General features: G+C 59.5%; 44 protein-coding genes (1 of these 44 running past the window's edge). 33 read left to right on the plus strand and 11 right to left on the minus strand.

All coding sequences use genetic code 11. The annotated features are described in order from the left end of the window. The 5 genes from QP978_RS04215 to QP978_RS04235 form a co-directional block, all read left to right on the plus strand. On the plus strand, positions 1 to 644 hold the end of the coding sequence (locus QP978_RS04215; protein ID WP_070841042.1) for a methylmalonyl-CoA carboxytransferase subunit 5S. The gene continues 853 nt to the left of window position 1, outside the view; 644 of the gene's 1,497 nt are visible here — the last part of the coding sequence; its start codon lies beyond the left edge, outside the window; the stop codon is at positions 642 to 644. Positions 645 to 667: 23 nt separating this feature from the next. Further along, a complete protein-coding gene (locus tag QP978_RS04220; protein ID WP_070600829.1) occupies positions 668 to 2,281 on the plus strand; it encodes an acyl-CoA carboxylase subunit beta in 1,614 nt (537 codons plus the stop codon). Then, positions 2,281 to 2,586 (plus strand): hypothetical protein, encoded by a 306-nt coding sequence (locus QP978_RS04225; RefSeq protein ID WP_049182113.1) that lies wholly within the window; start codon positions 2,281 to 2,283, stop codon positions 2,584 to 2,586. The genes QP978_RS04220 and QP978_RS04225 overlap by 1 nt, the downstream gene beginning before the upstream one ends. Positions 2,587 to 2,657: 71 nt before the next feature. Continuing rightward, positions 2,658 to 3,017 (plus strand): biotin/lipoyl-containing protein, encoded by a 360-nt coding sequence (locus QP978_RS04230; protein ID WP_016422964.1) that lies wholly within the window; start codon positions 2,658 to 2,660, stop codon positions 3,015 to 3,017. Positions 3,018 to 3,106: 89 nt separating this feature from the next. Continuing rightward, on the plus strand, positions 3,107 to 4,471 hold the full coding sequence (locus QP978_RS04235) for a Na+/H+ antiporter family protein (protein ID WP_070600830.1): 1,365 nt from the start codon (positions 3,107 to 3,109) through the stop codon (positions 4,469 to 4,471). A 40-nt stretch (positions 4,472 to 4,511) separates the two neighbouring features. Here the strand turns inward: QP978_RS04235 and QP978_RS04240 are convergent, their stop codons facing one another. Beyond that, a complete protein-coding gene (locus QP978_RS04240; protein ID WP_246816223.1) occupies positions 4,512 to 5,180 on the minus strand; it encodes a TetR family transcriptional regulator in 669 nt (222 codons plus the stop codon). Between the two features lie 191 nt (positions 5,181 to 5,371). Between QP978_RS04240 and bioB the strand changes: the two genes are divergently transcribed. From bioB to nadC, 6 genes are all read left to right on the plus strand, one after another. Next, positions 5,372 to 6,379 (plus strand): biotin synthase BioB, encoded by a 1,008-nt coding sequence (gene bioB, locus QP978_RS04245; RefSeq protein WP_284856880.1) that lies wholly within the window; start codon positions 5,372 to 5,374, stop codon positions 6,377 to 6,379. Next, complete coding sequence (gene bsaP / locus QP978_RS04250) at positions 6,366 to 6,668, plus strand: biotin synthase auxiliary protein BsaP (RefSeq protein ID WP_048734678.1); 303 nt, start codon at positions 6,366 to 6,368, stop codon at positions 6,666 to 6,668. The genes bioB and bsaP overlap by 14 nt, the downstream gene beginning before the upstream one ends. 75 nt (positions 6,669 to 6,743) lie before the next feature. Continuing rightward, positions 6,744 to 7,322, plus strand: coding sequence for a hypothetical protein (locus tag QP978_RS04255; RefSeq protein WP_070600856.1), 579 nt, complete (start codon positions 6,744 to 6,746; stop codon positions 7,320 to 7,322). 292 nt (positions 7,323 to 7,614) lie between these two features. Then, complete coding sequence (gene nadA, locus QP978_RS04260) at positions 7,615 to 8,691, plus strand: quinolinate synthase NadA (protein WP_070438948.1); 1,077 nt, start codon at positions 7,615 to 7,617, stop codon at positions 8,689 to 8,691. A 58-nt stretch (positions 8,692 to 8,749) separates the two neighbouring features. Then, the gene (locus tag QP978_RS04265) at positions 8,750 to 10,261 is read left to right on the plus strand and encodes an L-aspartate oxidase (RefSeq protein ID WP_246816228.1); all 1,512 of its coding nucleotides are present in this window, start codon (positions 8,750 to 8,752) and stop codon (positions 10,259 to 10,261) included. Positions 10,262 to 10,267: 6 nt separating this feature from the next. Then, positions 10,268 to 11,149: a carboxylating nicotinate-nucleotide diphosphorylase gene (gene nadC / locus QP978_RS04270; protein WP_048734667.1), complete on the plus strand. Its 882-nt coding sequence runs from the start codon at positions 10,268 to 10,270 to the stop codon at positions 11,147 to 11,149. Between the two features lie 34 nt (positions 11,150 to 11,183). On the opposite strand, the gene QP978_RS04275 is transcribed toward nadC, so the two are convergent. The 3 genes from QP978_RS04275 to QP978_RS04285 are packed head-to-tail and all read right to left on the minus strand — an operon-like array spanning position 11,184 to position 15,384. Further along, positions 11,184 to 11,759, minus strand: a complete 576-nt coding sequence (locus QP978_RS04275) for a hypothetical protein (RefSeq protein ID WP_048734664.1) — start codon at positions 11,757 to 11,759, stop codon at positions 11,184 to 11,186. 50 nt (positions 11,760 to 11,809) lie between these two features. Then, positions 11,810 to 13,636 (minus strand): hypothetical protein, encoded by a 1,827-nt coding sequence (locus tag QP978_RS04280; protein WP_256881797.1) that lies wholly within the window; start codon positions 13,634 to 13,636, stop codon positions 11,810 to 11,812. Positions 13,637 to 13,677: 41 nt separating this feature from the next. Next, entirely contained in the window at positions 13,678 to 15,384 is a 1,707-nt protein-coding gene (locus QP978_RS04285) for a hypothetical protein (protein ID WP_284856881.1), read from the minus strand. Positions 15,385 to 15,680: 296 nt separating this feature from the next. Between QP978_RS04285 and hisD the strand changes: the two genes are divergently transcribed. The 5 genes from hisD (at position 15,681) to QP978_RS04305 (ending at position 20,562) form a co-directional block, all read left to right on the plus strand. Continuing rightward, positions 15,681 to 17,030, plus strand: coding sequence for a histidinol dehydrogenase (gene hisD / locus QP978_RS04290; RefSeq protein ID WP_016422952.1), 1,350 nt, complete (start codon positions 15,681 to 15,683; stop codon positions 17,028 to 17,030). Beyond that, positions 17,030 to 18,172 carry a histidinol-phosphate transaminase gene (locus QP978_RS04295; RefSeq protein ID WP_016422951.1) on the plus strand — a complete coding sequence of 381 codons (1,143 nt, stop codon included), beginning with the start codon at positions 17,030 to 17,032 and terminating at the stop codon, positions 18,170 to 18,172. Before hisD ends, QP978_RS04295 begins: the two co-directional genes overlap by 1 nt. 45 nt (positions 18,173 to 18,217) lie before the next feature. Then, positions 18,218 to 18,856 (plus strand): imidazoleglycerol-phosphate dehydratase HisB, encoded by a 639-nt coding sequence (gene hisB / locus QP978_RS04300; RefSeq protein ID WP_005510321.1) that lies wholly within the window; start codon positions 18,218 to 18,220, stop codon positions 18,854 to 18,856. Between the two features lie 71 nt (positions 18,857 to 18,927). After that, on the plus strand, positions 18,928 to 19,140 hold the full coding sequence (locus tag QP978_RS10885) for a CG2302 family histidine operon protein (protein WP_016422950.1): 213 nt from the start codon (positions 18,928 to 18,930) through the stop codon (positions 19,138 to 19,140). Beyond that, on the plus strand, positions 19,141 to 20,562 hold the full coding sequence (locus QP978_RS04305) for an MFS transporter (RefSeq protein WP_016422949.1): 1,422 nt from the start codon (positions 19,141 to 19,143) through the stop codon (positions 20,560 to 20,562). 105 nt (positions 20,563 to 20,667) lie between these two features. Here QP978_RS04305 and QP978_RS04310 read toward each other — a convergent pair whose 3' ends face one another. After that, a complete protein-coding gene (locus QP978_RS04310) occupies positions 20,668 to 21,291 on the minus strand; it encodes an arsenate-mycothiol transferase ArsC (protein WP_016422948.1) in 624 nt (207 codons plus the stop codon). 189 nt (positions 21,292 to 21,480) lie between these two features. Here QP978_RS04310 and hisH point away from each other — a divergent pair, with 189 nt between their 5' ends. The 12 genes from hisH to pyk all read left to right on the plus strand — a co-directional run bounded on the left by hisH (position 21,481) and on the right by pyk (position 32,954). Further along, complete coding sequence (gene hisH, locus QP978_RS04315) at positions 21,481 to 22,179, plus strand: imidazole glycerol phosphate synthase subunit HisH (protein ID WP_069359167.1); 699 nt, start codon at positions 21,481 to 21,483, stop codon at positions 22,177 to 22,179. Between the two features lie 147 nt (positions 22,180 to 22,326). Then, positions 22,327 to 23,061: a bifunctional 1-(5-phosphoribosyl)-5-((5-phosphoribosylamino)methylideneamino)imidazole-4-carboxamide isomerase/phosphoribosylanthranilate isomerase PriA gene (gene priA / locus QP978_RS04320; RefSeq protein WP_016422946.1), complete on the plus strand. Its 735-nt coding sequence runs from the start codon at positions 22,327 to 22,329 to the stop codon at positions 23,059 to 23,061. Between the two features lie 103 nt (positions 23,062 to 23,164). After that, positions 23,165 to 23,977, plus strand: a complete 813-nt coding sequence (locus tag QP978_RS04325; RefSeq protein ID WP_049170313.1) for an inositol monophosphatase family protein — start codon at positions 23,165 to 23,167, stop codon at positions 23,975 to 23,977. An 83-nt stretch (positions 23,978 to 24,060) separates the two neighbouring features. After that, positions 24,061 to 24,837: an imidazole glycerol phosphate synthase subunit HisF gene (gene hisF / locus QP978_RS04330; protein WP_005510401.1), complete on the plus strand. Its 777-nt coding sequence runs from the start codon at positions 24,061 to 24,063 to the stop codon at positions 24,835 to 24,837. Continuing rightward, complete coding sequence (hisI, locus tag QP978_RS04335; protein ID WP_048734633.1) at positions 24,834 to 25,232, plus strand: phosphoribosyl-AMP cyclohydrolase; 399 nt, start codon at positions 24,834 to 24,836, stop codon at positions 25,230 to 25,232. The genes hisF and hisI overlap by 4 nt, the downstream gene beginning before the upstream one ends. 111 nt (positions 25,233 to 25,343) lie before the next feature. Beyond that, complete coding sequence (locus tag QP978_RS04340) at positions 25,344 to 26,888, plus strand: anthranilate synthase component I (RefSeq protein ID WP_016422944.1); 1,545 nt, start codon at positions 25,344 to 25,346, stop codon at positions 26,886 to 26,888. A gap of 7 nt (positions 26,889 to 26,895) precedes the next feature. Next, positions 26,896 to 27,546: a TIGR02234 family membrane protein gene (locus QP978_RS04345; RefSeq protein WP_284856884.1), complete on the plus strand. Its 651-nt coding sequence runs from the start codon at positions 26,896 to 26,898 to the stop codon at positions 27,544 to 27,546. Between the two features lie 4 nt (positions 27,547 to 27,550). Further along, positions 27,551 to 28,357, plus strand: a complete 807-nt coding sequence (trpC, locus tag QP978_RS04350; protein ID WP_016422942.1) for an indole-3-glycerol phosphate synthase TrpC — start codon at positions 27,551 to 27,553, stop codon at positions 28,355 to 28,357. A gap of 147 nt (positions 28,358 to 28,504) precedes the next feature. Beyond that, positions 28,505 to 29,794 (plus strand): tryptophan synthase subunit beta, encoded by a 1,290-nt coding sequence (trpB, locus tag QP978_RS04355; protein ID WP_080985634.1) that lies wholly within the window; start codon positions 28,505 to 28,507, stop codon positions 29,792 to 29,794. Beyond that, positions 29,795 to 30,574, plus strand: coding sequence for a tryptophan synthase subunit alpha (gene trpA, locus QP978_RS04360; protein WP_016422940.1), 780 nt, complete (start codon positions 29,795 to 29,797; stop codon positions 30,572 to 30,574). Positions 30,575 to 30,581: 7 nt separating this feature from the next. Continuing rightward, a complete protein-coding gene (gene lgt / locus QP978_RS04365) occupies positions 30,582 to 31,505 on the plus strand; it encodes a prolipoprotein diacylglyceryl transferase (protein WP_048734621.1) in 924 nt (307 codons plus the stop codon). Positions 31,506 to 31,538: 33 nt separating this feature from the next. Then, on the plus strand, positions 31,539 to 32,954 hold the full coding sequence (pyk, locus tag QP978_RS04370; protein ID WP_016422938.1) for a pyruvate kinase: 1,416 nt from the start codon (positions 31,539 to 31,541) through the stop codon (positions 32,952 to 32,954). Between the two features lie 140 nt (positions 32,955 to 33,094). Here pyk and QP978_RS04375 read toward each other — a convergent pair whose 3' ends face one another. Further along, positions 33,095 to 34,372 (minus strand): amidohydrolase, encoded by a 1,278-nt coding sequence (locus QP978_RS04375; RefSeq protein WP_070545573.1) that lies wholly within the window; start codon positions 34,370 to 34,372, stop codon positions 33,095 to 33,097. Between the two features lie 43 nt (positions 34,373 to 34,415). Further along, positions 34,416 to 35,765 carry a DUF4921 family protein gene (locus QP978_RS04380; protein ID WP_049193966.1) on the minus strand — a complete coding sequence of 450 codons (1,350 nt, stop codon included), beginning with the start codon at positions 35,763 to 35,765 and terminating at the stop codon, positions 34,416 to 34,418. Between the two features lie 113 nt (positions 35,766 to 35,878). Here QP978_RS04380 and QP978_RS04385 point away from each other — a divergent pair, with 113 nt between their 5' ends. The 3 genes from QP978_RS04385 (at position 35,879) to QP978_RS04395 (ending at position 38,708) form a co-directional block, all read left to right on the plus strand. Next, positions 35,879 to 36,262: a hypothetical protein gene (locus QP978_RS04385; RefSeq protein WP_049193965.1), complete on the plus strand. Its 384-nt coding sequence runs from the start codon at positions 35,879 to 35,881 to the stop codon at positions 36,260 to 36,262. A gap of 255 nt (positions 36,263 to 36,517) precedes the next feature. Further along, complete coding sequence (gene gdhA, locus QP978_RS04390; RefSeq protein WP_016422934.1) at positions 36,518 to 37,861, plus strand: NADP-specific glutamate dehydrogenase; 1,344 nt, start codon at positions 36,518 to 36,520, stop codon at positions 37,859 to 37,861. Positions 37,862 to 37,946: 85 nt separating this feature from the next. Continuing rightward, a complete protein-coding gene (locus tag QP978_RS04395; protein WP_042388756.1) occupies positions 37,947 to 38,708 on the plus strand; it encodes a sulfite exporter TauE/SafE family protein in 762 nt (253 codons plus the stop codon). Positions 38,709 to 38,742: 34 nt separating this feature from the next. On the opposite strand, the gene ehuA is transcribed toward QP978_RS04395, so the two are convergent. From ehuA to QP978_RS04415, 4 genes are all read right to left on the minus strand, one after another. Next, positions 38,743 to 39,516 carry an ectoine/hydroxyectoine ABC transporter ATP-binding protein EhuA gene (gene ehuA / locus QP978_RS04400; protein WP_016422932.1) on the minus strand — a complete coding sequence of 258 codons (774 nt, stop codon included), beginning with the start codon at positions 39,514 to 39,516 and terminating at the stop codon, positions 38,743 to 38,745. After that, the gene (locus QP978_RS04405) at positions 39,517 to 40,434 is read right to left on the minus strand and encodes an amino acid ABC transporter permease (protein ID WP_369707174.1); all 918 of its coding nucleotides are present in this window, start codon (positions 40,432 to 40,434) and stop codon (positions 39,517 to 39,519) included. 63 nt (positions 40,435 to 40,497) lie between these two features. Next, on the minus strand, positions 40,498 to 41,391 hold the full coding sequence (locus QP978_RS04410) for an ABC transporter substrate-binding protein (protein ID WP_016422930.1): 894 nt from the start codon (positions 41,389 to 41,391) through the stop codon (positions 40,498 to 40,500). Between the two features lie 126 nt (positions 41,392 to 41,517). Further along, positions 41,518 to 42,837, minus strand: coding sequence for an NAD(P)-dependent malic enzyme (locus tag QP978_RS04415; protein ID WP_016422929.1), 1,320 nt, complete (start codon positions 42,835 to 42,837; stop codon positions 41,518 to 41,520). A gap of 757 nt (positions 42,838 to 43,594) precedes the next feature. On the opposite strand from QP978_RS04415, the gene QP978_RS04420 reads away from it, so the two are divergent. Together QP978_RS04420 and QP978_RS04425 are read left to right on the plus strand one after the other, a co-directional pair. Continuing rightward, complete coding sequence (locus QP978_RS04420) at positions 43,595 to 44,353, plus strand: Ltp family lipoprotein (protein WP_080969583.1); 759 nt, start codon at positions 43,595 to 43,597, stop codon at positions 44,351 to 44,353. A 148-nt stretch (positions 44,354 to 44,501) separates the two neighbouring features. Continuing rightward, on the plus strand, positions 44,502 to 44,804 hold the full coding sequence (locus QP978_RS04425; protein WP_070438995.1) for a hypothetical protein: 303 nt from the start codon (positions 44,502 to 44,504) through the stop codon (positions 44,802 to 44,804). Positions 44,805 to 45,075 lie beyond the last annotated feature (271 nt).

Raw genomic sequence — 45,075 nt, forward strand, 5'->3', positions numbered from 1 at the left:
AGTCGAAAACCCTGGTCAATACCGACATTTTCATGTCGCAGATTCCTGGCGGCATGTTGTCGAACATGGAAAACCAGCTCAAGGCCCAGGGCGCGGGCGACCGCGTCGAAGAGGTCATGCGTGAAGTACCGATTGTCCGAAAGGACGCCGGTTACCCGCCGCTGGTGACTCCGAGCTCGCAGATCGTCGGCACGCAAGCTGTGTTTAACGTACTGATGGGACGCTACAAGGTTATGACGGCTGAGTTCGCCGACCTCATGCTCGGCTATTACGGGCAGTGCCCGGGTGAGCGCAACCCAGAGCTGATCAAGCAGGCAGCGGAGCAGACCAAGAAGGAAGAAATCACGGTTCGTCCGGCTGATCTCCTCGAGCCAGAGTGGGACGACCTGGTCGAGCAGGCCAAGGAGCTCGACGGTTACAACGGCACCGCGGAAGACGTCCTGACCAACGCACTGTTCCCATCTGTCGCACCGGGATTCTTCACCACGCGCGGCGAAGGGCCGAAGAACGTCGGTAAGACTGTCGAACAGCTCAAGCGCGAGGCAGAGCAGGCCTCTGGTGCAGCCAATGCCATTCGCGAGCCAATTCGCTACAAGGTCACCGTCGGCGGTCGCTCGCAGACCGTCCAGGTGGAACCCGCCTAGGAACATCGGGAGAAGAGATAGCAATGTCGCAAAGTTCAGCAAACCAGCCGACTTCGGCGGATGCCGTCGCGCCGGGCGTCGATGCCTCGATGGCGGAGCGCCTGGATTATTTGGATGCTCAGCGTCGCCGTGTTGAGGCCGGTGGCGGTGAAGCCCGGCAGGCCAAGCAGCACGAACGTGGGAAGATGACTGCCCGCGAGCGTATCGACAACTTCGTCGACGAGGGCACTTTCCGTGAAACCGGCATGTTCATGACTCACCGCACCACCGACTTCGGCATGGATACCGCCGATGCGCCTGCCGACGGTGTGGTCACCGGCACTGCCGCGGTTCTCGGCCGGGCAGTGCACGTGGCCTCCCAGGACTTCACAGTCATGGGTGGCTCCGCTGGTGAAACGCAGTCCCGCAAGGTTGCAGCCACTATGCGTGCCGCTGCCGACAACGGCACTCCGTTCGTGTTTATCAACGACTCCGGTGGTGCTCGCATTCAAGAGGGGATTGACTCTCTGTCGGGCTACGGCCAGGTCTTTTACAATAATGTCTGGCTGTCCGGTCTGGTGCCGCAGATTTCCATCATTGCAGGTCCATGTGCTGGTGGCGCTGCCTACTCGCCAGCGCTGACCGACTTCATCATTCAGACTCGCAAGGCACAGATGTTCATCACCGGTCCGGGCGTTATTAAGTCTGTGACCGGCGAGGAAGTCACCTCCGAGCAGCTCGGTGGCGCTGATGCGCACATGGCTAAGGCCGGTAATATCGACTTCGTTGCCGACGATGACGAGCAGGCCATCCTAATTGCGCAGAAGCTCTTAAGCTTCCTGCCACAGAACAACACAGAAGAGCCGCCGGTTGTTGATCCGGTATTCGATGCCGAGCCGGATTCAGAGCTCCGCGACATCGTCCCTGTGGACGGCAAAAAGGGCTACGACGTCCGCGAGGTCATCATCCGTATCGCCGACAATGGCGACTTCCTCGAGTGCCAGGCGGGTTTTGCCACTAACCTGGTTGTCGGCTTTGGTCGAGTTCTGGGCCGTACCGTGGGCTTTGTCGCCAACCAGCCGAACGTGATGTCCGGTGTGTTGGACATCAATTCCTCGGACAAGGGCGCAAAGTTCATCCGCTTCTGCAACGCCTTTAATATCCCGCTGGTCACCCTGGTTGACGTTCCTGGCTTCATGCCGGGCGTCACCCAGGAACACGGCGGCATCATCCGCCACGGCGCAAAGATGCTCTACGCATACTCCGCAGCGTCTGTGCCCAAGGTGACCGTCGTCATGCGTAAGGCCTACGGCGGTGCGTACCTGGCGATGTGCTCGAAGGACCTCGGCGCGGACTACGTATTCGCATGGCCGACCGCAGAAATTGCGGTGATGGGCGCAGAAGGCGCGGTCAACGTGGTCTTCCGAAAGGAAATTGCGGCCGCGGGCGACGAGGAAGAGCAGGCGCGCGTGCGCGACGAGCGTATCGCCGATTACAAGACACGCTTCTCGACGCCGTATGTCGCTGCCTCGCGAGGACTGGTCGACGACGTGATTGACCCGGCGGAAACTCGCCTGCGTGTGGCTGACGCACTGTCGGTTCTGCGCAACAAGCGTGAGGTTCGCCCGGCCAAGAAGCACGGATTGGGGCCACAGTAATGTCGGACAGCATCGGTGAGATTAAGGAGCTGCGAGCGCTCGTCGCTGAACTGACCGACCGGTTGGATGCGACCTCGACAAGCTTGCAGAAGGCCACGGCACGCCTGAATCAGGCAGAAAGCGAGTTGGCTGAACTGCGCAAACGCGTGGACGCAGATATCCCCGAGGACACTGTCATCGCCATTTCGGCAGCGGTGTCTGCGTACCTAGGCAATCGCGGCAAGGTGAAGGCAATTCGTTACAACCGCCACAAGACGTGGGCTGCGCAGGGCCGCCAGATCCAGCAGCAGCGCAACCTGCGTTAGTTGGAAATTTTCGATAACCGACTTATTTGAGCCTGACTCATTGACTTTTGCTACGTGAGGATTGTTGAGCCATGAAATTGAAAGTGACTGTCGGCGGCATTGCCTACGATGTCGACGTTGAAGTAGTTGAGGAGCCCAAGCGTCTTTCGCCCATCGTTTTGGGTGGGTCGTCTAGCGCTTCCGTTGAGCCGGCCACCGCTAGTGTCTCGGGTGTCTCCGCCAATTCGGTGGTGGCGCCACTGGCAGGTTCGGTCAGCAAGATTTTGGTCGAGGAAGGCCAGAAGATTGAGGCCGGGGAGGTGCTGCTCATTCTCGAGGCAATGAAGATGGAAACCGAGATTACGGCCCCGGCTGCAGGCACCGTCGGCTCTATTCATGTCGAAGTCGGTGACGCAGTGCAGGGCGGCCAGGGACTCGTCTCGATTGATTAGTCGCATTAGCCGGGGTGTAAAGATTTTGGGGTGAAATCTTTCTAGCCCCGGTTGCTGGAAATACTTAAGGTTGCCTTAATATTTTCCTTATGAATGCCGTTCTTCTCGCCGTTTTGGTGATGCTAATCCTGGCGGTCTGCCGGGTACACGTTGTGCTAGCGCTGTTTATTGGCGCCTTGGTCGGTGGTCTTTCCGCCGGTATGGGGCTCGATGCCACAATGGTTGCCTTCCAGGAAGGCCTCTCTGGTGGTGCGAAGATTGCCCTGAGTTACGCCATGCTGGGTGCCTTTGCCATGGCAGTGGCGTCCTCTGGGCTGCCCAAATTGCTGGCCGATTGGCTGATTGCCAAGATTGGCACAGAGGATGAAGGCGCTAAATCTAAGGCAGAAGCATGGACCAAGTGGGGTATGGTGGCCGGTATTTTGGCCATGGCGATTATGTCGCAGAACCTCATCCCAGTTCACATCGCGTTTATCCCGCTGATTATTCCGCCGCTGTTGCCGGTGTTTAACCGGCTCAACATCGACCGCCGAATGATCACCAGTGTGATGACCTTCGGTTTGATCACCACCTACATGTGGGTTCCGGTCGGATTCGGTTCTATCTTCCTGAACGACATTCTGCTGGGGAATATCGAGAATGCTGGTCTTGATGTTTCCAATATCAACATCATGATGACGATGGGCATCCCGGCTCTCGGTATGTTGTCGGGTCTGGCCATTGCTGTGTTTTTCTCCTACCGGAAGCCACGTCATTACGAAGATCTGCCAATCGCCGAGTCCTCGCGCGTGGAATCCCAGTCTGACGAACCGGTGTCGAAGTACCGAGTCATCGTTGCTCTCGTTGCGATTGTGGTGACCTTCGTCGTCCAGATTGTGATGAACTCTATGGAGACCGATGCCGATCCATTGTTGATTGGTGCGCTCACTGGTCTGGCAATCTTCATGCTTACCGGTGCCGTGCGCTGGCGTGAGGCGGACGACGTATTCACTGCCGGTATGAAGATGATGGCCCTGATTGGTTTCATCATGATCTCCGCACAGGGCTTCGCCTCGGTGATGTCAGAGTCCGGCCAGGTCGAGCCGCTGGTGACCGCCACTGCAGACCTGTTTGCGGGCAACAAGCCTGCCGCTGCATTCGCCATGTTGGTCGTCGGTCTAGTGGTCACGATGGGTATTGGTTCATCCTTCTCGACGCTGCCGATTATCTCCATCATCTACGTGCCGTTGTGTTTGTCGCTGGGCTTCTCGCCGATGGCTACCGTCGCCATCATTGGTACTGCAGGTGCTCTGGGTGACGCTGGTTCGCCAGCATCGGACTCGACGCTCGGCCCGACGATGGGTCTCAATGCCGATGGGCAGCACGACCACATTCGCGATTCGGTTATCCCGACCTTTCTGCACTTCAACCTGCCGCTGCTGGCAGCTGGTTGGGTAGCAGCTCTGGTGCTCTAATGCCAGGGTTTGGCTATGACCGTGAATGCTTCAGTGGGGCTTACTGACCTGCGGGTCCCTTAATCCCGGCAACCCCCGCAATTCCGGCGATAAAGAGCTCGGTTCCCAGTGCAATGCGCTGGCGACCGAGCTCTTTTGCCTGTTCAGCGGCATCTTCAGAGGAAGCCTCGGCCGCAGCGCCCGTACTAGCGTTGTTCTCGCCATTAGTGTCACCCTTGTCAGATACAGACTTGGCGCCGTTCAGATTAAGCGCGATGGCTGTCTGCTGGTCGACTGTCGCGCCGAGAATGAAATACACGAGGATGGACGCGGTATCAGCCGCTGATGGGGTGCTGATGGAGGTTTCGGGTGCGTTCTCCAGGACGTCGGCAAGCAATTGCTCGGGGCGAATCGTGGCGGTGCCCGTAGCCAGCGCGGCCGAGACGACCTCGGCGCCATCCCGATGAGCGGTGAGGCAGGAGTAGAGCAGCTCGGCGATGGCTTCGGTGTCGGCGCGCCAATCGCCTGTGGCGGAAAACTCTGTGCAGGGAGCCAAGATGCGGTCAGCGACGGCGCCGAGCAGTGCCTGCTTGGAAGGGTAGTGCCAGTACATTGCGCCAGCGGCGGTACCCAAGTGGCGAGTCAGGCGGCGGATTGTGAGATCGCCGAGTCCGTACTCGTTGAGAATGGTAAGAGCTGCGTCGACAATGATGTCCTTGGTCAATTGCACACTGCCTACCGTAGACGAAAGAAGAATCATCTGGAAGATGTCTCAAGACTGACATGCGGAGCGTAAAACCGCGACACGACGGGAATTGAACCCTGTTCGACATTCTGTAGATGCGGTATTAAGTTTGATAACTGAACAACTGCTCAAACGGTGTTCAAGTTTTATCCCCAGCCTCAAGGAGTGTCGCCCCCATGACTCAACAGCAGCAGGACATTTTGGAACTCGCCCGCGAAAAGGTGCTCGCCCGCGGAGAGGGGCTGAACTACGAGGAGACCCTGGCGGTTCTCAACCTCGACGACGACAGCATCGAGGATCTGCTGACGCTGGCTCATGAGGTGCGCTTGAAGTGGTGCGGCGAAGAGGTCGAGGTTGAAGGCATTATCTCGCTGAAGACTGGCGGCTGCCCAGAGGACTGCCACTTCTGTTCGCAGTCGGGTCTGTTCGAGTCCCCGGTGCGTTCGGCATGGCTGGATATCCCGGCGCTGGTGGACGCCGCTAAGCAGACCGCAAAGTCGGGTGCGACTGAGTTCTGCATCGTTGCTGCAGTAAAGGGGCCGGACGAGCGACTGCTCAGCCAGATGGAACAGGCTGTCGCCGCCATTCAGGCAGAGGTGGACATTAATGTGGCCGCCTCTATGGGCATTCTGACGCAGGAGCAGGTGGATCGCCTGGCCAAGGCTGGTATTCACCGCTACAACCACAACCTCGAGACCGCCAAGAGCTACTTCCCGCAGGTCGTGACCACCCACACTTGGGAAGAACGTCATGACACCCTGCGTATGGTCGGCGAAGCCGGTATGGAGGTCTGCTGTGGCGGCATCCTGGGTATGGGAGAGACCCTTGAGCAGCGTGCCGAGTTCGCTCAGGACCTGGCGGAGCTCAACCCGACCGAGGTGCCGATGAACTTCCTCGACCCGCGTCCGGGCACTCCGTTCGCCGGTCGCGAGCCGATGCCAGCCAAGGACGCACTGCGTGCCATCGGTGCCTTCCGCTTGGCTCTGCCGAAGACCATCCTGCGTTTTGCTGGTGGTCGTGAGCTCACCCTGGGCGACCTGGGCGCAGAAAAGGGGCTGCTCGGCGGTATCAACGCTGTCATTGTCGGTAATTACCTGACCACGCTGGGCCGTCCGGCGGAGCAGGATCTGGACATGCTTGGCAAGGTACGACTTCCAATTAAGGCCCTCAATGCAACTGTCTAAGCCTCGGACATCTAGCCCGCGTGCGACGCGGGGTAAGAAAGTCGACTCCACGGAGCTGCTCCAGGCCATGGTGCTGGGAGACGATCCCAAGTTCGATCCTTTTACCGGCGCCGACCTCGAAGCTGGTGAAGTGCGCGAACGCTCCTATGGTGCAAAAGCTGGACTGGAGGCGCCTCGATTCTGCCAGCTCTGTGGGCGCCGGATGGTGGTGCAGGTGCGTCCGGACGGCTGGACTGCAAAGTGCTCGCGCCACGGCGAAGTAGACTCCGTTATGTTGGAGCAGCGATAAAAGGTGCTGGTTGTGCAAGTGCGCCGTTCAGGCGCGCTAGTACTGGATGCGCGCCGTGAGGTAAGTTTGTCAACTATGACTATGAAAAATACCCGAGTCCCACACGTTGAAAAGCAGAGCGTGGCAATGGCCTCGGGTATTGTTCTCTTCTCCGTTGTAACGGGAGCGATAACGGGAGTGGCCTGGGCATTCCTGCGCCCCAAGCAGCAAGTGCAAATGCTCCCAGATAACCAACTAGCGATTATTCAGGAAACCGTTGACGCTGGTTTTATCGGGCTGCTCTGGTTTGTTGCTGTCACTGCCATCAGCGGCCTGGTGCTGGGAATTACTACCTTCCGAAACCGTGCCATCACGACCCCTGTACAGATGCTCACGGCAATTGGGTGGGCAGGTTTCTCCGCTTTGATGAGTGCAGCGGTGACGTACCTCGTCGGTCAGTCGGTTGCGGCATTGCTCCAGCCGGATCTGGCGGGAATGCAGCCGGGCGATAAGTTCTCGGTGATTCCGGACTTTAAAACCTATGTAGCACTGCTGGTCGCGCCACTGGTTGCCATGCTCGCACTGTGGTCCCGGGTGTTGTTCCAAACGGACTTCACGGAAGGTAACGAGAGCGCTGCGGACAATGCTACGGACGCAGATTCGGTCACTAAGTGAGACAGTGAGGTTCTGCGCGGGGGCCGTCGTAAAGCACTACTTCCTACTGAACAGGGGTAGTTATTGGGAAATAGGCTTATACAAGCCTTACAATTTTGGGAAATAGGTTCGTCCTCGATGCCGGTATTCGCCCCGATTTAGGGGCATTTTCGATATTGTGTGGCGAGCTTAGGTCTCTTGCACTTGCCCGTTTGAGTCCGCTGCGAATGCCTCCGGGGACCGTTGCCGGTAACGGTGACGGCGTTTTCTCCGGTCGTAGCCACAGCCCATTGAAGTAAGGACGTAGTTTTCCGTGAATACCAGCCTTGCGGCCAATGCTTCCAGCCTGCCGCGCCTTGAATCGGATCTGTACGAATCGGTAGTCGATAAAGATGGCCGCTACGGTGGCGTAATTGCAGATGAGCGCTGGGCTCAGGAGATTAAGCGCCTCGCCCGCGAACGCAATGCCGTAATTCTTGCGCACAACTACCAGCTGCCGGAGATTCAGGATATTGCCGATTACACCGGCGATTCCCTCGGGCTTTCCCGCATCGCTGCGGAAACCGATGCCGATGTCATCGTTTTCTGTGGTGTCCACTTCATGGCGGAAACCGCCAAAATTCTGAGCCCTGAGAAGACTGTCCTTATTCCGGACGAGCGCGCCGGCTGCTCCCTGGCGGACTCCATCACTGCAGACGAACTGGCCGAGTGGAAGGCTGAGAATCCCGGCGCACTGGTGGTCAGCTACGTCAACACCACGGCAGACGTAAAGGCTCTGACCGACATCTGCTGTACTTCCTCCAACGCCGTCGACGTGGTCAAGTCCATCCCGGAAGACCAGGAGATCCTGTTCAACCCGGATCAGTTCCTCGGCGCACACGTCCGCCGTGAGACCGGCCGCGACAACATCAAGGTATGGGCTGGTGAGTGCCACGTCCACGCCAACATCAACGGTGAGGAACTCGCGCACCGCGCGGAAGAGAACGCCGATTCGCAGCTGTTCATCCACCCGGAGTGCGGTTGCGCGAACTCTGCGATTTACCTCGCGGGTGAAGGCACTATTGAGCCGGAGCGCGTGCAGATGCTCTCCACCGGCGAGATGCTGACCGAGGCGCAGAAGCTGAAGGAGAACGAGCCCAACGGCAAGGTGCTCGTGGCCACTGAGGTGGGCATGCTCCACCAGCTGCGCAAGGCCGCACCGGATGTCGACTTTGAGCCAGTCAACGACCGCGCTTCCTGCTCGTACATGAAGCTCATCACCCCGGCGGCTCTGCTGCGCTGCCTCGTTGAGGGCACCGATGAGGTCGACGTCGCCCCTGAGGTCGCCGACAAGGCGCGCGCCTCGGTCGAGCGCATGATCGCCATCGGTAATCCAGGCGGGGGCGAGTAACACGTTTGGTCTGCGCCCATCATTCGACAGTTGGACACTGACGTGTGACTTCCTCGTCATCGGCGGGGGAGTCGCAGGGCTCAGTGCTGCGCGTAGGGCCCTTGAGCTCGGCCTCGACGTGCTGGTTATCGACAGCGTCGAGTGGCGGGTCGGTGCCCGCAAACAGCTGCGTTTCGCCGATGCCGCCACGAATCTCGCACAGGGCGGGCTCGCGGTCGTCGGGCTTGACGACGACCCCAGCGGCCGTGTGGCCAATGGGTTCGACGACACCACTGATTCCCATATCGCGGACACCATCGATGCCGGTGCCGGCCACTGCGATGAAGGGGCCGTGGCTTCTATCATCCGTGCCGGCGCTGCGGCGACCGAGTGGCTGATTGGGCTAGGCGGCACATTTGACCCGGCGCCGGATAACCCGGCCGTATATTCCCGCACCAAAGAGGGCGGACACCACGCGCGGCGCATCATTCATGCCGGTGGTGACGCCACTGGTGCTGAAATTGAGCGCGCCCTAGAAGCCTCAGTTACCGGCGTGCGAGTACTGCAGAACGCTACAGCGCGCCAGCTCATCGTTGGCAAAGACGGCCGCGTGCTGGGGGCGCTGGTAGCGGATCCCCGCGGTGGCGGCGCTATTCGCGCAGGTGCAACTCTGCTGGCTACCGGTGGCGTGGGGCATATTTACCGCGCGACCACGGCGCCCTCGGGCGCCCGCGGTGAGGCTATCGGCATGGCCTCCGACGCTGGCGCGGAGATTCGTGACATGGAGTTTATCCAGTTCCACCCGACAGTGCTCTATGACGAGCGCTCGGCATCAGACGGCACCGGCCGACGCCATCTCATCAGCGAGGCTGTCCGTGGTGAAGGAGCCATCCTCGTCGATTCCCGGGGAAACAGTGTGACCGCCGGCGTTGACCCTCGCGGGGACCTGGCTCCGCGCGATATCGTCTCGCGCGCCATCGCGACTCGCATGCGCCAGCTCGGCGAGGACCATGTCTTCCTCGACGCACGTCACATCGACAACTTCGCCGTCCGCTTTCCGACGATTACAGCGGGCCTGACCGCAGCGGAGATTGATCCGACCAAGGACCTCATTCCCGTGGCCCCGGCGGTCCACTACACCTGTGGTGGCATTGCCGTCGACCCATTCGGTGCAACTTGCGTGCCGGGTCTCTTTGCAGCCGGTGAATGCTCCGCGACGGGGCTGCACGGTGCCAACAGGTTGGCTTCCAATTCGTTGCTGGAAGGACTGGTCGTCGGCAAGCGGGTGGCCGAAAAAGTCGCTGAAACACACGCTGTGCCGGTCGGGGACGAGGAATTCGCAGCGGCGGTTGAAGGCCTGCCGCAGCCACGGCCGGAACTGGAACCGCGCCAGCTTTTCCGGTTGCAGACTGCGATGCAGGAAGGTGCTGGTGTAACGCGCAATGAGCAGAGTTTGCGGCAGGCTTTGGCGGTTATCGATCGGCTCCCGCAATCGGTTCAGGTCGTAGCCGCAAGGAAAGTTGTCGAAGCGGCATTGGCACGACCATATACTTTGGGGTGCCACACTTGGTTTGAAAAGGACAGGGATTAGCTAGCCATGACTCTTGAGAAGGACACTCTGCGCGGGGTGCTGAACGAAAACATCACCCGCGGACTCATTCGGACGGCACTGCAGGAAGATATGAGCTTCGGGCCGGATGTGACCTCGCTGTCGACAGTCTCGGCAGCTGCGCAGGCACGCGCCCGGCTGGTGGCCCGGCAAGAGGGCGTTATCGCGGCTATCGATGCGGTGGAGTGGACGCTGCAGGAGGTCATCTCGGGTGAGTTCACCGTCGAAAAGCACGTTGAAGATGGCACCCTGGTGCGTCCTGGCACAGTGCTGGCAACGATTTCTGCGCCGACTCGGGGGTTGCTGACTGCTGAGCGGACAATGCTGAATATCCTCACGCACGCCAGTGGTGTAGCTACTGCGACGCGCCAGTGGGCTGACGCAATCGTTGGCACCGGTGCGCGGGTGCGCGATTCCCGAAAGACACTGCCGGGTCTGCGCAACCTGGAAAAGTATGCGGTGACCTGCGGTGGTGGAATTAACCACCGCTATGCATTGGGCGATGAGGCACTGATTAAGGACAACCACGTGGTGGCCGTCGGTTCCGTGTCCGGTGCGTTGAAGAGGGTGCGGGCTCAGTATCCGGAGCTGCCGTGCGAGGTGGAAGTCGATACCCTCGCACAGCTCGATGAAATCCTGCCGATGAAGCCGGACATCGTCATGCTGGACAACTTCGAGGTCTGGGAGACCCAGATCGCGGTGCAGCGCCGCTCGCAGATTTCTCCGGCCACCCAGCTGGAGTCCTCTGGTGGACTGACCATCGATGTGGCTCGTGAGTACGCGTCCTGTGGTGTCGATTACCTGGCTGTGGGCGCGCTGACCCACTCGGCCAAGGTGTTCGATGTCGGACTCGACTTCGACGAGCAGTAGCTGAATCAGCCCCGGTTTCGCCTCGTAGCTTCGCCTACAGGCGACGGGCAATCTCTGCCCCAATCTCGCTTAGTGCCGACCCCCAGCGCTCCCGTGATTGCTCATCACAGGTTTCCTGTGCGCGGTAAAGCGCCTTCTCCGCAGCACCGACATCGCCCAAATGCAGGTGGCACTGTGCAATTTGTGCAAGCAGAGGCACGGCCTGGATATTGAGCTTGTCGGACTGGAAAAGTCCCGCCGCTAACTCCAGGTGATCAATGGCGCGCCCCTGATGTCCTCGACGAATCTCTGCCTGGCCGTTCAAGGTGTGCCACATCGCCCAGCGCAAGTGGCGCGGTGGGGTGTCCGCGGTCGGCTCGAAGCCGTCTTTTTCCAGGTTATCCAGCAGATCCAACCAATCCGCGGCCTTGTCCATCAGCTTTGGTGCAGAGCCACGGATGGGGCGCCCCAGACTGTCGGTCTGCGGGGCATCAGCCTTGTCGCCGAGCTCCTCGAACCCCTGCATCAGAGTTAGGGCTGCTTCCCAGAGGTTGTTTTCCTCAGCCAATGCCGTGGCGGCGTCGAAAAGCTGCTGCGGGCTAGAAGTCGCGGAATCACCAGAAGTAGTCATGACCTAACACTCTACTTTGTGCCACCGCCAGCACTGAAGTGGGCGGGGCGCTAGTATTCGTCGTCAAGCGACTGAATGATGATGACGTCAAGGGCATCGAGAACAGGATGGCCTTCCCACACGTCGCGGGGCAGAAGCTCTTCGACGCGCCGGGCGTAGGCGGCGGCACCGTCGGAATCACCCGCGTCGAGACGGTATCGAACCCCCGCCAGCAGCGCGCGGGCGGCTTCCTCGCCATCGCCGGACTGCAGGTAGCCCTTCGCGGCGGCTTCCACATGGTTGATGGCCAAAGTGTCGCGGCCAGCGGAGTAGAAGACGTAGGCGGCATCGTCGTGCCAGTCGGCGAGTGACCAGTCGTCGGAGATGAGCTTCTGAGAACGCAGCAGCAGGTCCTCAGCCTCGTTGAGCGTGTGGTCAATGGCGGCGGAAGCGTCCTCGGAGACGATCTCGGCGGTGAATTCGGAGCCCTCTTCGGAAATGACCAGGTCAATGACATGAATGATGGAACGCGCAGCCTGGCGGTAGGCCTTGGCAGCACCCTTGGTATCGCCGTTGCGTTCAAGGTGCTCGCCGTGTTCGATGAGCAGCTTTGCCGCCTGGCGGGGATTATTGCCGAGACCCGCGGCTGTGGAGGCAATAGAAAATGCCGCGTCGGTGCGTTCTTCATCGGCGGTAAATGCTGACCAGTGCGCAACTGGTTCGGCAAAGCGCAGCGCCTCGTCAACCTCATCGGCATCGAGGAGACTGCGGGCCAAAACGAGCTGGATATCCATGGTGATGGGGTTGACCGGCATGCCCTCGGCGCTGGCGAGCGCGCGGCGGGCAATGTCGGCGGATTCCGCGAAATCGCCGTGGGCGTTGAGAAGCGCACAGAGCAGACGCACGCTGCGAAGCACCGCGACCGTGAGTCCCGCATCGAGACCAGCCTGCACGATTGGGCGTAGCTGGCGGATTGCCTCCGCTTCCTCACCAGCTTCCAGAGAGAGGAAAGCCAGGAATTGGCGTGCTTCAATCGTCGTGGTGACGGGTTCCGACTGAGGGGCTGCCGCGACGCTGGCTGCGATGCGGGCGGCCCTGCGCAGCTCACCACGGCTGTGTGCGAGCTGCGCCTCCAACAGCTTGCGGTCGTCGAAACTGCTTCGCTTTGGTGCCCAGCGTGCGGACCATTCAGAGAGTTGACCAGCGATTTCCGCCCGGCGCGCCAGCGATGCTGCGGCGCCGGCAACAGCCGCGCTAACCAGGTAGTAATAGGCCTCGCCGGGCTGTGGAGTGGTGGCGACGATGTCCTTAGTAAGACTGATCAGCTCGGGGATTTCGGAGTCCTCGGGGCGCCGGCCGGTGATGGCATCACCTGGGTTGGCGTCGATGAAGGCCTCTGCCTCGGCGAATGCTCCGTAGGAGCGTGCGTGCAAGATCGCGGGGCGGATGTTGGCCTCAGTTGCCCAGCGCAGCCACTCGGCGCGTGCAGCAGCGGCTTCTTCTACTAATTCCAGTTGGTCGGCGACTGCGTGCCTGAGTGCGTGGAATTCGCCAACGACATCGGGGGAGTTGGTAGGCGCGTCGGCCAACCAGTGCGTGTGGGCGAACTTGGTGACAGCGCGCCAACTGGTGACGTGGTCGAGCGTGGCACCGGCCCTGCGGGAAATAACCAGCAGCTCCGGAAGTGAGTCCGGCAATGCTTTCAGCGGATTGGGCAGGGGAGGAAAGTCCAGGGGTTCGGACGAGTTCTCCGTTGCTGATGCGTTTTCTGAATTCCCTGACGCGTAGTCGGCAGCGATGCCGGCATCCCAATCGCCAACTTGAATTCCAGACTCAGAGTTTTCTTCTTCCCACCAGACCATTGGACTATCTTCGCCCGTGGCATCGGGAAGATGCAAAAACTGCCTTGTTTTTCAGACCTGTGCAGTCGGGTGCGCTGTTAATCCGGGTTTGAAAAGCTACGCATTAGTCCACGAACTTCATCGCGCACTGGGTGATCCGGGCCGACTAGGTCGCCGATGCGAATCGCGAACCGACGGGCGCGTTCCTCATTGTTATCACTAGCAGCAGCACGCACCGCGATAGTCAGCGTGCGGGCGGCGTCGGCAGGGGCGTGGGCTTCTAAGAAAAGCTCGGCAGCTTCGTCGGCGTACTTGTACACGCCGTCGTTGTCCCACACAGACCAGCACAACAGCGCCTGTGCTTCGTGCCACTTGGCCGATTCCCAGGACCCAACCACGTAGCCACGTGAGCGTTCCATCAGGTGGTCGGTCAGCTCACTTGTGGCGCCCACGTTACTGAGTGATAGTGCGGCATCCATCAGAGTTTCCGCAGGCGAAATCGGGGACGAGTATCCGGCACGAATATCGGCCAGTGCGTCGAAGAGTACTGCAGCATGCTCAGTATTTCCCTCTTGGACTGCCGATTCCGCCGCAATAGCACAGGAAAAATCAGTACGCGCGGAATCCTGGGTAGGCTCAGACCACTTTGCAACCGACTCCGCTTCCTGGCCGGCGTGGCGGAAATCTCCGAGCTCGTACAGTGCCGTTGCCTTCAGCAGCGCGATTTCCATGGTGACTTCACAGTCGGGGTAGTCTGCCGACACGTCCTGGGCGCGCTGAGTCAGCTTCAGCATCTCCTCGGCATCGGGTTTGTTGTGTGCGACCTCGAAGTTGATGTCTGCCATCTCACGAACCGCGAGAATATAGTCAGTGTCCAGTCTGTGCTGGTCCGCGACTGCCACGTTGTTTGACAGCATTCGGAACGCGGTATCGCTATTACCGGTCTCTATCGAGTACCGTGCCAAATTCTGCCTCAGCTCAAGGCCCGCGATTACGGAGCGGTTACCGATTGCATTGAGCTGTGAGGCGCAAAGTCGCGCTGCGTCGACGACTTTCCCGGCTCGGTGCAGCAGTGATGCCTCCGTCAGAGTCTTCGCCAGCGCAATCGACTCAAACTTATCCTCATTCGGCAGTGCACGAATCATCTCGTGCAGCTCCCGCGCCAAGTCCTCGCGGTTGACCTTTCGCAGGGCGCTTGCAATCCGAATCAGCGCGTCAGTCAGTGCCGCCCGCTTCTTCCACTGGCGTGGGCTAAACGGCTCCTCCGCTTCTTCGCTTGCCGACGATTCCTGCGGCCGCGGCCCATCCGCATCCGTGGTCACCGCGCTGTGACTGCTGGTTGGGGCATCCAGATCGTCGGCAAGCACGAGTGCCCGGTACGAGGTGATTTCCCTGCTCATGCGTGCGATGAGTGGGATTTCGGTCTCTGCGGCAGCAGAGGTGGGGCCATCGGCGATAAAGGTGGTGTAGCGGCGGGCTTCGTCCGCGGCCAGCCGTGCCCGGGCGCGCCAGTACTCCGGGACGTTGTCGTTATCGGATGCCCATACCATCCAGTTCAGGGCGGCATCGTGCGCAGCCGTCATCATGCCGAGCGATTCGGTGACCTCGCGGACTATGCGGTAAAACGCGCCGACGTGTTCGGTAACGCCGTGGGCTTCCGGGTCAGAAAAGAGCTGTGGGTTGTAGAAATGATGCGCGAAAACTGATTCCAGTTGGCGCGTGGCCAGGGAATTGTCGGCTGCGGTCGCGTCTGCATAGGCTGCGACGAGCTCCGGCAAATCCGGGCTGTTTCCTTCCTGGTTCAACAGCTGACCTTTCTACGACTGGTTACTACTTTCCTTAACACTGTAATGGGGCACTGTGGCGGAGCTAACTTGCGCCACAGTATGAGGGGTTAAATGGGGCAATCGGTATGAACCTAACGTGAGAAAGATATGCTTAGTTCATACTCAAGGGTGCCTTTAAGGGCGAATAGTAGCGAAAACCGTGGATAAAGTCTTTGGCTTTGACCCAGATTTTCAATACTTTGTTGTCATTTCTTTGTCACTCTGAAGTGCTCACGTATGAATCCATCGTGCGAATAGGCGGTTACTAATTAATTATGTTGTCCACTATTGATCTTCGCGGTCAGACTCCCACCACCGCCACTCTGCGTCGAGTGTTGCCGCGTGGTGCGGCAGACGTTGATTCGATGATTCCCACGGTCAAACCCGTCGTCGATGACGTGGCAGTCCGTGGTGTGGAAGCGGCGATGGAGTACTCCGAGAAGTTTGACCGTATTCGTCCGGCATCCATGCGCGTTCCAGCGGAGGTTATCGATGCCGCGGAAGCTGCGCTGGAAGACGATGTCCGCTCTGCTCTGCAGGAGTCCATCGGGCGCGTGCGCGCGTTCCACGCTGCTCAGAAGCCGAATGATAAGACTGTTGAAATTCTGCCCGGCGGCATTGTCCGCGAGAAGTGGATTCCGGTTTCGCGCGTCGGTCTTTACGTCCCCGGGGGCAACGCCGTCTACCCGTCGTCTGTATTGATGAACGTCATCCCAGCTCAGGAAGCTGGTGTGGAGTCCCTCGTCGTCGCCTCTCCGCCGCAGGCCGACAACGACGGCTGGCCGCACCCGACCATCCTGGCTGCCTGCAAGCTGCTTGGCGTGACCGAGGTGTGGGCCGTCGGTGGTGCACAGGCCGTCGCACTGCTCGCATACGGCGATGAAAACGAGAGCCTCGAGCCGGTCGACATGGTCACCGGTCCGGGCAACATCTTCGTTACCGCCGCCAAACGCCTGTGCCGCTCGGTCGTCGGTATCGACGCCGAAGCTGGCCCGACCGAAATTGCCATTCTCGCAGATAACACCGCTGATCCTGTCTCCGTCGCCTACGACCTGATTTCCCAGGCTGAGCACGACGTCATGGCCGCCAGCGTGCTTATCACCGACGACGCCGATTTCGCCGCCACCGTCGACCGCGAGGTCGAAAACCGCTACGAGGTCACCATGAACGCCGACCGCGTTCGCGAGGCGCTCACCGGCGATCAGTCTGGCATCGTGCTTGTCGACGACATGAATATCGGCATCCAGGTTGCAGATGCCTACGCCGCTGAGCACCTCGAGATCCACACCGAAAACGCGCAGGCCGATGCCGAACGCATTACCAATGCCGGCGCAATCTTCATCGGTCGCTTCTCGCCGGTGCCACTGGGCGATTACTCGGCCGGCTCTAACCACGTGTTGCCGACCTCCGGCACCGCCCGCCACGCCTCGGGCCTGTCAACGCACACCTTCCTCAAGTCGGTCCACATGATTGACTACAACGAGGCCGCGTTGAAGGAAGTTGCCGACAGCGTAGTAGTCCTGGCCAACGAAGAACGACTGCCAGCGCACGGCGAGGCCATCCGTGCCCGCTTTGAGACGCTTCTCGGCTCTGAGGACAATGGCGCAGAAAAGGGGAACAACTAATGAGCAACCAGCCTGAGAATCAGCCACAGCCGTCGGTAGCCAAGTTGGCGCTGGCAGATTTGCCACTGCGCGACGAACTGCGCGGCGAGGAAGCCTACGGTGCCCCGCAGCTCGACGTCGATGTTCGCCTGAACACCAACGAAAACCCGTACCCGCCATCCGATGACCTCATCGCCGACCTGGTGGCGCAAGTGGAGAAGGTCGCCTCTGACCTCAACCGCTACCCGGACCGTGACGCAGTAGCACTGCGCAGCGCACTCGCCGATTATGTCACCCGCCAGACCGGCGTGGACATCACCGTCGACCAGGTATGGGCCGCCAACGGCTCCAATGAGATTCTCCAGCAGCTGCTGCAGGCATTTGGCGGGCCGGGGCGCAGCGCAATGGGCTTTGTGCCCAGCTACTCGATGCACCCGATCCTCTCGTCCGGCACGCAGACGGAGTTCATCGGCATCGCCCGCGACCCGGAGACCTTCGACATCGACATGGATAGTGCGCTCGCGGCCATTGCCGAGCACCGTCCTGACGTCATCTTCATCACGACTCCGAACAACCCGACTGGCAATCTGACCACGCTCGCTGACCTGCGCCGCATTATTGAAGCCGCGCCGGGCATCGTCATTGTCGATGAGGCCTACGCCGAGTTCACTGAGGAGCCGTCGGCGACAACGCTGCTGGCTGAGTTCCCGTCGAAGCTGGTTGTCTCCCGTACGATGAGCAAGGCTTTCGACTTCGCCGGAGGCCGCCTCGGCTACTTCGTTGCTAACCCGGCATTTATTGATGCTGTGATGCTCGTACGTCTGCCATACCACCTGTCGACGTTGACGCAGGCCGCTGCCACGGTTGCACTTCGCCACTCGGATGCGACGCTGTCGACCGTCGCAAAGCTTGCCGACGAGCGTGATCGCGTCGTAGCCGCCCTGAACAGCTATGGCTACGACGTGATTGACTCGTACTCGAACTTCGTCTTCTTTGGGCGCTTCGCCGATGCCGCCACGGCATGGCAGAGCTTCTTGGACGAGGGAGTACTCATCCGCGATGTTGGCGTGCCCGGTCGTCTCCGTGCCACTATTGGTCTGCCCAGCGAAAATGATGCGCTGCTGGCGGCGGCCAAGAAATTGGCAGCGACCGCGCTGGCTTAAGCGAAATGCTGCCGGTACATCCCACTACAAGGAGAGATCTGACTTATGCACTTCAGTGATAAGGACCATCTGGAGGCAGAGCGCACTGAGCGCGTTGGCCGTGTCGAGCGCGCCACCCGCGAATCGAGCATCGTCTGCTCGGTGAATCTCGATGGCACCGGCAAGACCGATATTTCGACCGGTCTGCCGTTCTTCGACCACATGTTGACCGCTTTCGGCTCCCACGGCAGCTTCGACCTGACTGTGCACGCCAACGGCGACACCGAGGTCGATGCGCACCACACGGTGGAGGATACCGGCATTGTGATGGGGCAGGCCTTCGCCCAGGCGTTGGGGGACAAGTCTGGTATTCGTCGCTTTGGTGACTGCTATATCCCGATGGATGAAACGCTGGCACACGCAGTGGTTGATGTGTCTGGTCGCCCGTACTTCGTTGGCACTGGCGAACCAGAGCAGATGTTGACTGCCGTCATTGGTGGTCACTACGCAACGGTTATCAATGAGCATTTCTTTGAGTCCTTCGCCCTAAATGCCCGTATTGCGCTGCATGTTCGCTGTCTCTACGGGCGCGATCCGCACCACATCACCGAGGCTGAGTACAAGGCTGTGGCCCGTGCCCTGCGTGCTGCCGTCGAGGACGACCCGCGCGTCCACGGTGTGCCGTCGACCAAGGGCACTCTGTAGGTCGCAGCTGTAGTAGACGGCCGCTGTAGGAAACCGGAAAATCCGCCTTAGCTGGCATTTTAGGGGAATCGATGGTAACAACGTCTGTAGACGTGCTTTTAGCGCAGGTGTCTACCGCATCGACGCTGAGCACTTATTTTTTGTTCATTGTCGCTGGTCTGCTGGTGGGCGGAACATGGTCACTCTATAAATCCGGATCGAGGGTCGGAACAATTGTCCTTGGTCTCTTATCTGTGATCGCGCTCGCCGGCGCAATTTTGTGGTTGATAGGAGTGATGGAGTAAATGGCGTCCCGGGTGATGGACCGCAGGCAGTTGGACGAACTGGACAGCATGTGGAAAGCGCCCGGACTAGTACCTACGCTAGTCGCCGTGATGGCCGCCTTCGGTGGCTGGTCACTCCTCATGCCTGTCATTCCGCAGGCAATTCTTGACGATGGCGGTGGAACCTCGCTCGCCGGTGCCTACACCGGTGTTTTTATGGCCGCTACCGTTCTCACACAGACGCAGACTCCACGTATGTGTCGCCGTCTTGGCTACGGCATGACCATGCTGATTTCAGGTCTGTTTCTGGGCTTGCCGACGATTCTGCACATCTTTGGCACCGATGCTGCTTTGGTGCTCATCATTGCGGTTCTCCGCGGTATGGGCTTCGGTGCGTTGACTGTCGCCGAGTCCGCATTGATTGCCGAGCTAGTGCCAATGAAATTTCTGGGTAAGGCCTCTGGCGTTCTCGGTGTGGCAGTTGGTTTATCTGAGCTCATTTTCTTGCCACTAGGACTAATCATTGCGGACAAGACGGGTTCTTACACCCCTGTTTATGTCTTGGGCGCCGTCATCTCGCTTGTCGGTTCGTTGATGGCACTCTTTATCCCGAAGATTAAGCCAGCGCCGAAGGAGGGCAAGGGCGGCAAGGAAGACGTCGGCGATCCTGTGCCCGGATCTGCAGCAACTCAGCCGAGCCCCGTTGAGCACGTTGCCACATGGAAGCTGGTGGCCATTCCCGCGCTCGCAATTTGCACGATTGCGATGGGCTTTGGTGGTATTTCCGCATTCCTTGCCCCGGCAGCTCGCGAAATCGATCTGGTCTCCGGTGCGGTTGTGGCTGGCCTGTCGCTGTCTGTTCTCGGTGGCGCGCAGATGGTGTTCCGTTATTTCGCAGGAATCTACGCCGACCGGAAGTCGGAGGCTGGAATTCTGCTGATTCCGGCATTGATCAGTGGTTTTATTGGTCTGCTGATGATGTCCGGCGTGGTTCTCTTTGATTTGTCGGCCTGGCTGCTGCTGGTTGCGGCCGTTTTCTACGGCGCGGGCTTCGGCATAGTGCAAAATGAGGCTCTGCTGCTGATGTTTGCCCGCCTGCCGCGTGACCGTACTGCTGAGGCCAGTGCCTTCTGGAACATGTCCTTTGACTCGGGCACTGGTATCGGCTCGTTCGTTCTGGGAGCCGTAGCCGCGGCTGCACTCCGTCCGTACCCGGCTGTCTTTGCCTTTGCGGCAGCTCTGCTGGCAGTTGGCCTCATTGGTGCGGTGCTCGACCGAATCATCGGAAAGCACCGCGTGGCGGAGTACCAGAACACCCGCGCTACGCTGCGTCGTCTGGGGGATGCCGTGAAGCGTCGTACGCCGGAGGCCGCTGTGCGTGTTGCCCGCCCGGCAAAGAATGCAGTGACGCGTTTGACGGTTCGGGACCGCAAGAAGAAGTAACTACATACAAAGAGACGTTTGAAAAAGAGTGGCTGCGCAAGTTCTTGCGCAGCCACTCTTTTGGTTATTAGATGCAACCCCCGGTGTGGGGTCAGCCGTGCCTGTTTATGCGACGGCGACGTCCATCTCGGTGAAGAGAGCCCGCAGGCGGGTTTCGATATCGTCGATAAGCGACTGCAGCTCATCGTCTGTGAGACTGTCCGGATCTGCGACATCCCATTCCACGTAGCGGTCGCCGGGGACTGCTGGTGTCTCGTCGATGCCCATGAGCACGACAACATCGGCGCGGTGGGAAACGCGGGGAGTAATCGCCTTTTGGGTGAGGCGTGAGGTGTCCACGCCACGGTCGTGAAGAGCCGCGACGACGCGAGGGTTCAGGCCATCCTCTGGATTGAGGCCGATAGTGCGGATAAAGACTTCGTCACCAACCAGGTGGTAGGCCAGGGCAGTGGCAATCTGGCTACGGCCGGAACCGCGACTATCGGCAAAGAGAATCTCTTGGCGCGGGGCGAAGTCCTTGCATCCGCTCGCGGCCTTGATGCGTTCGGTGGCCTCGCGTTCGGCGAGGACGGGGAGGAAGTTAGTCACCTTCGCAGAGTTGGACAGCTCTGCAATGACATCGTCGAGGATGGAATCGATGGTCGCAGCATCGCAGGCTGCACCGTAGAGCCGGTGAAGGTCCTCGCGGACAATGGCAAATGATTTACTAAGAACGGATGCGGTAGTCATGGCGTCGGAGCCTCTCTGTGAAAAAGTAATCAGGGGTTTTAGGGATAAATCAATAACTTAGTTAACCTGTTGTTAACCTTGAGTTTACCAAAGTATTCGGTAGTTGTATACCAGTGCTTCTGCCTATCCAGGCAGTTTTCTTGGGGTAAGTGGCAAACATCGATTCCCAGCGCCTTAAAATGTCCAACTATGGAACAAGTCTCACCTTCGACGAAGACCCCGACCGTTGCCATCCTTGATTACGGCTCCGGTAATTTGCGTTCAGCTGAGCGCGCTGTGGCCACCACGGGTGCCGAGGTTATTGTGACCGCCGATCCGAAGACCGTGATGGAGGCCGATGGTCTGCTCGTTCCCGGCGTCGGCGCCTATGCCGCATGCATGGAGGGTTTGCATCGAGTACAAGGGCCGCGCCTGATCGGCTCTCGACTCGCAGGTGGTCGACCAGTGATGGGAATCTGCGTCGGTATGCAGGTGCTCTTTGACCGCGGCGTCGAGTACGCCGACGGCATCCACGCAGCGGAGACCGACGCATCCGCAGCTGTCACCGGCACCCCGGGTTGTGGTGAATGGCCCGGTACTGTCGAGCGTCTCGAGGCGTCGATTCTGCCGCACATGGGCTGGAACACGGTTGAAGTACCGGAAGGCTCAAAGATGTTTAAGGGACTGGAAGATCAGCGTTTTTACTTCGTCCACTCCTACGGTGTGCGCAAGTGGGACCTTGATACGGATTCTCGCATCGCTCCGCCGCTGGTGACGTGGTCTGCCCACGAATCCGATCGGTTTATCGCAGCCGTGGAAAACGGTCCGCTGTGGGCCACGCAGTTCCACCCTGAGAAGTCTGGTGAAGCAGGGTTGAAGCTGCTGCAGAACTGGGTGGACACGCTGTAGTTGCCCAATCGGTAGTATCTGCCCTAACCGCACTACCTGGTAGGTGGCGGAATTTCGCCACCTAGACCACCTATACTGAGATAACTAGCAACAAGCGTCGTGGTGACTATGGCCACAACGCCCAAAGTCGAAGAGAGTAGAGCCCCCATGAGTTTGACCCTGCTGCCCGCTGTAGACGTAGCCGATGGCCAGGCTGTGCGCCTTGTTCAGGGTGCTGCTGGAACCGAGACTTCCTACGGTGCACCGCTGGAAGCTGCCATGAATTGGCAGAACGCAGGCGCTGAGTGGATCCACCTGGTCGACCTCGACGCCGCGTTTGGTCGCGGTTCGAACTACGACCTGCTTGCCGACGTTGTGGGCAAGCTCGACGTGAAGGTAGAGCTCTCCGGCGGTATCCGTGACAACGCTTCGCTCGAAGCTGCGCTGGCCACCGGCTGCGCCCGTGTCAATATTGGCACCGCCGCACTGGAGAATCCGGAGTGGTGCCGCGAGGTTATCGCCAACTACGGCGACCGTGTAGCCATTGGTCTGGATGTTCTTAACGAAGAGGGGCAGTGGCGCTTGCGCGGCCGCGGCTGGGTCTCCGACGGCGGTGACCTCTGGGAGGTGCTGGAGCGCCTGGATGCTCAGGGTGCATCCCGTTTCGTGGTGACTGACGTCTCCAAGGACGGCACCCTGCAGGGGCCGAATGTGGAACTGCTGCGCGAGGTCGCTGCTGCTACCGATGCTCCAATCGTCGCTTCCGGCGGTGTCAGCAGCCTGGACGACATTGCAGCTATTGCCACACTGGTCGATGAGGGCGTTGACTCCGCAATTGTGGGTAAGGCGCTCTACGCAGGGCGTTTCACCCTGGAAGAGGCCCTGGCAGTAGCTCGCGGCTAAAAAGAACACTTTCGTGGCCGGACCGGGGAGACGTCGTCAAGCGAAAGCGTTAACGAGCAAACGGCACCCCGGCTGAGACGGCGGATGAAGGACTTAGAAAAGTATGGATGCCCTGGAACCGCGGGCGATGCTCGCTATTGCTGAAGCGGCGCTCGATGAGGTTGAAGGCCTGTTCACGCAGCAGGTGGGCGCGGACCCGGTTGTCATGAAGCCGCGCGGAGATTTCGCGACGGAGACTGACCTGGAAATTGAGCGTCGTCTGCGCAAGCTCCTCACGCAGTATTCTGGGCTGCCCGTCTACGGCGAGGAATTCGGTGGCAAAGTCCCCGAGGAACATACCGCCTGGGTCATCGATCCGATTGACGGCACCACGAACTATTCCAACGGTTTTCCGCTGTGTGCCATGCTGCTCACACTCATGCATGAGGGGGAGCCGGTGGTTGGTATTACCTCCATGCCTCTGCTACGCCGGCGTATTACCGCAGCTAAAGGTAGCGGCACGTTCGTCAACGGCCGTCGCGTCAACATCGACGCCGAGGCCGGCCGCCCGGTTTCGATTGCCTTCGGGTCCGTCATCGCGAGTACCGACGGCACACTCCCGCGCAAGTGGCGTCAACTGCTGCTGTCAAAGGTGGGCGAACGCTATCCGACGATCCGAATTACTGGCTCTGTCGGAGTGGACTTGGGTTCCACCGCGATGGGGGCATTCGGCGGCACCGTGACTTTCTCACCGCATGTGTGGGATAACGCAGCTGGTGTACTTCAGATTTCCGAAGCCGGTGGCGTGGTCACAGACTTGGCGGGCAATCCTTGGCGGCATGATTCCGTAGGCGTGCTGGCGGGAACTCGCGATGTTCATGCCACGCTGCGGTCGATTATTGACCAACTGGGTCGTCCGGAGACTTTCCGGAGCTAAACCGTGGGCGACGTCCCGAGCTGGGTGGTTGCGCAAACCGTCGATCCACAACTTTGAGCTAACACGAGGAGAACTTAAAAACTATGTCTCTGGCAGTACGCGTGATTCCTTGCCTGGATGTCAACAATGGGCGGGTCGTCAAGGGGGTTAACTTTGAGAATCTCCGTGATGCCGGCGATCCGGTGGAGCTGGCTCGCCGCTATGGCGAGGAGGGCGCTGATGAGCTGACCTTCCTGGATGTCACGGCTTCCAAGGATGGCCGTGGCACCATGCTCGACGTGGTGCGTCGCACCGCAAGTGAGGTCTTCATTCCGCTGACGGTCGGCGGTGGCGTGCGCAGCGTCGAGGATGTCGATCAGCTGCTCCGCGCCGGAGCTGACAAGGTCAGTGTCAATACCGCTGCGATCGCACGTCCAGAACTGCTCAGCGAGCTGTCGCGCCGCTTCGGTGCGCAGTGTGTCGTCCTGTCGGTGGATGCCCGCCGCGTTCCCGAGGGAGGCACGCCGCAGCCGTCGGGCTTCGAGGTGACGACGCACGGTGGTTCACGCTCGGCGGGGATCGACGCCGTCGAGTGGGCACGCCGCGGCGAGGAGCTCGGGGTCGGCGAGATTCTGCTGAACTCCATGGACGGCGACGGCACCAAGGACGGTTTCGACCTGGAGCTTCTGGAGAAAGTCCGCGCTGCCGTCGACGTCCCGGTGATTGCCTCTGGCGGTGCGGGCAAGGCAGAGCACTTCCCGCCAGCAGTGCGCGCCGGCGCCAACGCGGTGTTGGCCGCATCCATTTTCCACTTCGGCGAGGTCAGCATTGCTGAGGTTAAGGAAGAGATGGCCCGCGAGGGAATCGAGGTGCGCCAGTGACTGGTCTAGCCCCGGGCGCTGCAGCTCACGGCGCCGGCGACGATCCGCGTGAGTACACGCTCCCAGCAGATATCGCGAACATCGCCAAGTTCAACGCTGACGGCTTGATTCCCGCTATTGTGCAGGAGGAATCCACTGGCCGCGTGCTCATGATGGCGTGGATGGATTCCCACGCACTGGCATATACCATCGCTACCAAGCGCGGCACCTACTGGTCGCGCTCCCGGTCCGAGTACTGGATTAAGGGGCTTACTAGTGGCCATTTCCAGACCGTGACATCGCTGGCGTTGGACTGTGATGGCGATACCGTGCTGATGCAGGTAGTGCAGGACGGCGCGGCATGCCACACTGGCTCGCATAGCTGCTTTGACGTGCATCCCGTGTTCGAGGGCTAATCAGTCGATCCGGGTTGCCGAGGTAGGGATTTCGTCGTCAAGCGCGCCCACCTCCGGTGAAGTCCGGGGTTAAGTGATGTGCAATCCGGGGTGCGTGGCACAATAGCGGCTATGACTCGTATCACCATGACCACGCGTGAGCGCTTTCGTGAACTGGCTGCACACCATCGGGTCGTGCCCGTGGTTCGCAAGGTTTTGGCGGACGGCGAAACGGCGCTGTCGGCCTACCGCAAGCTCGCGGCCGATCGTCCCGGCACTTTCTTGCTGGAGTCCTCCGATGTGGGGCAGTCGTGGTCGCGCTGGTCGTTTATCGGTTGCGGCAGTCGCGCCGCGCTGACGGTGGATGATGCGGGGGAGGCAACCTGGATTGGCAATGCGCCGTCGGGTGCGCCAGAGGGCGGAAATCCGTTGGATGCTCTGCGTCGCACGCTGGAGCTGCTGCACACGGAGCTTCCGCTTGCCGACGACGCTTCGGTGCCCAAGCTCACCTCTGGTCTCGTTGGCTACTTCGGGCATGACATTGTCCGCTACATTGAGCCACAGCTGCCGGATACCACTGACAATGATTTGCAGATTCCTGAGCTTATGCAGTTGCTGGTGGAGGACCTGGCTGCTTTTGACCACCACGAGGGCGTGCTGTGGCTGATTTCCAATGCTGTCAACTGGGACGGCTCGGATGAGCGGATTGACCAGGCGTATGACACCGCCTGTGATCGGGTCAATGCGATGGTGGAGCGGCTGTCGGGGGCCTCTGATCTGCGTCCGGCGGAAATTAGCTTCCCAGAGCCGGTGATTCGTCGCCAGCGCGCCGCCGACGACCACATGGATCGTATTGAGCGTTGTAAGGACCACATCCGAGCTGGTGATGCGTTCCAGATTGTGCTCTCGCAGCGGTTCGAGATGGACACGCAGGCGTCAGCTTTTGATATCTACCGCATCCTGCGGGTTTCCAATCCGTCGCCCTACATGTTCCTGGTCAACGTTCCAACCAAGGACTTCTCCGCTACCGCTTTTCAAATTGTCGGTTCCTCCCCGGAATCACTCGTGGCAGTTCAGGGCAGTGAGGTCATCACCAATCCCATCGCGGGCACACGTCCGCGCGGTGCCACGGTGGAGCAGGACAATGCGCTGGAAGCTGATTTGCTGGCAGACGAGAAGGAAAATAGTGAGCATCTGATGCTCGTTGATCTTGGCCGCAATGACCTCGGACGTGTCTGCCGCCCAGGCAGTGTTGTTGTGCACGACTTCCGTCATATTGAGCGCTACAGTCACGTTATGCATCTGGTCTCTACGGTCACCGGCGAGCTTTCCAGCGACGCCACTGCCGTCGACGCGTTCGCGGCCACCTTCCCAGCGGGAACGCTGTCGGGTGCGCCGAAGCCTTCCGCGCTGAGCATTATCGACAAGTTCGAAGACACGCGTCGGGGTGTTTACGGCGGCACTGTTGGATACTTTGACTTCCGGGGCAATACCGATCAGGCAATTGCCATCCGCACAGGTGTGAAGAAGGGCGATACGGTCTATGTTCAGGCTGGCGGCGGAATTGTCAGTGACTCTGACCCGGTGGCAGAGGATGAGGAGACCCGCAACAAGGCCGCGGCCGTGCTGCGAGCTGTCGCGGCAGCTGAGACACTAGTCCCAGCGGAAAGGAGCTAGGTTTTCGATGAAGTCGACAACGATGCTCTCCGGTGGCCTCATTGGCGTGGCCGCAGCGGGAATGTGGTTGTGCAGCCGAAGCGCGTGGCTGACGGTCGATACTGTTGATGACAAGTCCGGTCCAGCGACCACAGATTTGGTGGGCGCAGTTTGGGCTCCAGAGTTGACGTCGATTGCGCTGGCAATGGTGGCTGCACTGTTTGCCACCACCATTTTGGGCTCACTGGGGCGCCGTATTGTCGGTGGCCTCGCGGCGCTGCTCGCAATTGCGGCGTCGTGGACTCCGATGACTCTGCTTGCCAGCGGAGAAGACGGTGTGGACTCCCAGCGGGCACTGGATTTGTTGACGTCGGGAAGCGCCTCACAACGCGCCAGTGATGCGGTGACTGTGGCAGAATGGGCGCAGATCTCAGCGATTGAAGTGCATGCGATGGGGCCAGCCCTGGCCTTGCTGTGCTGCGCATTGGCGCTGGTCGGGGCGGTATTGTTGGTGCGTCGACCGGGTACTGTGAAGAAGCAGAAGTCCAGCGCGTATGAGACCCCGGAGGTACGCCGTCAGCGTATCGCCGAGGACCTGGAGGAAGACCCACAGTCGGGTCGAGTTCTGTGGGATGCTTTGGATGCCGGTGTAGATCCTACGGATCTGGATAAGGAGTAAGGCCGTGGCTAACGTTCTGGACAAGATTATTGAGGGCGTGCGGGAAGATCTCGCTGCTCGGGAAGCCAAGATTTCCTACGGTGAAATCAAGGAGCTCTCGCTGAAGGCGCCGTCGCCGATTGATGCCGTGGCGGCACTGGCTAAGCCCGGGGTGCAGGTGATTGCAGAGGTCAAGCGTGCCTCTCCGTCGAAGGGAGAGCTGGCTGACATCCCTTCGCCGGAGGTCTTGGCGGCAGAGTACGAGCAGGGTGGCGCGGCTGTCATTTCCTGTCTGACTGAGGAGCGCCGCTTCCGCGGTTCGCTCGCCGACCTCGATGCCGTGCGCCGCGCGGTCAACATTCCAGTGCTGCGCAAGGATTTCATCGTCACTCCGTACCAGGTCCATGAGGCCCGCGCACACGGTGCCGACCTGGTGCTGCTGATGTGCTCCGCTTTGGATCAGCCGACGCTGGAATCCCTGCTGGATCGCACCGAGTCGCTTGGCATGAACGCTCTGGTTGAGGCGCACACCGAAGAAGAGGTCGAGCGTGCCGAGGCCGCTGGTGCCAAGATCCTCGGCATCAACGCCCGCAATCTAAAGACCCTCGACGTGGATCTCTCCGTGTACGAACGCCTTGCGCCGATGTTGCCGGATCATGTTGTGAAGGTGGCAGAGTCCGGTGTCAAGGGGCCGGAGGAACTGCGCTACTACGCCTCCCACGGCGCCGACGCGGTACTGGTGGGCGAGGGCCTGGTTACCGCGGGCAAGCCGGGTGAGGCTTGCCGACGTCTCGTTGCCGCCGGTGTCCACCCGACACTCCGCAGCGAGTAGTGATAGACCGCAGTTGCGATAAGCAGCTGTACCGCGCTGCGAACTGCGCCTAGTTTGGTTGCGTGTCACACCTGTTGTGCTGGCACACCACAGTTTCTTAGGCCTTATGTCCCCGCAACCGGTGGGGATAGTCCACAATAGATAACTGTGAGTGACCAAGATTTCAAGAATCATGATGCCCGCGGTGACCGCCTGCCCACGATGGGTGAGGTTATCGCGGAGACAACGAACCACGAATCAGATGCCATTGGGCACTGGGGTAAGTGGGGCGGCCAGTTTGTGCCGGAGGCGCTGATGGCCGTTATCGGTGAGGTCACCGATGGCTACGCGAAGGCCCGCGTTGATCAGGATTTTCTCGATGAGCTCGACCGGCTTCAGCGTACTTATGTCGGACGTCCCTCGCCGCTGTACTACGCGGAGAAGTTCTCCGCTGATATCGGCGCTGACGTCTGGCTCAAGCGCGAGGATTTGAATCACACAGGTAGCCACAAGATTAATAACGTCTTGGGACAGGTTCTGCTTGCTAAGCGCATGGGCAAGAAGAACATCATTGCCGAGACCGGTGCCGGCCAGCACGGTGTCGCAACCGCGACTGCCTGTGCGCTGCTCGGCCTTAACTGCCGTATCTACATGGGCAAGGTCGACGCAATCCGCCAGCGTCTCAATATCGCTCGCATGCGTTTGCTTGGTGCCGAGGTTATCGAGGTCGAGATTGGCTCGAAGACTCTCAAGGACGCGATCAATGAGGCCATGCGTTTTTGGGTTTCACACGCCGATGACACCTACTACTGCTTCGGCACTGCAGCCGGCCCGCACCCGTTCCCAACAATGGTGCGCGACTTCCAACGCATCATCAGCGCCGAGGCACGCCAGCAGATTCTCGCGGAGACCGGCTCGCTTCCCGACGCTGTCGTGGCGTGTGTCGGCGGCGGTTCTAATGCGATCGGCGCGTTCCACCACTTCATCGATGATGAATCGGTTCGACTGATTGGCGCTGAAGCTGGCGGTGACGGTGTTGAGACCGGTCGCCATGCAGCACCGATTTCGGCCGCCGGTAATCCGGGGGTGTTCCAGGGCTCCTTCGCCGCCCTGATGCAGAACGAGGACGGCCAGATTACAGAGTCTCATTCGATTTCCGCGGGTCTGGATTACCCGGGCGTGGGCCCGGAGCACTCTTACCTGGCTGATATTGATCGCGCGTCCTACCTGCCGGTGACCGATACCCAGGCGATGCAGGCATTCCAGGACCTGACTCGGATGGAGGGCATCCTGCCCGCTATCGAGTCCGCACACGCGGTGGCTGCCGCCCGACTCATCAGCGGTGAACTGAATGAAGAGCTGGGCCGTAAGCCGCTGATTATTGTCAATGTTTCCGGTCGCGGTGACAAGGATGTCGACACCGCTGCTAAGTGGTTTGATCTGATGGAGGAGTCCTAAATGAGTCTGAGTGACGTCTTTGACAAGGTCCGTGAGGAAAACCGCGCAGCATTCATCGGCTACTACCCAGCGGGTTTCCCGACCACCGATAAGTCGATTGAGAACATCAAGGCGATTGTCGACGCTGGCGCCGACATCATCGAGGTCGGCCTGCCTTTCTCCGACCCGATGATGGATGGCCCAACCATTCAGGATGCCGCCAACGTGGCTCTGGATGCGGGCTTCCGTACCCGTGAGATTATGCGGGTGGTTCGCGAAGTCACCGAGCACGGCGGTACCTGTGTGGTCATGAGCTACTGGAATCCGATTCTCCAGTATGGTCCGGAGCGTTTCGCCGAGGACTTGGCCGCCGCTGGTGGTCGGGGCACCATTATCCCGGATCTCATCCCCGAGGAGGCCGGCCAATGGCAGCGTGCAGCTGAGGCCAATGGTCTGTCCAACATCATGTTGGTGGCCCCGTCATCGACCAACGAGCGTCTGCAGCTAACTGCCACCGCGTCGACCGGCTTCGTCTACGCCACCAGCCACATGGGTGTCACAGGTGCCCAGGCTAGCGTCGACTCGGCCGCCGGCAAGTTGGTTGCCCGCACGCGCGAGGTCACCGATACACCGGTGTGCGTCGGTTTGGGTGTCTCCAATGGGGCACAGGCCGCCGAGATTGCCGAGTTTGCAGATGGCGTGATCGTTGGCTCAGCACTGATCAAGGCCGCGATGAAGAGCACCGATGACCTGGTAACGCTCGCCCGCGAACTCGCCGCGGGCGTACGAGGAGAGAGCTAGCGCATTTATGAGTTCCACCCTTGTTCTCGCTGAAACTGCAACGACGTATCTGGCCAACATTCCCTCTCCGCCGCAGGGGGTGTGGCAGTTAGGGCCGCTACCACTGCGTGGTTACGCGATTTCCATCTTGATTGGCGTACTCGTCGGCATTTACTGGATGCAGCGCCGCTACGCGGCCAGGGGTGGAGACCCGGAGTTAGTCCTCGACATTGCCATTGCGGTTATTCCTGCGGGCATTATCGGCGGCCGTCTCTACCACGTCGCCACCGACTGGGAGAAGTACTTCGGCCCCGGCGCCAATCCCGCCGATGCACTGAAAATCACCAATGGTGGCCTCGGCATCTGGGGAGCGGTGGCGCTAGGAGTGCTGGCTGCGTGGGCGGTCGCTAAGTGGCGAAAGGTGCCGTTTGCGCCAGTTCTTGACGCGGCCGCACCCGCGATCATCCTTGGACAGGCCATTGGGCGTCTGGGCAATTGGTTCAACCAGGAACTCTACGGTGGCCCAACGTCACTTCCGTGGGGCCTGGAAATTTACCAACGAGTTGATGAGTTTGGCCGGGTCGCCCCTGTCACCGGAACGTCGACAGGCGAAGTGCTGGCCGTGGTGCATCCAACGTTTCTCTACGAGATGGTGTGGAACGTCCTCGCCTGTCTGGTCATTGTGTGGGCGGACCGAAAGTTCAAGATGGGCGGAGGACGCGTCTTTGCGCTCTATGTCGCGGCCTACACTTTGGGGCGTTTCTTCATTGAACTCATGCGCGTCGATGACGCAACGCTGATATTCGGTGTGCGTATTAATAACATCACGTCGCTCGTGGTCTTTTTCTGCGCTGTCATTGCTTTGTGGATTCTGCGGTCCAAGAGCCGCGAAACCGCAGCTGAAGTCAGGGGAGAGCGCGAGGCTGCTGAAGCTCACAGTGCTTCCAACTGACGCATAGCCCGTTAAGGGACTAGGCTGGAGGCCGTGCTTAGACGAACGAAGATTGTATGTACCCTCGGTCCAGCAGTTGCTTCGCTGGAGGGGATTACCGGGCTGGTCAACGCCGGCATGGATGTTGCCCGCCTGAATTTCTCTCACGGTGAGCATGAGGACCACGCTCAGAACTACCACTGGGTGCGTGAAGCATCCGACGCTACGGGACATGCCGTCGGTATTCTCGCCGACTTGCAGGGACCAAAGATTCGCCTCGGTCGTTTTAAGGAAGGCTCGACGTATTGGGCTGACGGCGAGATTGTCCGCATCACCGTCGACGATGTCGAAGGCACGCACGACCGCGTCTCCACCACGTACAAGAATCTCGCTGACGATGCCCGTCCGGGCGATCGCCTGCTTGTCGACGACGGCAAGGTGGGCCTGGAGTGCATCGAGGTAGATGGCAACGATGTGGTGTGCCGTGTCATCGAGGGCGGTCCGGTCTCGAACAACAAGGGTGTTTCCCTGCCGGGGATGAACATCTCGGTGCCGGCTCTGTCAGAGAAGGATATCGCCGACCTGCGCTTCGCTCTGAAGCTGGGAGTCGACTTCATCGCGCTGTCCTTCGTCCGTTCGCCTTCCGACGTCGAACTGGTCCATGCGGTCATGGATGAGGTTGGCCGTCGTGTCCCGATTATCGCCAAGCTGGAGAAGCCAGAGGCAGTCGAGTCTCTCGAGGCCATCATCCTGGCCTTCGATGCCGTGATGGTCGCCCGTGGTGACCTTGGTGTTGAGGTGCCGTTGGAAGATGTTCCGCTGGTTCAGAAGCGCGCTATTCAGATTGCCCGCGAGAACGCCAAGCCGGTCATCGTCGCCACCCAGATGCTCGACTCCATGATTTCGAACTCGCGCCCGACTCGTGCGGAGGCCTCCGACGTGGCCAACGCTGTGCTCGATGGCGCAGATGCCGTGATGCTCTCGGGTGAGACCTCGGTTGGTAAGTACCCGCAGTCCACGGTTAAGACCATGGCTCGCATCGTCACCGCCGCTGAGCGCGAGGGGGAAGTTCCTGCGCTGACCCACATGCCTCGCACGAAGCGTGGTGTGATTTCCTACGCAGCTCGCGATATCGGTGAGCGCTTGAATGCCCGCGCTATGGTTGCTTTCACCACCTCGGGTGATACCGCTCGCCGTGTGGCACGCTTGCACTCTCGCCTGCCGCTGCTGGTATTCACTCCGAATCAGCAGGTTCGTTCGCAGCTTGCGCTGACGTGGGGTGCGGAGACCTTCTTGGTGCGCGAGGTTAACAGCACGGATGAGATCATGCAGGTCATCGATGAGCAGCTCTTGACCATGGAAAACTACAACGCTGGCGACACGCTGGTCGTTGTTGCTGGTACCCCTCCAGGAAATGAGGGCAATACCAACATGATTCACGTCCACGTTATTGGCGAGGACGCTCGCTAGCTCTCTGGCGCGTTAGGAAAAGCCGGTAAGCCCTTTTGGGGCTTACCGGCTTTTTGCTTGGAGCCTTTCGACCTGGGCTGTCGGGCTGTTCGGAGGGATCATTGCGCTGTGCGCGGTGGCAAGCGGCCGGCACGCAGCCCTTACTTTGCCAAGTAGGACAGTACGGCGGCAGCGGCGGCAGAAGTCGCGGAGGTAGCCGTCGGCTCGAAGTCCGGCAGGAATGTCGGCATGTGATTCGACGGTACGTCTTCGACCACGCGGTCGGCAGCAACGGCGGCTTCCCACGTATCCCGAGGTGTGGCGCCAACAGTCCAGTAGACATATGGGCAGTTCAGCCCACGCGGCAGGTCTGAGAAGTCCTCCGACGCGGTCCACGGCACAGCATCGGTGGAATCGTCGCCGAGCACAGCGTCCATGACCGGGCGAATCGTGGCAAACGCCTCCGGATCATTGTCAGTGACTTCGCCGTGATCGGAGTACTCAATCACAGGCTCAACCTCAGTGCCGGAAGCCAGGCACTCGCCACGAACAACGCGCTCAATGCCCGCAACGAGCTTCGCGCGCACATCGTTGGAGTAGTAGCGAATATTCAGCACAATCTTGGCCTGGCCGGGGATTGTGTTATTCGAATTGCCGGACTGCAGCGTGCCGACGGACAAAACACCAAACTCGTGGGGAGGAATCTCGCGCCCCACAATTCCTTGCAAGCGCAGAACGATTGCGGCAGCCAAGTACGTCGGGTCAATGGCGTTGTGCGGCATAGATCCATGTGCGGAGCGACCTGTCAGCGTGATGCTAATGGTGTCACAGCCAGCAAGTGCCGGGCCGGGCATGGTCATTACCTGACCTGCGGGGCCGGGAACAATGTGCTGGCCGAAGCACACATCTGGGGTGGGGATGAGGTCTGCCAGGCCGTCGTCAATCATAGCCTGTGCACCACAGGCCAGTTCCTCGGCGGGCTGGAACAGGGCAATGAAAGTACCCGACCACTCAGACTTAGTTGCTGCCATCAGGCTAGCCAGACCAAGACCGGCCGTCATGTGCATGTCATGGCCACAGGCGTGCATGACGGCGGTGGCAGAACCATCGCGGGCGGTACCGGTGGCAGAGGAAGCGAAATCCACACCTGTTTCCTCGAACACCGGAAGCGCATCGATATCAGCGCGGAACAGCACGGTAGGGCCGGGGCCATTTTCCATGACACCAACGAGGCCGTGACCACCGATTCCCTCATACACCGTGTAAGTGCCCATGTCGCGAAGAGCACCGGCCAGATACGCGGCAGTTTTCTCCTCCGCCTGAGATAGCTCCGGGTGCTGGTGCAGGTAACGGTAGATTTCCCACTGCCTGTCCAATGGCACTCGATGAGTGGCGATGAGGTCGCGAATGCGGCTCAGTCGTGCTTCATTGTTGCTCACCTGGATTAAGACTCCTAACTTCTCTCTACTCTGTGCCAGAGAACTACAGTCGCGACCCGTCTTCGACGAGCGGGTTGTATTTCAGCGAGTTTGGCTGGCACTGGCACTCGGTCGCAATGTGAATGCTGTCCGAAATCTTTCCGGTCTCCCGTAAACGGTACATCTCCGGGACAACGCGGTCGCGCAGATCCCATGGGGAGATGGTGTTCAGATAAATCTTGGTGCCACCTTCAAAACCGGCCAAATTTGAGGTGCGCCACTTAATCATTACGCGCCACGGCATGCGGGCATCCAAATCGACAGGGCGGTGGTGCCATTCCTCGTTACACGGAATGGTGGGCCCGGCAGCGGCATGACATGCGTGAATCAGGTCCGACATTGCGTCTATCTCAGCCCGGGTTTGCAGCCACGGTTCGCAGACATCCGACTTCGAGAAGATCTCCAGCGTCGGGTAGCGGTGTCCGAATCCTGCGAAAGCCACCGCGTGCTCGTTTTCCGCAATAACCAGGTTGTGGCGGGCCGCATAGTCCACTGCGTATTCGTTGTAGATATTCGGGTTCTTGCGCACCGCCTGCACTTCGCGCTTGAGCTGCTCGCCGTGCTCATCGATGGCCACAAGCTGCTTGTGCAAGTGATCGAAGCTTGCGCCTGCCGGTTTCAGCCAGTTTTGGAAAGCGGCCACATAACGCACGTAGCGGTTCCGTCGGTACAGGTCAGCAATCGACTCGACGGTAAACGCAATGAGTGCGCGGTGCTCGGCAACGCTCAATGTGCCAGAAGAAGCCAGCTGGTTATCGTGGGTAGCGGCGTCGACAAAGTGGCGACGGGCAACAATCACATCGTGGCCGCCGGCGAAATAGCTTGGGGCGCGGCGCAGCAATTCCTCGTCGGAAAGCGCGCTGATTTCCTCTTCACTGCGTCCAGCGGCGCGGTAGCGCGTGCGAATGATGTTGAGCACGTGCTCGCGGCCCTTCGGGTCATCGAGGTAGGCCTCCATGCGTTGCTGAGTTTCGCGGTCGGGCTCGAAGCCGTAGTTTTCCGACCAATAGTCATAGGAGACGATCTCGAACAGGTTGGGCACGCGGCGGAACTCCGCAGTGGTGTCGAAGAGCTGGTCGGGCAGTACTCCGGTCACCGTGCTGTAGCCGCCGAATACCGATTCGTCGAGGACAACGCGGGCCTTCTCCGGCGGGGTTTGCAGCAGGTTGTTCCAGCCAAAGGAGTCGCGGGATCCAAAATCCTCCTCGCTCAATGGCTGCGGATCCGTGTGCTTAATTCCCAACGGCCGATTGCCACGACCTGGGACTGTCCACACCTGGGTACCGGAAAAAGGATTGACTTGCTTCACCGTGCCGTCGGCAAGCGTGATGAGGGGATTGCTGAAAGCCTGCATAAGTCCAACACTACGTCTTTGCTGGCGGTCGGCGCGCCAACGTAGGGGGGGACAAGGGCTTGACGACGGTTAGCTATTGTCTGGCCGTCTCGCGTGGCTTAGCCTGTGAAGTTATGTCGAAGATTGTTTTTCACTGCCTGGTGAAGCCGACCGAATCGGAGGCGCTGGCCGAGGCATTTCGTACCAAGTTGAGTGAGTTTGACCGCGCCGGGCGAGTTAGTGACGTGGATGTTTCGGTGGCGTCGGCGGACACGGACGCGCAGTTGGTGGAGCAGTGGGAGCGTGAGAACCCGAAGGAGCCGTTGGGGGATAGGAAGGTATTCCGTTATCTCTTGAGCTTCGATCAGCACGGCGGTTCTCTCAATGAACTCGCTATGGACCTCTCTGAGCTACTGACTCCGCGTGCAGAATTGCCCCCGGACCCAGTGCTGCGTGAGTTCGACGAAATGCTCGAATCTGTTGCGACGTATCCCTGGAATGTTGCCGTATTTAGGTAATATCCTACCTAATTCGTGAAAAGTGTAAGCCTCCACAGAGTCAGTGATTGGCTTGGCCAACGGGTGTAGCGCGAATCGCTACGAGTTTTCCCAGCAATATGCCGTTGTATAATTATGTCCGCTTCAATATCTACAGTTGCCCAGTCCTTGTGCACACAACCTGTGCCACCGAGTTACGGCAACCGGAAAGTGGTTTACAACCGCTGACGGTTTGTTCTTCGTGGGCGCCATAATGGTTTCGCAGAGAGGTTTATTTTGAATATCGAGCAGAAGGTTTCGGGACTCTATGACCAGATTCTCACCCGAAACGCCGGTGAGCCGGAGTTCCACCAGGCAGTGGCAGAAGTTCTGGAGTCGCTGAAGGTCGTCCTGGAAAAGGACCCACACTACGGTGACTACGGCTTGGTTCAGCGTCTGTGTGAGCCGGAGCGTCAGATCATTTTCCGCGTGCCGTGGGTCGATGACCAGGGGAAGGTCCAGGTCAACCGTGGCTTCCGTGTTCAATTCAACTCTGTGCTGGGCCCGTACAAGGGTGGTCTGCGCTTCCACCCGAGCGTGAACCTCGGCATCATTAAGTTCCTGGGCTTCGAGCAGATCTTCAAGAACTCCCTGACCGGCCTGCCGATCGGTGGCGGCAAGGGTGGCTCCGACTTTGATCCGAAGGGCAAGTCCGAGCTAGAAATCATGCGCTTCTGCCAGTCGTTCATGACTGAGCTGCACCGCCACATCGGTGAGTACCGTGACGTCCCGGCCGGTGACATCGGCGTCGGCGGCCGCGAGATTGGCTACCTGTTCGGTCAGTACCGCCGTATGGCCAACCAGCACGAGTCCGGCGTTCTCACCGGTAAGGGCCTGACCTGGGGCGGTTCCCTGGTTCGTACCGAGGCCACCGGTTACGGCTGTGTCTACTTCACTGAAGAGATGATGAAGGCCAACGGTGCTGACATCAACGGTGCCAAGGTCATCGTTTCCGGTTCCGGTAACGTCGCCATCTACGCCATTAAGAAGGCTCAGGAGCTCGGCGCTACCGTCGTCGGTTTCTCTGACTCTTCCGGTTACGTCTCCACCCCGAACGGTGTCGACGTCGAGCTGCTGAAGGAAATCAAGGAAGTTCGTCGTGCTCGCGTCTCCGAGTACGTCGCTGAGGCTGAGGGCGCTGAGTTCCACGAGGGTGGCAACATCTGGGAGCTCAAGGCTGATGTCGCACTGCCGTGTGCAACTCAGAATGAGCTCAATGGCGAGTCCGCCAAGCTGCTGGTCGACAACGGCTGCCGCTTCGTTGCTGAGGGCGCAAACATGCCGTCCACCCCGGAGGCTATCGAGGTCTTCAAGGCCAACGGTGTCCACTTTGCGCCGGGCAAGGCTGCCAATGCCGGTGGTGTTGCTACCTCCGCTCTGGAGATGCAGCAGAACGCTACCCGCGATTCCTGGTCCTTCTCCTACACCGATGAGCGCCTGAAGCGCATCATGACCAACATCTTCAAGAACTGCGAAACCACCGCCGCTGAGTACGATCACGAGGGTAACTACGTGCTCGGTGCCAACATCGCAGGCTTCAAGAAGGTCGCTAACGCAATGCTGGCTCAGGGCGTCATCTAGTCTGCTAACGTTTCCGCTTTACGACGGATCCTCGGCGACCCCGCCCGTCGAAAAGCCAAAAAGCCCACGCTGTAAACTCCCTCCTATGGAGTTATCAGTGTGGGCTTTTGTCTTTATCGTGGCAACGATTTTCATCGGGGCTCTGATGCAGCGAATAGCCGGTATGGGACTCGGACTGTTGGGAGGTCCGGTCCTCTCACTGGTTGCAGGTCCCGTAGCAGGAATTTTGATTATTAACGTGCTCGCATCGGTCAATGCGATCATGCAGACCATCTCGGTGCGAGAGAACGTCGATTGGAAGAAGTTCTGGCTGATTGGCCCGGTGATGGCCTTAGGTGCGCTGCCAGGCGCCTGGGTGGTTCACAACACGCCCAGCGGGCCACTCCAGGTTCTGGTCGGCGGGCTCGTGCTACTCGCGCTGCTAGTGACATCCTTTATGCCTCAGCGCATGCGTGTCGACGGCCCACAATACGCCGTTGCCTCAGGCGTGGCCGGCGGTTTTATGAATACCCTGGCCGGCATTGCGGGCCCAGCCATTACCGTTTACGCACAGGCTTCCCGTTGGCCAGCGCAGACATTTGCAGCCACCCTGCAACCGCTCTTCTTTGTTTCCGGCGCGTTGTCCTTGCTGTTCAAGGAAATCAGCGGTGACGTATCTGTCTTCGCCACCACACCGGTTATCCTCTGGCCGCTGTGTTTGGTTGCCATGATTGTGGGTATATTTTTGGGCACTCGCGTTTCCCGACGAGTGCCCATTGTGCAAGCCCGAAAGCTCGCGGTCATTCTGGCGACTACCGGCGCGGCAGTCACTATGTTTCGCGGAATCTCCGCAACTTTTGGCGCTTAGGCTTGCTGTTCCGCTTGCCAGCCTCTCCTTGCTGTTACTTCAACAGCGAAGACAGGAAGTTGCGGGTGCGCTCGTGCTGCGGATTACCCAGCACCTCATCCGGGGTGCCCTTTTCCACGACCACGCCGTCAGCCATAAACACGACCTGGTCGGCGACTTCACGGGCAAAGCCCATCTCGTGCGTCACGACGACCATGGTCATGCCCTTATCGGCCAGACCACGCATGACGTTGAGAACCTCACCGACGAGCTCGGGGTCAAGAGCGGAAGTCGGCTCATCGAAGAGCATTAGCTTCGGCTCCATGGCCAGGGCTCGAGCAATGGCAACACGCTGTTGCTGACCGCCCGAGAGCTGAACAGGGTAGGCATCGGCCTTGTGCGCCAGACCAACAGTCTCCAGCAGCTCCATGGCACGCTTTTCAGCCTGCTCCTGAGAGACACCCTTTACCAGCACCGGTGCCTCGGTGATATTTCCCAGCACCGTGCGGTGCGGGAACAGATTGAAGTTCTGGAAAACCATACCGATATCGCGACGCTGACGGGCAGCTTCTGCGGCGGAAATCTCGTAGAGGCTGCCGTTCTTTTCGCGGTAGCCAATCAGGGAACCGTCGACGTAGAGACGGCCGGCATTGACCTTCTCCAGGTGGTTGATACAGCGCAGCAGCGTGGACTTACCGGAGCCCGAAGGACCAATGAGGCAGGTAACCGTACCGCGTGGAACTTCCAGGTCGATGCCCTTGAGGACCTCGAGACGGCCGAAGTTCTTCCGAACCTTTTGCGCCTCAACCATCAAATCTTTGGTAGTCATTTACTGCGGATCCTCTCGGTAGAAGTGCTCTTCGTCCTTATCGACAACGCGAGCATTTGCAAGCGGCACACCTTCGGCGTCGGCAAGCGCGGCCAGCTGGCGGGCGGTGAGCTGACGGGTAGCGCCGCGGGCGAAGTAGCGCTCAAGGTAGAACTGTCCGACCATCAGAATTGATGTGATGACCAAGTACCAGGTGGCGGCGACAAGCAGCATCGGCACCGGCAGGAACAGCGCATTGGCGATGTCCGTGGAGCGGCCGTAGAGTTCCAGCGAGAACGGCACTGCGATGACCAGCGAAGTGGTCTTCAGCAGGGAGATGAACTCGTTGCCCGTCGGCGGGATGATGATGCGCATAGCCTGTGGCAAGATGGTGCGGCGGACAGTCTGCCACCAGCTCATACCCAGTGCCTTCGATGCTTCGGTCTGGCCCTCTGGGACAGCTTGAATGCCGGCACGGACAATTTCAGCCATGTATGCGGACTCATTCAAGCCGAGACCGACGAACGCCAACACAAAGGTATTGGACAGGACGGTGCTGAGATCAACCTCGGCAACGCCCAGGTCAATCGTCGAGTAGATAGTGCCGAGGAGGCCCCAAAAGACCAGCTGCACGTAGACCGGAGTTCCTCGGAAAACCCACAGGTAGAACCAAGCAACAGTGGACAGCACGGGGTTGTCCGACATGCGGAGTACGGCGACGATGGCACCGCCGACGATACCGATGAGCATGGCGAGGACCGTCAGTGCAATGGTCCAGCCAGCGGCAGCGGCGATTCGTGTGTCGAACAGGTACTGGAAGTAAACATCCCAGTGGTAGGCCTCGTTGCGGGCGGCACCGATGATGAACCACAGGAAGAGCACTAGCAGCACTGCTGCGGTGATCCAGCGACCCGGGTGCGGCAGCGGTTTGGCCTTAATTTCTTCGTTGAGTTCCGCCTGTGTGGCCTCGTAGCGGGCGCCAGACGCAGATGAGTCGCTCACTTAAAGTTCCTCTCCGTTAATAGTGGCGCGTTCCAAAGCACCGTCTTCCAAACCCCATGTGGTCAGGATTTGCTTGTACTGGCCGTTGTCGATGAGGTACTGCAGTGCCTGCTGCAGCACTGGGCCGAGTTCTGAATCCTTCGGAATAGCGAAGCCGAACGGGGCACCATCGTAGATATCTCCGGCAAGTTCGAGTTTGCCCTCAGAGCGATTGACCGCATAGGCACTGACTGGTGAGTCAGCTGCCAGCGCGTCAGCACGCCCCAGCACCACAGTGGTAGCGGCGGTACCAGCATCCTGGTAGGCCAATTTGTTAATTGGTGGCAAACCGCGATCCAGACAATCCTGATTCTTTACCGGCAGGTCCTCCATGTCAGCGACGGTATTGCGCTGAACGGCGACAGTTTTGCCACAGTAGTTGTCGGAGCTGGCGTCGCTGCCCGGGCGACGTGCCCACTGCAGGCCGGTATCCAGGTAGTCGACGAAGTCGTAGGTCTTGCGGCGCTCCTCGTTTGAGGTGAAGCCGGAGGCACCAACATCAACTGCGCCGGCCGACAGGGCCGGCAGAATCAGTGCGAAATCCTGTTCTTGGATTTCCAGCCGCAGATCCAGGACGCTGGCCATGGCCCGCATGAGGTCAATGTCGAATCCGATGATGGAACCGGCGGAATCCTTAAACTCTGCCGGGGCGAATGTTGGGTTGGTGCCGATGCGCAATACTTCGCGCTTACGAAGATCTGCTGGGACCTGTTTCGCCAGTTCGGGGACCGCTGCCGGTTTGATCTCTGACCAGCCCTCGGGGTTACCGCTTTCGTCATTGGTGACGCAGCCTGTAAGCCCTAAGAACAAGGTCGCAGTCAGCGTGGCAGCCGCCAATGCGATGGGTCTTTTCATATCTGAATATGTTACCTAGGCGCAGGAATACCTTAAATTCGGTACCCCTATTCAGCTGCGTCTTAGGCTGGTGCAGGAAAACCGCACACTTTTCAGACTTCCCGGGGAATAGTCAGCGCCGGTTTTCTAGTTCGCTTCAGCTGCAGCAAAGCCATTGCCAGTGACGTCGAGCGGGCCGACCGCGCCGGAGGCCGGGTCGCTCAGCGCAGCATCGCGGACAGCCTTCGCCACGGCCGGCATGACGCGCGAATCCAGCGCCGACGGGATAATGCGGTCGGCACTCAGGTCTTCTACGCCAACATTTGCAATGGCCTGAGTAGCAGCCAGCTTCATGGCCTCGGTGATCCGTTTGGCACCCGCCTCCAGTGCGCCACGGAACAGACCCGGGAAGGCCAGCACATTATTAATCTGGTTCGGATGATCCGAGCGGCCAGTGGCCACGACGGCTCCGTACTTGCGGGCGACTTCCATCGGAATCTCCGGAATCGGGTTGGCCAGCGAGAACAGAATCGGGTCAGCGGCCATTTGGCTAATCGCATCCTCGCCGATACGGCCGGCAGAGACGCCGATGAACACGTTAGCGTCGACAAGCGCATCGTTGATCGAGCCGGTGATACCGCGTGGGTTAGTCATGCCGGCGACCCACTGCTTGATGTCGCTCAGTGGCTCGCGGTCCGGGTGGATGATGCCGCGCGAATCGACGACGACGATGTCGGACACGCCAGCGGACAGCAGCATCTTCGTCGCAGCGACACCAGCGGCACCAGCGCCGGAGATGACCACGCGGAGATCCTGGAAGCTGCGACCTGTCAGCTTGCAGGCGTTGATCAGGCCGGCGGCGATGACGATGGCGGTGCCGTGCTGGTCGTCGTGGAAGATGGGGATGTCGAGCTCTTGGTCGAGACGCTGCTCGATCTCGAAGCAGCGAGGCGCGGAGATGTCTTCGAGGTTCACTCCGCCAAACGACGGCGCCAGCGCCTTGACCGTCTGGATGATTTCCTCTGTATTGAGGGTATCCAGGACGATTGGCACAGCGGAGATGCCGGCGAACTGCTCGAAGAGCTGGGCTTTTCCTTCCATCACCGGTAGCGCGGCCTTGGGCCCGATGTCGCCAAGGCCAAGCACGGCGGTGCCGTCGGAAACCACTGCGACGTTCTGGCCGGTCCAGGTGTAGGTGCGGGCCAGAGCCGGATCTTCGTGGATGGCCTCACAGACGCGAGCGACACCTGGGGTGTAGCCGATGGAGAGGTCGCGAATTGTCTCGAGCTTCATGGTGGAGTGGGAGCGGAGCTTGCCGCCTCGGTGTGCCTCAAAGATTTCCGCATCGGTGATGGTCGACGGATCTGTGGGGGCGGTGTCCTCCGGTACTGCGTGAAGTGGCGTCTTAGCGGAGTTCGCGTTCGCAGTGTGGGCGGAGGAGCTAGAGGGGGAATTCGCAGCAGGCATGATGACAGTCCAAAACGTGTTGAGTACTGAGTACTTTGTACTTTGAGAAAACTCGACCGCGGCGTGAGCTGCTGGTGGGCAGTGCGTAAAGCCGGGAGCAAAGCTTGGCAGGTGATACGTAGTGGTGTGCGTAAAAACTAAACCAGTCTTGCTATACGGGATTGGTATCTCATTATATGGACAGTGGGGTGGAAAATAAAATCTTTGCGGTTGGGGGAGCGGGGATTTGGGAAGTGTCGTGGGGCTGGCGGCCGCGGGCGTGATGCCGGAACCCCGGCTTTTGCCGAGTTCGACGAGTCCTGCCATGGCATCGTTTGTGTTAAGGGCTACTCAGCTGCGTCGTTTGTGATGAAGGTGTGCATCGAGCTTGCTCGGAAGCATCTTTGTTAGGAAGTGCCTTCGGTGGGGTGTCTATGTGCTGTCGGGTTCCATATGGGCGGCTGTCGTTGGAGGGGCTCCATGCCTTGGCCGCTTTTGGCCTTCTATTGGTTTGGAAAATGTTGGCGATATTATTTGCCGATATTGAGTAAGCGCTGGCCGGGGTTGAAGGTTAGTTTTTAAAGAGATTAACCAGTTCCAAGCCCTGTTCTATGGGGTAGAGGCCTGGTTTTTTCTTACCTTCAGTGGTGCCTTATGGTTCGCGAATCGAAAATATTTGTGTAGTGCGGAAAGTTGAATCCGGAGTTCCTGGGATAGTTCCAACTGACGACAGAGAGCTGTTCGTTTATTGCAACTTCTACGCAGGAGGCTTCTTACGATGTCCGATTCCACTTTCCCCCAGAACCCGCAGAGTCCACAGAACCCGTATGGCTCCCAGAATCCGTACGGCTCCCAGAATCCGCAGGATTCGCTGGGGCAGCAGTCCTACCAGCACAGCCCGCAGGATCCGCTCGGCCAGCAGCCCTACCCGCAGGGTCCGTCGGCAGCGGGGCAGATGCCTCCGGCTCCGAAAGAAAAGAAGAAGGGTGGCTGCTTCAAATGGGGTGGTATTGCCGCGGGCGCTGTCGTGGTCCTCGCTGTGGCGGCCAGCTTGACTGGTGGCGGTGACACTGAGTCGGGTTCCGATTCTGAAGCTGCATCTCTCTTTGGTTCGGAGACTGCCGTTGCGGCTGATTCTGGGACTGTTGAGAATGCCGATTTCGCTGAGTCTTCCGAGGCAGGTGTAGATGAGCAGCAAGGTCAGACGGGGGAGCAGCAAAAGCAGGATGAGAAGGTCCCGACCGAATACAAGAATGCTCTCCGCAAGGCAGAGATTTACGCGAATCGCATGCACATGTCGAAGGCCGGTATTTATGATCAGCTGACCTCGGAGTACGGCGAGAAGTTCTCACCGGAGGCAGCCCAGTATGCAATGGACAATCTCGATGCGGACTGGAATAAGAACGCACTGGAAAAGGCGAGAATCTACCAGGATTCGATGGCGATGTCCCCGGATGCGGTTTACGAGCAGCTGACGTCGGAATACGGTGAGCAGTTTACTCCGGAGGAAGCTCAGTACGCGGTGGATAACCTGTAGCAGCGGGCTTCGTTTGTTGATGACGCCAATTGGCCAGAGTCCAGTTGGATGCATGCTGCAGAAGGACGGCTTCCGCTTCACCAGAATGCATTTGCTGCACACTGAACGGCTGCTGGTGAAGCGGAAACCGTCTTGGCAGTTTTAATGCGTGACCGGGCAGTTGAGCGAGTGTCTGCAGCACAACTTCGGCGCGGTACAATTCGTGCCGTTTAACAACCGCGCCCGCATCGGCGACCGCGGCGGCAAATCAGAAGTAACTGCGCCACTGCGCCGCTACCCAGACGCAGCCACCTATCTTGCAGAAGACATCGCTGAGTTTCGAGTCTCCATCACAGAAGAGCAGCGGCAAGCTTTGTTGAGCGGGATTTCCGAGTACTCCGATGGCGATGAAGAAGTTTTCAGAGCGTATGCTCGCCTGTTGAAATCATCGGACTCAAAAGCCATGGAGTAGCCACATTCGCGGGGTGCGAGTCCCCGCCATGGCACTGCCCCGTTCACTCAATCGGTAGTGGCGGGGTTTTCTTATGCCCAAAAACAGATTCACCCAGGAGTTAACGCAGGATTCAGCAGGCAATACGTGGCTCTTTTTTGGCTCATTTTTGGTGCAAAATACCCGTGAAAGTACGTGAAAGTGCGTGAAAAAGAGGGTTAAACGACAGAAAGTGTGTCTGGATTCGGTGATTTGTAGTGGTTGACCTCTAGGTTTCAGAGAAATATATGCT

It is taken from the genome of Corynebacterium sp. MSK035 (assembly GCF_030232615.1).
Classification (GTDB): Bacteria; Actinomycetota; Actinomycetes; order Mycobacteriales; family Mycobacteriaceae; genus Corynebacterium; species Corynebacterium jeikeium_D.

Coding starts and splice junctions, on each gene's coding strand:
- QP978_RS04220 (WP_070600829.1), top strand. CDS start 668: ATGTCGCAAAGTTCAGCAAACCAGCCGACTTCGGCGGATGCCGTCGCG.
- QP978_RS04225 (WP_049182113.1), top strand. CDS start 2,281: ATGTCGGACAGCATCGGTGAGATTAAGGAGCTGCGAGCGCTCGTCGCT.
- QP978_RS04230 (WP_016422964.1), top strand. CDS start 2,658: ATGAAATTGAAAGTGACTGTCGGCGGCATTGCCTACGATGTCGACGTT.
- QP978_RS04235 (WP_070600830.1), top strand. CDS start 3,107: ATGAATGCCGTTCTTCTCGCCGTTTTGGTGATGCTAATCCTGGCGGTC.
- bioB (WP_284856880.1), top strand. CDS start 5,372: ATGACTCAACAGCAGCAGGACATTTTGGAACTCGCCCGCGAAAAGGTG.
- bsaP (WP_048734678.1), top strand. CDS start 6,366: ATGCAACTGTCTAAGCCTCGGACATCTAGCCCGCGTGCGACGCGGGGT.
- QP978_RS04255 (WP_070600856.1), top strand. CDS start 6,744: ATGACTATGAAAAATACCCGAGTCCCACACGTTGAAAAGCAGAGCGTG.
- nadC (WP_048734667.1), top strand. CDS start 10,268: ATGACTCTTGAGAAGGACACTCTGCGCGGGGTGCTGAACGAAAACATC.
- QP978_RS04275 (WP_048734664.1), bottom strand. CDS start 11,759: ATGACTACTTCTGGTGATTCCGCGACTTCTAGCCCGCAGCAGCTTTTC.
- hisD (WP_016422952.1), top strand. CDS start 15,681: ATGTTGTCCACTATTGATCTTCGCGGTCAGACTCCCACCACCGCCACT.
- QP978_RS04295 (WP_016422951.1), top strand. CDS start 17,030: ATGAGCAACCAGCCTGAGAATCAGCCACAGCCGTCGGTAGCCAAGTTG.
- hisB (WP_005510321.1), top strand. CDS start 18,218: ATGCACTTCAGTGATAAGGACCATCTGGAGGCAGAGCGCACTGAGCGC.
- QP978_RS10885 (WP_016422950.1), top strand. CDS start 18,928: ATGGTAACAACGTCTGTAGACGTGCTTTTAGCGCAGGTGTCTACCGCA.
- QP978_RS04305 (WP_016422949.1), top strand. CDS start 19,141: ATGGCGTCCCGGGTGATGGACCGCAGGCAGTTGGACGAACTGGACAGC.
- QP978_RS04310 (WP_016422948.1), bottom strand. CDS start 21,291: ATGACTACCGCATCCGTTCTTAGTAAATCATTTGCCATTGTCCGCGAG.
- hisH (WP_069359167.1), top strand. CDS start 21,481: ATGGAACAAGTCTCACCTTCGACGAAGACCCCGACCGTTGCCATCCTT.
- priA (WP_016422946.1), top strand. CDS start 22,327: ATGAGTTTGACCCTGCTGCCCGCTGTAGACGTAGCCGATGGCCAGGCT.
- QP978_RS04325 (WP_049170313.1), top strand. CDS start 23,165: ATGGATGCCCTGGAACCGCGGGCGATGCTCGCTATTGCTGAAGCGGCG.
- hisF (WP_005510401.1), top strand. CDS start 24,061: ATGTCTCTGGCAGTACGCGTGATTCCTTGCCTGGATGTCAACAATGGG.
- QP978_RS04340 (WP_016422944.1), top strand. CDS start 25,344: ATGACTCGTATCACCATGACCACGCGTGAGCGCTTTCGTGAACTGGCT.
- QP978_RS04345 (WP_284856884.1), top strand. CDS start 26,896: ATGAAGTCGACAACGATGCTCTCCGGTGGCCTCATTGGCGTGGCCGCA.
- trpA (WP_016422940.1), top strand. CDS start 29,795: ATGAGTCTGAGTGACGTCTTTGACAAGGTCCGTGAGGAAAACCGCGCA.
- lgt (WP_048734621.1), top strand. CDS start 30,582: ATGAGTTCCACCCTTGTTCTCGCTGAAACTGCAACGACGTATCTGGCC.
- QP978_RS04380 (WP_049193966.1), bottom strand. CDS start 35,765: ATGCAGGCTTTCAGCAATCCCCTCATCACGCTTGCCGACGGCACGGTG.
- QP978_RS04385 (WP_049193965.1), top strand. CDS start 35,879: ATGTCGAAGATTGTTTTTCACTGCCTGGTGAAGCCGACCGAATCGGAG.
- QP978_RS04395 (WP_042388756.1), top strand. CDS start 37,947: ATGGAGTTATCAGTGTGGGCTTTTGTCTTTATCGTGGCAACGATTTTC.
- ehuA (WP_016422932.1), bottom strand. CDS start 39,516: ATGACTACCAAAGATTTGATGGTTGAGGCGCAAAAGGTTCGGAAGAAC.
- QP978_RS04410 (WP_016422930.1), bottom strand. CDS start 41,391: ATGAAAAGACCCATCGCATTGGCGGCTGCCACGCTGACTGCGACCTTG.
- QP978_RS04415 (WP_016422929.1), bottom strand. CDS start 42,837: ATGCCTGCTGCGAATTCCCCCTCTAGCTCCTCCGCCCACACTGCGAAC.
- QP978_RS04420 (WP_080969583.1), top strand. CDS start 43,595: ATGTCCGATTCCACTTTCCCCCAGAACCCGCAGAGTCCACAGAACCCG.